At 67.9% G+C, this 57,671-nt stretch carries 36 protein-coding genes and 2 pseudogenes (1 of these 38 running past the window's edge); 24 read left to right on the plus strand and 14 right to left on the minus strand.

What is annotated here, in order from left to right:
* Positions 1-130 precede the first annotated feature (130 nt).
* The 6 genes from ACZ7NC_RS31925 (at position 131) to ACZ7NC_RS31950 (ending at position 9,871) form a co-directional block, all read left to right on the plus strand.
* Positions 131-5,434 carry an alpha-(1->3)-arabinofuranosyltransferase domain-containing protein gene (locus ACZ7NC_RS31925; RefSeq protein ID WP_471493108.1) on the plus strand — a complete coding sequence of 1,768 codons (5,304 nt, stop codon included), beginning with the start codon at positions 131-133 and terminating at the stop codon, positions 5,432-5,434.
* Between the two features lie 100 nt (positions 5,435-5,534).
* Positions 5,535-7,070 carry a condensation protein gene (locus tag ACZ7NC_RS31930; protein ID WP_471493110.1) on the plus strand — a complete coding sequence of 512 codons (1,536 nt, stop codon included), beginning with the start codon at positions 5,535-5,537 and terminating at the stop codon, positions 7,068-7,070.
* A 59-nt stretch (positions 7,071-7,129) separates the two neighbouring features.
* A complete protein-coding gene (locus tag ACZ7NC_RS31935; RefSeq protein ID WP_471493256.1) occupies positions 7,130-7,927 on the plus strand; it encodes a class I SAM-dependent methyltransferase in 798 nt (265 codons plus the stop codon).
* Between the two features lie 26 nt (positions 7,928-7,953).
* Positions 7,954-8,871 (plus strand): DMT family transporter, encoded by a 918-nt coding sequence (locus tag ACZ7NC_RS31940; protein ID WP_471493112.1) that lies wholly within the window; start codon positions 7,954-7,956, stop codon positions 8,869-8,871.
* Entirely contained in the window at positions 8,868-9,098 is a 231-nt protein-coding gene (locus ACZ7NC_RS31945; RefSeq protein WP_471493114.1) for a Trm112 family protein, read from the plus strand. Before ACZ7NC_RS31940 ends, ACZ7NC_RS31945 begins: the two co-directional genes overlap by 4 nt.
* On the plus strand, positions 9,095-9,871 hold the full coding sequence (locus tag ACZ7NC_RS31950) for an FkbM family methyltransferase (RefSeq protein ID WP_471493117.1): 777 nt from the start codon (positions 9,095-9,097) through the stop codon (positions 9,869-9,871). The genes ACZ7NC_RS31945 and ACZ7NC_RS31950 overlap by 4 nt, the downstream gene beginning before the upstream one ends.
* 50 nt (positions 9,872-9,921) lie before the next feature.
* On the opposite strand, the pseudogene ACZ7NC_RS31955 reads toward ACZ7NC_RS31950, so the two are convergent.
* Positions 9,922-10,079, minus strand: a pseudogene (locus tag ACZ7NC_RS31955) (NF041680 family putative transposase); the annotation flags it as partial.
* 817 nt (positions 10,080-10,896) lie between these two features.
* Here ACZ7NC_RS31955 and ACZ7NC_RS31960 point away from each other — a divergent pair.
* Positions 10,897-12,375, plus strand: a complete 1,479-nt coding sequence (locus ACZ7NC_RS31960) for a sugar transferase (RefSeq protein ID WP_471493119.1) — start codon at positions 10,897-10,899, stop codon at positions 12,373-12,375.
* 187 nt (positions 12,376-12,562) lie between these two features.
* On the opposite strand, the gene ACZ7NC_RS31965 is transcribed toward ACZ7NC_RS31960, so the two are convergent.
* Positions 12,563-13,513: a GDP-L-fucose synthase family protein gene (locus ACZ7NC_RS31965; protein WP_471493121.1), complete on the minus strand. Its 951-nt coding sequence runs from the start codon at positions 13,511-13,513 to the stop codon at positions 12,563-12,565.
* Positions 13,514-13,604: 91 nt separating this feature from the next.
* Here ACZ7NC_RS31965 and gmd point away from each other — a divergent pair, with 91 nt between their 5' ends.
* From gmd to ACZ7NC_RS32005, 8 genes are all read left to right on the plus strand, one after another.
* Positions 13,605-14,618 carry a GDP-mannose 4,6-dehydratase gene (gene gmd / locus ACZ7NC_RS31970; RefSeq protein ID WP_471493123.1) on the plus strand — a complete coding sequence of 338 codons (1,014 nt, stop codon included), beginning with the start codon at positions 13,605-13,607 and terminating at the stop codon, positions 14,616-14,618.
* Positions 14,619-14,852: 234 nt separating this feature from the next.
* Positions 14,853-17,039 carry a LamG domain-containing protein gene (locus ACZ7NC_RS31975; RefSeq protein ID WP_471493125.1) on the plus strand — a complete coding sequence of 729 codons (2,187 nt, stop codon included), beginning with the start codon at positions 14,853-14,855 and terminating at the stop codon, positions 17,037-17,039.
* The gene (locus tag ACZ7NC_RS31980; protein ID WP_471493127.1) at positions 17,036-17,566 is read left to right on the plus strand and encodes a hypothetical protein; all 531 of its coding nucleotides are present in this window, start codon (positions 17,036-17,038) and stop codon (positions 17,564-17,566) included. Before ACZ7NC_RS31975 ends, ACZ7NC_RS31980 begins: the two co-directional genes overlap by 4 nt.
* Before the next feature lie 83 nt (positions 17,567-17,649).
* On the plus strand, positions 17,650-20,067 hold the full coding sequence (locus ACZ7NC_RS31985; protein WP_471493129.1) for a LamG-like jellyroll fold domain-containing protein: 2,418 nt from the start codon (positions 17,650-17,652) through the stop codon (positions 20,065-20,067).
* Between the two features lie 152 nt (positions 20,068-20,219).
* Positions 20,220-22,496: a LamG domain-containing protein gene (locus ACZ7NC_RS31990; RefSeq protein WP_471493131.1), complete on the plus strand. Its 2,277-nt coding sequence runs from the start codon at positions 20,220-20,222 to the stop codon at positions 22,494-22,496.
* A 64-nt stretch (positions 22,497-22,560) separates the two neighbouring features.
* Positions 22,561-23,409, plus strand: a complete 849-nt coding sequence (locus ACZ7NC_RS31995) for a glycosyltransferase family 2 protein (protein ID WP_471493134.1) — start codon at positions 22,561-22,563, stop codon at positions 23,407-23,409.
* 66 nt (positions 23,410-23,475) lie between these two features.
* Positions 23,476-23,775, plus strand: a complete 300-nt coding sequence (locus tag ACZ7NC_RS32000; protein WP_471493137.1) for a hypothetical protein — start codon at positions 23,476-23,478, stop codon at positions 23,773-23,775.
* 503 nt (positions 23,776-24,278) lie between these two features.
* A complete protein-coding gene (locus ACZ7NC_RS32005; RefSeq protein ID WP_471493139.1) occupies positions 24,279-25,181 on the plus strand; it encodes an SLATT domain-containing protein in 903 nt (300 codons plus the stop codon).
* Positions 25,182-25,501: 320 nt separating this feature from the next.
* Here ACZ7NC_RS32005 and ACZ7NC_RS32010 read toward each other — a convergent pair whose 3' ends face one another.
* The 8 genes from ACZ7NC_RS32010 to ACZ7NC_RS32045 form a co-directional block, all read right to left on the minus strand.
* Entirely contained in the window at positions 25,502-26,815 is a 1,314-nt protein-coding gene (locus ACZ7NC_RS32010) for a ferredoxin reductase family protein (RefSeq protein ID WP_471493142.1), read from the minus strand.
* Between the two features lie 113 nt (positions 26,816-26,928).
* On the minus strand, positions 26,929-28,131 hold the full coding sequence (locus ACZ7NC_RS32015; protein ID WP_471493145.1) for a glycosyltransferase: 1,203 nt from the start codon (positions 28,129-28,131) through the stop codon (positions 26,929-26,931).
* Positions 28,128-28,958, minus strand: coding sequence for an alpha/beta fold hydrolase (locus tag ACZ7NC_RS32020; RefSeq protein ID WP_471493148.1), 831 nt, complete (start codon positions 28,956-28,958; stop codon positions 28,128-28,130). The genes ACZ7NC_RS32015 and ACZ7NC_RS32020 overlap by 4 nt, the downstream gene beginning before the upstream one ends.
* A gap of 3 nt (positions 28,959-28,961) precedes the next feature.
* A complete protein-coding gene (locus tag ACZ7NC_RS32025; protein ID WP_471493150.1) occupies positions 28,962-29,315 on the minus strand; it encodes an acyl carrier protein in 354 nt (117 codons plus the stop codon).
* Positions 29,312-34,018, minus strand: a complete 4,707-nt coding sequence (locus tag ACZ7NC_RS32030; protein WP_471493153.1) for a type I polyketide synthase — start codon at positions 34,016-34,018, stop codon at positions 29,312-29,314. The genes ACZ7NC_RS32025 and ACZ7NC_RS32030 overlap by 4 nt, the downstream gene beginning before the upstream one ends.
* 14 nt (positions 34,019-34,032) lie before the next feature.
* The gene (locus tag ACZ7NC_RS32035) at positions 34,033-41,013 is read right to left on the minus strand and encodes an SDR family oxidoreductase (protein WP_471493155.1); all 6,981 of its coding nucleotides are present in this window, start codon (positions 41,011-41,013) and stop codon (positions 34,033-34,035) included.
* Positions 41,014-41,345: 332 nt separating this feature from the next.
* The gene (locus tag ACZ7NC_RS32040; protein WP_471493157.1) at positions 41,346-42,116 is read right to left on the minus strand and encodes an ABC transporter permease; all 771 of its coding nucleotides are present in this window, start codon (positions 42,114-42,116) and stop codon (positions 41,346-41,348) included.
* Positions 42,117-42,161: 45 nt separating this feature from the next.
* Positions 42,162-43,067 (minus strand): ATP-binding cassette domain-containing protein, encoded by a 906-nt coding sequence (locus ACZ7NC_RS32045; protein WP_471493160.1) that lies wholly within the window; start codon positions 43,065-43,067, stop codon positions 42,162-42,164.
* Between the two features lie 140 nt (positions 43,068-43,207).
* Between ACZ7NC_RS32045 and ACZ7NC_RS32050 the strand changes: the two genes are divergently transcribed.
* Entirely contained in the window at positions 43,208-43,930 is a 723-nt protein-coding gene (locus ACZ7NC_RS32050) for a CDP-alcohol phosphatidyltransferase family protein (protein WP_471493162.1), read from the plus strand.
* Here the strand turns inward: ACZ7NC_RS32050 and ACZ7NC_RS32055 are convergent.
* Complete coding sequence (locus tag ACZ7NC_RS32055) at positions 43,884-44,363, minus strand: FAD synthase family protein (protein WP_471493258.1); 480 nt, start codon at positions 44,361-44,363, stop codon at positions 43,884-43,886. The two genes, ACZ7NC_RS32050 and ACZ7NC_RS32055, sit on opposite strands and share 47 nt — an antisense overlap.
* A gap of 169 nt (positions 44,364-44,532) precedes the next feature.
* On the opposite strand from ACZ7NC_RS32055, the gene ACZ7NC_RS32060 reads away from it, so the two are divergent.
* The 3 genes from ACZ7NC_RS32060 to ACZ7NC_RS32070 all read left to right on the plus strand — a co-directional run bounded on the left by ACZ7NC_RS32060 (position 44,533) and on the right by ACZ7NC_RS32070 (position 49,249).
* Complete coding sequence (locus ACZ7NC_RS32060) at positions 44,533-45,813, plus strand: glycosyltransferase family 4 protein (protein WP_471493164.1); 1,281 nt, start codon at positions 44,533-44,535, stop codon at positions 45,811-45,813.
* A gap of 5 nt (positions 45,814-45,818) precedes the next feature.
* Positions 45,819-47,972: a lipopolysaccharide biosynthesis protein gene (locus tag ACZ7NC_RS32065; protein WP_471493261.1), complete on the plus strand. Its 2,154-nt coding sequence runs from the start codon at positions 45,819-45,821 to the stop codon at positions 47,970-47,972.
* Between the two features lie 107 nt (positions 47,973-48,079).
* Positions 48,080-49,249, plus strand: coding sequence for an MATE family efflux transporter (locus ACZ7NC_RS32070; RefSeq protein ID WP_471493263.1), 1,170 nt, complete (start codon positions 48,080-48,082; stop codon positions 49,247-49,249).
* A 17-nt stretch (positions 49,250-49,266) separates the two neighbouring features.
* Here ACZ7NC_RS32070 and ACZ7NC_RS32075 read toward each other — a convergent pair whose 3' ends face one another.
* Positions 49,267-50,778: a hypothetical protein gene (locus ACZ7NC_RS32075; RefSeq protein WP_471493167.1), complete on the minus strand. Its 1,512-nt coding sequence runs from the start codon at positions 50,776-50,778 to the stop codon at positions 49,267-49,269.
* A gap of 113 nt (positions 50,779-50,891) precedes the next feature.
* Between ACZ7NC_RS32075 and ACZ7NC_RS32080 the strand changes: the two genes are divergently transcribed.
* The 3 genes from ACZ7NC_RS32080 (at position 50,892) to ACZ7NC_RS32090 (ending at position 54,294) form a co-directional block, all read left to right on the plus strand.
* Positions 50,892-52,037 (plus strand): glycosyltransferase, encoded by a 1,146-nt coding sequence (locus ACZ7NC_RS32080; protein WP_471493265.1) that lies wholly within the window; start codon positions 50,892-50,894, stop codon positions 52,035-52,037.
* Positions 52,038-52,125: 88 nt separating this feature from the next.
* Positions 52,126-53,469, plus strand: coding sequence for a hypothetical protein (locus ACZ7NC_RS32085; RefSeq protein WP_471493169.1), 1,344 nt, complete (start codon positions 52,126-52,128; stop codon positions 53,467-53,469).
* Positions 53,470-53,694: 225 nt separating this feature from the next.
* Positions 53,695-54,294 (plus strand): hypothetical protein, encoded by a 600-nt coding sequence (locus tag ACZ7NC_RS32090; RefSeq protein WP_471493172.1) that lies wholly within the window; start codon positions 53,695-53,697, stop codon positions 54,292-54,294.
* Between the two features lie 262 nt (positions 54,295-54,556).
* Here the strand turns inward: ACZ7NC_RS32090 and ACZ7NC_RS32095 are convergent.
* Together ACZ7NC_RS32095 and ACZ7NC_RS32100 are read right to left on the minus strand one after the other, a co-directional pair.
* Positions 54,557-54,871: pseudogene (locus ACZ7NC_RS32095) on the minus strand (hypothetical protein); the annotation flags it as partial.
* Between the two features lie 131 nt (positions 54,872-55,002).
* Positions 55,003-55,650, minus strand: a complete 648-nt coding sequence (locus ACZ7NC_RS32100) for an ATP-dependent DNA ligase (protein ID WP_471493174.1) — start codon at positions 55,648-55,650, stop codon at positions 55,003-55,005.
* A gap of 204 nt (positions 55,651-55,854) precedes the next feature.
* Between ACZ7NC_RS32100 and ACZ7NC_RS32105 the strand changes: the two genes are divergently transcribed.
* Complete coding sequence (locus tag ACZ7NC_RS32105) at positions 55,855-56,385, plus strand: hypothetical protein (RefSeq protein WP_471493176.1); 531 nt, start codon at positions 55,855-55,857, stop codon at positions 56,383-56,385.
* Positions 56,386-56,569: 184 nt separating this feature from the next.
* Positions 56,570-57,671: the 5' portion of a S8 family serine peptidase gene (locus ACZ7NC_RS32110; protein WP_471493179.1), read on the plus strand. Its footprint extends 674 nt past the window's final position; the window shows 1,102 of its 1,776 coding nt (coding positions 1-1,102); its start codon is at positions 56,570-56,572; its stop codon lies beyond the right edge, outside the window.

Genomic DNA, 57,671 nt, shown 5'->3' on the forward strand with positions numbered 1-57,671 from the left:
ACACCACCACCCCCACCACCAGCGCCGCCAGCACAGACAAACCACCCCACAAAGACCCCTCCTGGCGCCGCTCCCTCACCCTCCTCCACGCCTTCCGCGAGATCGCCACCTGGAACCTCCCGAGAACACCATGACCACCACACCACCCCACGACACACGAGGGCGCCGGTGGCTGCTGGCCTTCTGGATGGCTGTGTTCACCGCCTTCCTCGCGGTCTCACCCGGCAAGATGACCTTCGAGACCAAACTCGGCGTCGCCCTGGACCCGCTCAAATTCATCGACGACCTGGGCGAGTTATGGCACGACCGAGCGGGCTTTGGCGGAATCGCCGACCAGTACATCGGCTATGCCTTCCCGTCGCTGCCGTACTACACGGTCATGGACCTGGCGCACGTACCCGTCTGGTTCGCCGAACGGTTGTGGCTTTCGCTCATCGTCACCACCGCGTTCTGGGGTGCCCTGAGACTCGCGGAGCGGCTGGGCATCGGAACGTCGGCCACCCGGCTTCTGGGCGCCGTCTGCTACGCGCTGTGGCCGACGTTCACCATCATCATCGGTTCCACGTCAGCGGCTACCCTGCCTGGCGCGATGCTGCCGTGGGTGCTGTTGCCGCTCACTCGGACCGACCTCAGTGCGCGGCACGCGGCAGCGCGGTCCGCGGTACTGATCCCGTTCATGGGCGGGGTCAACGCGGCCTCCACCCTGGCCTCTTTGCTGCCCGTGCTGCTGTATCTGCTGAGTCGCCCGGCCGGCCCTCGCAGGCGGGCCCTGCTGGCGTGGTGGACTCCGGGCGTAGTCCTGGCAACTGCCTGGTGGCTGGTGCCGTTGTTGCTGCTCGGCATCTACGGCGAGGACTTCATGCCGTACGTGGAGCAGGCCAACACCACTACCGGCACCATGTCCGCCACCGAACTGCTGCGCGGCGCCGGCAACTGGGTCGCTTACCTCAACTTCGGCCACTCATGGCTGCCCGCAGGCCGGACCGTGGCCACCACGGTCGTCACCGTGCTGTGTTCGGCTTTCGCCGCAGCACTCGGTCTCGCCGGTCTCGCCCGCCGTGACCTGCCCGAGCGGCGCTGGCTGCTGATGATCGTGCTGTCCGTCGCCCTCATCGCCCTCGCCGGATACGGCGGTGCCCTTGGTGCACCCTTCCACCACACCGTGCAGGACTGGCTGAACGGGGGACTCAAGCCCTTCCGCAACATCTACAAGTTTCAGCCGGGCCTCGCCCTCGTCCTGGCCTTCGGAATCACCCACGTGACCGCACACGCAACCGAGCGGCTGGGCGCCCCACCCAAGCTTGGGCGCCGTGGGTCCCGCCGGGCATCCGCCACCACCCTGCGCGGGCGGTCTGCGCCAGTCCTTCCCGTGATCGCCGCACTTCTCGTCCTGCCCGGCCTGATCTTGCCGTATGTCAACGGCAGCATCCTCCAGCCCGGCCCTTTCACCAAGCTGCCCAGTAGCTGGAGTCAGACGGCCAACTGGCTGGAGAAATACGCGCCGGACAACCGCGCCCTTGTCGTCCCGGCCACGGCGCACGGCATCTACACCTGGGGTTCGTCCATCGACCAGCCTCTGGACGTGCTCGCCGAGTCCCGATGGGCCCAGCGCGACTTCGTTCCTTTTGGCACTCCCGGTTCCCGCCGTGTGACGGACGCGGTCGAGCAGGCGCTGATGAGCGGCACTGAAGTACCGGGCCTGCGTGACTTCCTGGCACGCGCCGGGCTGTGGAATGTGGTCGTCCGAAATGACTTGGACCCCGATCAGATCGGCTACGTACCGCCGCAGATCGTCAGGAAGACTCTGGAGGCCTCCGGCTACCGCAAGGTCACCGGCTTCGGCCCGCTGATCACCGGTGGGCGGATACCCGACGACACCCCTGTCGAGGTGCAGGCCCTGTTCCCGCGGCTTCAGGCAGTGGAGATCTACGAGCCGGCCGACGCCGCTCCCGGGGAGCGGCCGAAGCAGGTCGCGGTGAAGCCCGTCGCGGACACAGCCATGGTCAGCGGCGGCCCGGAGGCGCTGCTCCAGCTGTCCACAGACCCGCAGATGCGTAAGCGGCCGACCGTGCTCACTGGGGACGACCACCCGGGCGTCGAGGCCCCGCCGCTCCAGGCGGTCGCGGATGGCCTCCGCCGCGCGGATACCCGCTTCGGTCTGGTCAATAACAACACCTCCTACACCTACACGGCGGACGAGCGGAACTCACCCAACAGCTTCCAGGACCCAGGCGCCGAGCCGAAGCAGATCCTGCCGACCTCCGGAGTCGAGCACCAGACGACGGCTGTCCTGCGCGGCGCAAAGAAGGTGACCGCTTCCAGCAGCGGTCACTGGCTGTTCCACCTGCCGCAGTACGAGCCGGTGAATGCCTTCGACGGCAACCTGGACACCGCGTGGGCCGACGGCAGTCCCAGCCATACGCGGGGCGATTGGTCGGACGGCGTTTCGACCGGGGGAAGCGTCGGTGCGAAGGAAGAGCAGTGGCTGCGCATCGACTTCACCTCTCCGACCCCGATACCGTCCGCGATCAAGGTTGAGCCGTTGCCTGCCGGGGACGGCATGCGGGCTGCGCCCACGCGCGTGCGGGTCGAGACCGACAAGGGTTCTGCCGACAGCCCCCTCGAGCCGAACGGTGCGCCGCAATCCGTCAGGGCGCCCCAGGGCGAGGCGAAGTGGCTGCGGATCAAGATCCTGGACGTGCAGGAGGCCAGGCCGGGGCTGCCGGGTGCGGGCTTCTCCGAAGTGTCCATCCCCGGCGTGCGTGTCACTAAGCTGCTGGAACTGCCGCGCGACGCCGAGGGCAAGGGCGGCAAAGCTGACTCGCAGGTCTTCTCGCTGCACCGCGGCAGTGACCCGGGCGGCTTCTCCTCGGTGTCGGCGGAGGCGGGCTTGAACCGGCAGTTCCGCACCGACGACGGGTCCTCGGGCAAGTACCGAGTTCAGGCACAGGCACTGCCGGTCCCGGGTGACGAGCTGGACGCACTCCTGAAGCGGATCGCCCCAAAGCAGCGTGCCCGGATCACCGCCACCGCCGACTCCACCAGCCGTACCAGTCCCTCACTGAGCGCGCGCAACCTCGTGGACGGTGACTGGATGACAGCCTGGATCGCTGGTGACAAGCCCGTCATCCACCTGAAGTGGCCGAAGAAGCGAGCGATCGACCAGATCGTCTTCCAAGCGGCTGGTGGCATCTCCACCCGCCCGGAAGAGGTGCAGATCAGGTCTCCGTACGGTTCGACGACAGCGGACGTGGACAAGAACGGCCAGGCCCGATTCGACCCCATCACGACGAACCGGCTCGACATCACCATCAGCCGCACTGCGCCGGTGTCCCTTTACAACCCGATCGCCGACAGCAAGCTGCGATTGCCCGTCGGGCTCAGTGAGGTCTATATCCCTGCACTGGCCGACCTGATCGCTCCCGCACCGGACCCGGACGAGAAGTTCTCCCTGCCCTGCGGCAAAGGCCCGGTACTCACGGTCGACGGCACCCGGTACGCGACGAGGGCCTTGGGCCACGTGCGGGACCTGACGGAAGGTCAGCCGATCGACGTCGAGTTGTGCAAAGCCAAAACCGAGGCCAAGGCCAAGAACCAGGGCAAGGGCAAGGGCAAAGGCAAGGGCGATGCCCGGGGCAAGGCCCGCACCCTTGACCTGAGCCCTGGGCGGCATGTGGTGGAAGCCGGAGACAACGGTCCCCTCGCCCTGACGGACATCACCTTGTCGCACGGCAAGCCGGACCAGCTCTCGTCGGCCGGCACCCGCTCGGTCATGACCACTGACTGGCTCGGTGACCGCCGCTCGGTCACCGTCGGCGCGGGCGCGGCCTCGTACCTGCAGACATACGAGAACGCCAACGACGGCTGGAAGGCAACCCTCAACGGCAAGGAGCTCACCCCGCTCAGGATCGACGGCTGGCAACAGGCCTGGCTGATTCCCACGGGGCAAGGCGGCACGATCACCCTCGAGTACGAGCCGGCAGGCCTTTACAAAGGTGGCCTTGCCGCCGGCGGGGCGGGGGTGGCAGTGCTGGCCGCACTGGCCTTCGGTCGCCGCCGCGGCCGTACGCCGGCGCGCCGGGCCAACGACGACTCGACCACGGTTGCGCCGCCGCCCCCTGCGCCAGGGCGTGTTCTTGGCGTGGTCGCCCCAACAGCCGTGGTTGCTGTGGTGGCCGGAGTACTGGCGCTGATCGTGCCGGCGCTGACTGTCGTGGTTCGGCGGTGGCCGGCAGCGACGGTGCCCATCGCTGCCGTGGCGATGGCGGGTGCGGGCATTACGGCGGCCGCAGGCGCCGGTGCACCGGTTCCGCTCGGCGAGGGAGCGTTCGGCGCTCCCGCGCAATTGCTGGCGCTCGTGGCACTGGCCGCGGCGGTCGTCACGACGGACCGGCCGAGCGACCAAGAGACATCCGCCCCCACCGGCCCACGCTCGCGTCGACGGCGTGCCCAGAGCGTGCCCGAACGGCGCACCCGGGCCGTGAAGCCGACCGAGACAACGAGCAGGTTGCCGGATCTGGGCGTGGACGCCCTGCCTACGGGTGAGGTGGCCGGGATACCGGGCGGGACGCCGGAGCTGGGGCTGGACGGTCTGGCTTCGGGTGAGGTGGCCAGCGTGGCGGGTGACCTGCCGGATCTGGGCGCGGGGGCCGTGCCTTCGGGTGAGGTGGCCTGGACAGCGGGCGAGTCGCCGTATCTGGGACTGGATGGTCTGCCTGGAGGCCCGTTGGCTGGGATGCCGAATGGGGGCTCGGGTCTGGGTGTGGATGGTGTGCCTGTGGGCCCGTTGGCTGGGATGCCGAATGGGGGTCCGGGTCTGGGTGTGGATGGTCTGTCCCCAGGTCAGGGGGCCGGGATGCCGGCGGAACCACCGGACCCGGGTACAGATGACCTGCCACTCGATCAGGTCCCCGAGTCATCGTCGCCGGAGCAGTCCGGTCAGGGGGTGCGCATATCCATCGGGCCCGTGATGCCTGGGAGCGCCGACCCCAGCAGCACCTGGCCCGCGGTCATGGGTGAGGTGCCCGGGGCGCCGGGCGGTTCGCCCGAGCTGGACGGCCTGGCTTCGGGTGAGGTGGCCTGGACAGCGGGCGAGTCGCCGTATCTGGGACTGGATGGTCTGCCTGGAGGCCCGTTGGCTGGGATGCCGAATGGGGGCTCGGGTCTGGGTGTGGATGGTGTGCCTGTGGGCCCGTTGGCTGGGATGCCGAATGGGGGTCCGGGTCTGGGTGTGGATGGTCTGTCCCCAGGTCAGGGGGCCGGGATGCCGGCGGAACCACCGGACCCGGGTACAGATGACCTGCCACTCGATCAGGTCCCCGAGTCATCGTCGCCGGAGCAGTCCGGTCAGGGGATGCACATATCCATCGGGCCCGTGATGCCTGGGAGCGCCGACCCCAGCAGCATCTGGCCCCTGGTACGGCGTTGGGACTGACCGAATAAGACGCCGACTCCGAGGAAGGAAGGATTCAACGGATGAGAGCCCCGCATCCCGACGCGACGCGAAGGCACCCCCGGACCGAGGACGGTGAACGATGACCGCCTTGTCCTCCACCTGGGGCCACCAGACCGACGACTGGTCCGGAGCCGACAGCGCCCACGGAGCGAGGATCCCCTTCGGGACCGTGGACGAGGTCTCGCGGCACGGCCTGCGGGACGACGAGCCCGAATCCGTGCACATCGAGGTGCATCTGCCCGGGCGGGTTGAGATCGGGCGGTGGCGGGCCGCGTTCGGCCAAGCGTTGCGGCGGCATCCACGGATCTTGATGCGGGAAGTGCGCGGCAGTCGGCACCGTCGGCGCTACGAGTGGGAGCTCACCGCGGCGCCGGACGTCGAACCGGTGGAGTACCCGCCGTCGACCGGCCCCGATGCGTTGGCCCGTGCTCGTGCCCGCGCGCTGTCGGACTGTCCTTCGCTGAAGACGTCGCCACCCGTGCGGCTCGAAGTCGTCACGGACTGCGGTACCGGTGGCGGCTGTGTGCTGCTGCTGACGTTCCATCACACCGCTCTGGACGTGCTGTCCTGTCTTCGGGTGCTGGCGACGGCGGCCGAGTTGTACGGGGGCGCCGACAACTCCCCGCTTCCCGCGCCCGTACGGTCACAGGCCCCGGCGTTCAAGGGCGGCCAGGCAGAGGCACCGTGCTCCGGGGCGTCACCGTGGGCCAGGCCCGCACGGATCATTCCGGCACCACTGCAACCGGGAGTCGGCGCCGGAAACGGCCTGCTGGTCGCCGAACTCCCGCTGCCCGACCGCGCACCCGACGCTCCGTACACCGTCAACGACCAACTTCTCGTCGCCACCGCCCTGATGGTGGCCCAGTGGAACCGCCGCCGCGGCTCGATCTCTTCCCGGCCGGTACGCATCACCATGCCGGTGGACGACCGGCCGCGTGGCACCGAGATGCCGATCGGCAATGGCGGACGTCTCGTCGACGCCGTCATCGCTGCTCAGGACCCGGCGGTCGCCGAGGCGCTGCGCGGCGCGCGGCCTTCCCCGGAGGCCGTGGCCGCGCTGTTACGCAGTACGGCGCAGCGCACCCGCGCCCTCAAGGCGACCCACCGGGCGCCGCTCGGACGTGGCGCGGCACTGCTCACCGCGCCCGTGCTACCGGTAGGCCTGAGAGCCGCCGTGATGCGCGGACTGCGCTGGGCGTCCGCGCCGTGGATGTCCACAGTGCTGCTGAGCAACGTCGGCCGGGCGCCCTATCCCTTCGACTTCGGTGACGCGGGCCGTGCCACTGCTGTGTGGTTCTCGGCCCCCGCCCACATGCCCCGCGGTCTGACGGTGTGCACTGTCGGCACAGGAGACCGGCTCCACCTCGCCCTGCGTTGGTCCAGGGCGCTGCTCGACGACGACAGCGCCCCGGCCCTGGCCCGTCTCTTCGAAGAGTGCCTCGCCGCTACCGCGGCGTCCGGCGCGCCGGAAACGTATGACGCCCCGGCCCGCGGGCCATATCCGATCGCCCACAGTCGCCACACGCCAGACGACATGCCGACGCGGCACCGCCCCTCCGGCCTTCGGACCGAGGACGCGGACAGCGGCAACGAGTCTCCAGGGAGCCCTGTATGACCGCCTCTCGTCCCGACGAGTTCCGCCGGACACGGCAGAGCGCAGATTCCGACTCCGGCATGAGAGTGCCAGAGGACCGCCCGCCCGCTCATGCGAAGGCGCGTGGTCTGCGGGACTTCTACGAGGATCCCGCGGTGCCCGTCGCCTCCGGCGATGAGCGGAGTCTGCGGCAGGCCCGGGTGTTGGCGAAGGCGCTCGGACCGGTGCGTGTGGGCCGCCCGCCTGCGACCGTGCTGGATGTCGGGTGCGGCGATGGCTCGGCAGCCGCGGTGGCGGCCCGCGTGCTCGCCGGGCACCGGATCGTCGGGGTCGACTGGTCGAACGACGCCCTGCGCCGGGCTGCGCCGCGCCTGTCGTATGTCGTGCGCGGTGAGTTCACTGGTGGCGACACGGCAGGTTCCGCGGACAGTGAACTCCCCGCGCCGGGCCTGCCGTTCCGGTCTGCCTGTGCCGACGCCGTCTTGTTCAGCGAGGTGATCGAGCACCTCGTCGACCCGGACTCCGCGCTCGAGGAGCTGCGCCGCGTGCTGCGCCCAGGCGGGCATCTCATGCTGTCCACGCCGAATCTCGCCGCTTGGTACAACCGTGGACTGCTGCTCGCTGGTGTCCAGCCGGTCTTCTCCGAGGTGAGCCTCCGTGCCATTCACGGCCGGCCGGGACGTGAGGTCGTCGGTCATCTACGGCTGTACACCGCACGGGCGCTCAGGGAGTTCGTCGCGGCGTCCGGTTTCGAGGTTGTAGGGATCACCGGCGCGCCGTTTCACGGTGTGCCTCGACCTCTGCGCGCCCTCGACCGGGCCGCCTGCCGCCGCCCCTCCCTGTCGTCGATCCTGCTTCTTCACGCCAGGCGGGTGTGACCCCCGTGGCGTCATGGTGGTGGGGTGTGGCCGCGGCACTGCTGGCCAATGTCCTGTACAGCACCGGGTTCGTGCTAGAGAAGCGGGCATTGGCGGGCATGCCGCCGCTGAGCGTCGGGCGGCCCGCCCGCGTCGTACGGCTCCTGGTCGGCAGCCCGCTGTGGATCATCGGTTGCTTGACGCTCGCACTCGGCTTCGTCGCCCAGCTTGCTGTCTACCGCACTCTTCCCATAGCCGCCGCCCAAGGCTTGTTCGTTTCCGGACTGGTACTGCTGCTTCTGCTCTCTTCCGCCGTTCTGGGCGAACAGCCGAGCGGCCGGGAGCGGTACGGTGTCGCGATCATCGCGGTCGCACTTTTGATGGTCGTGGCCTCGCTGCACGACACCAGCGAGCCGATCAGCCGTCGCGCGTCCCTCGGCATGCTTCTCGCCATGTGCCTGCCGTCACTGGCCGCCGGGCTCCTGCTGTACCGGACCGCCGAGCGCCAGGCCGGGCGCCGGCACCGGCTGCCGACCTCCGGGGTGGCCTATGGGGTGGCAATCGGCCTGCTGTACGGGGTGAGCTCGCTGGCCATCAAGGGCGTTTCAGGGTTGCTCTCGACCTCCGATGTCGGCGCGGCCGTACTCGAACTGGCCACGTCCCCCTACCCGTACCTTCTCCTCATCACCGGTGCTGCCGGACTGGTGCTGTCACAAACCGCCCTGCAACGGTGCCGGGCCTCGCTCATCGTGCCGGTGGGCACAACCATCAACTGTGTCTTCACCGTGGCCAGCGGAAGCATCGCCTTCAGCGAGCCCCTGCCGCATGATCCGCTGCGGCTGGTCCTGCGGCTGGGCGGCACCGCCCTGGCTGTATCGGTCCTGCTCATGCTGCCGCGCCACGACCAGCCACACCCAAGCACACCGTCGCAAAGCACAAGGAACCTAGGAGCGGTATCACCATGAAGCTCGACGACCTGCTGTTGAAGATTCTCGCCTGCCCGTTCGACAAAGGGCCGCTGATCCTGGTGACGGCCGAGGACGGCACCGAGACGGCTCTTTACAACCCCAGGCTGCGGCTCCGCTTTCCCGTCCTCGACGGCATTCCCCAACTGCTGCCTTCCTGTGGCGAGCCGGTTTCGCAGGAGGAGCACGAGGAGCTGCTGGAACGCGCGCAGGGGGTTCAGACGTGACTCTCGCGGCTCGTGTGGCTCCGTGGCTGCCGCCTTGCCTGGTCGCCAGGGGGGCTGCCTTGCTGTATCCGCGTTTCGAGCCGGAGTTGAGGCGGCTGGCCGACTTCTGTCCGCTGGGTGGTACAGCTGTGGATGTGGGGGGCTGGTACGGCCCTTGGTCACGGAGACTGGCACGGTGTGCGGAGAGGGTTGTCACCGTGGAGCCCGTGCCGCATCTCGCGCGGCTGCTGACCGCGATGGCACCACCGAACGTGAGGGTGGTGCCGGCTGCGGCAGCCGACCGTGCTGGTACGGCGCAGTTGTGGCTGCCGCCCGGTGGGCGTGGCGACCGGGGTGTGTCGTCGTTGGTTCGCCGGTCGGTGCACGGCAGTGTGCTTGATGTGCCGTGCGTGTCCTTGGACGAGTTGGGTCTGACGGATGTCACCTTCGTCAAGATTGATGTGGATGGCAGCGAGCTCGCCGTGCTGCGCGGGGCGCGGCAGACTCTGCGCCGTGACCGGCCGGCGCTGTTGGTAGAGCTGGAGGTGCGGATCCAGCCGCTTGAGCCGGTGTTGTCGCTGTTGGCTGAGTGCGGTTATCGCGGCTGGGTGCTACCTGCACGTCAGTGGGTGCCGCTCGCTGACTTCAATCTGGCGCTCCACCAGCGTCGCACCAGTCATGTCGCCGAGCGGGGGCTACTGCGGCGCAGCCTGGTCCCGCACCGCAGATACGTCAACTCAGTGCTCTTCCTTCCCGCCGGCCGAGAGCCGGGCGGGACCGTCCGAAGCTCCTGAAGGGTGTGCCTCGCGCGGCGCCGGCATGGAGTGCTTGGCCCGGCCGGCCACCCGCGCCCGCGTCTGACTTCAAAGGGCGGGTCAGTACATGCGTTCGCGTCCGGCCGCAGCCACAGTGAGACGGCCACGGCCAATACCAGTCGGCCGTCCGCCGCCCTCGCAACGTCGCCCCGGCCAAGGCGCGACGCAACCGCGAGACGTCAACCCGTACCAGTGGGCGGAGTCGTGGGGCCGCGCCTGCCCGGCCGGGACATGCACGACTAGGCCCAGGAGGGCCGCCAGCTGAGCGGCCGGTACCTCTGGCCCAGCCACCAGGAGCGTTCGAAGCTCATCGACGCTACCCGCTGTGATTGGGAGGACGCCCTGGTGACCGCGCTCGCCGGCAGGGGCGGCCTCACCCCAGCCGACGACGCCTAGCCCCACGCCGACGACACGACGTCAGCGCGGCTCGGTCACGCAATCTGTCGGACACGCCTCAACGCTAATGGCTGCTCCTTGGTTCCTCGAGGTCCGAGATAGATCAGAAATGGAAAGCGCTTGCCATTTAGCGGGTGGCCGAGTTCACACAGCGTGCGTCCCCCGATCCACTTCTGGGAGTGAGCCGCCGAGGCGCTGCCTTGGTCGGACGCGCGTGCGGTGCGCTGCTGCTCCTATGGTCGGACGCCGACCGGGCCGCGCGGTAGTGTCGTGGCACTCCACGGTCGATCGGCTTGGACGTACGGGGATTTGACGCCGCCTCAGTTATGCCGAGCGGCGTTGCCGCACCGCCGGGCATCGCTGCCAATGGCCGCCGAAAACAGAGTGCGGCCGGGTGGCCGAGCTCTGATGGCCGGAGACAGTGCCGCCGCCCGCGCAGGCGAGGCAGTGCTCATGCCACCCCATGAAAGCGGTCCCAATCGGCTGGTTCGGGGAAAGGTCTGCCTTAACGTCGCTGACGTCGCGCACCGGTTTCTCCTGTCACCTTGGGGAGTGAGGGGAGAACCGGTGCGTTGCATGATCGACCACACAATGGACCAGGGGGGTTCATGCGGCGCGTCGGCATGTCCCACATGGAATCAGGGACAAAACGGCCCCGATTAGACAGTGACACCGGCCTGGCTCGACCTGACAAGGCGCGGTGGTACATGGCCGTGGCTTTGGCCGCGGATGCCCTCGGCGTTGGTGTCCCCGTCCTGGCCGTGTTCCGCGCCATGGATCAGCCCCATCCGGTGCCCGCAGCATGCGCGGCATCGGCGGTCTGGCTCGCAGCGCGCGCGTCACATCGGCGTTACGCAGCCCAGGAGCTGGGGGAGTCACAGGACGTCCTGCCGGTGCTGCGGGACTGGGCGACTCTGCTGGGGCTGCTCGCGGTGATACGCGTCCTGACGGGCGAAGCGTCCAATCCGTTCCTGGCACTGCTGGCATTGTCGGTGGCACCGGTGCTGACGGTGGTCTGCCGGAAAGCGACACACCGCCATCTGACAGCGCTGCGCCGAGAGGCGCAGTCGGTGCACCGGGTGATGGTTGTGGGTGAGCCCAGCGCGGCGGACGACGTGATCGAACATCTCGCCGCGCGCACCGATCACGCATACGTCGTCACCGGGGTCGTACCGGTGGGCGAAGGCCGTCTCATGTCCGGGGCTCCGGTCATGGGACGGCTCAGCACCAAGCCACCGGCTGCCTGGGACTGCGACCGGCTGCCCGTGACGACGGCCGCCGAGCGATTGGGCGCGGAGCTGGTGCTGGTGGCGCCGGGGCCGCTGCTGCGTGGCGAGCGGCTGCGCCGCCTGTCATGGGCCCTGCATGACGCCGGCCTGCTGATGGCGCTGGCTCCCGGCCTCACGGATGTCGCGCCCAGGCGCCTGCACACCACCACGGTCGCCGGTCTTTCACTGCTGCATGTGGGACCGCCCACGCGGCGCGGACCACAGCTGGCGGCGAAGTCGGCGCTCGACCGGGTAGGGGCGGGACTGGCAGTGCTGCTGCTGGCGCCCCTGTACGGGGCCCTGGCGCTCGCGGTACGGCTGGATTCCCCTGGTCCGATATTGCATAGGCAGACCCGGACCGGGCAGGGCGGTGTCCCCTTCACGATGTGGAAGTTCCGCACGATGGTGGCAGACGCCGAGCAGCGCCTCGACGAGCTCAAAGGCGCGAACGAAAAGGACGGGCCGCTGTTCAAGATGCGCCGCGATCCGCGGGTCACGCGGGTGGGGCGCTGGCTGCGGCGCACTTCGCTGGACGAGCTGCCACAGCTGGTGAACGTGATGCGCGGGGAGATGTCGCTCGTCGGGCCTCGGCCACCCTTGCCGGAGGAAGTGGCTCAATACGACGAGGTGGAGGCGCGCCGCTTGACAGTCAAGCCGGGCATCACCGGATTATGGCAGGTCAGCGGGCGTTCGGACCTGTCGTGGGACGAGTCGGTGGCACTGGATCTGCACTACGCCGACAACTGGTCGATCGGCGGAGACCTCGACGTCATAGCCCGTACGTTCCGAGCGGTGATCGACGGCCGGGGAGCATACTGAAGTGGTCCTCCCTTCCGGTCTCACCTGTCGCCTGCCGCGGCTGCGGGGCGCGCCGCCCCGGCGAGGTGCGCTTGGGGAACATGGACGGGACATCCCGCCCCGATTTCGGTGGGCAGTTGCCACAGGTCGGTGCCCCTGCGGTGTTGCCGGGCGAAGACCGCCCTTAGGCGAGGGCGGTCTCACCGGGTCAAGTCGCGGCAGTGGCCCGCCAGTCCTCGTAAACGGCCGCTATGCCGTCGCGCAACGGGATCTTCGGTTTCCAGCCGAGGGAGAAGATACGGGACACATCGAGCAGTTTGCGGGGGGTGCCGTCCGGCTTGCTCGGGTCGAAGGCGATGCGGCCCTGGTAGCCGACAATGTCCCGTACCCACTCGGCGAGTTCGCGGATCGTCAAATCCTCGCCACAACCGATGTTGAGCGGCTGGTCGGAATCGTAGCGGCGCAACAGCATGGCGCAGGCAGCTGCCAGGTCGTCGACGTGGAGGAACTCGCGGCGCGGCGTACCGCTGCCCCACAGCACAACCCTGTCGGCGCCGTCCCGCTTGGCCTCGTGGAAACGGCGGACGAGCGCAGGAAGGACGTGCGAGGTCTCCAGGTCGAAGTTGTCGCCGGGCCCGTAGAGGTTCGTCGGCATCGCGGCGATGTAGGAGGCGCCGTACTGGCGCCGGTAGGACTGCACCTGCATGAGCCCGGCGATCTTGGCGAGCGCGTAGGGCGCGTTCGTCGGTTCCAGCGGACCGGTCAGCAGGGCGTCCTCGCTGATGGGCTGGGGTGCGTGCTTGGGGTAAATGCACGAGGAGCCCAGGAACAACAGCCGCCGTACGTCCGCCGCGTGCGCTCCGGCGATCACGCTCAGCTGGATCCGCAGGTTGTCCTCAATGAACTGCACCGGGTACGCGTTGTTGGCGAGGATTCCGCCCACCTTCGCGGCGGCCAGCACGACCGCCTCTGGGCGCACATCGCGCAGGTACGCCTCCGTACGCGCCGCATCTCGCAGGTCCAGCCGGGTCCGGTCGGCTGTGACCACTTCAAAGCCGTCGGCCGCCAGGCGGCGAGAGACCGCGGATCCGACCAGGCCGCGGTGGCCGGCGACGAACACTCGGGCCCCGTCCGGCAGTAACTCGTCTGCTTGCTTCATTTCACTCACGGCTCCGGATTCTGCCAGGACATTAGCCTCGAACCACTACATAGTATGAATAAAGAACGAGCCCCTAGGGGGATGCACCATCATGACCAAGATCGCGCTGATCACCGGGGTCACCGGCCAGGACGGCTCGTATCTCGCGGAACTGCTGTTGTCGAAGGGCTACACCGTTCACGGCCTCATCCGCCGCTCATCGTCCTTCAACACCGAGCGGCTCGACCACATCTACCAAGGTCCGCAGGAGCCCGAGCGGCAACTCGTCCTCCATCACGCCGACCTCTCCGACGGCGCGGCGCTGGTGAACCTGCTGCGTGATCTGCGCCCCGACGAGGTCTACAACCTCGGCGCTCAGTCCCACGTCAGGGTCTCCTTCGACACCCCCCTCTACACCGCCGACGTGACCGGCGTGGGATCGCTCCGGCTGCTGGAGGCGATCCGTGCCAGCCGTATCGACACCCGGATCTACCAGGCCTCCTCATCCGAGATGTTCGGCTCGGCCCCGCCCCCGCAAAACGAGCTCACTCCCTTCCACCCCCGCAGTCCCTACGGCTGCGCCAAGATTTTCGGCTATTGGTCGACCGTCAACTACCGCGAGGCATATGACCTTTTCGCCGTCAACGGCATCCTCTTCAACCACGAGTCGCCACGCCGCGGCCAGACCTTCGTCACCCGCAAGATCACCCGAGCCGTGGCACGGATCCAGGCAGGCCTGCAGGAGCACGTCTACCTGGGCAACCTCGATGCCCTACGGGACTGGGGCTACGCCCCCGAGTATGTGGAGGCGATGTGGCGGATGCTCCAGCACGACGAGCCCGACGACTACGTCGTGGCGACCGGCACCGCCGCCACCGTGCAGCAGTTCCTCGAAGCCGCCTTCGCCGTGGCCGGGCTCGACTGGGCCGATCACGTGCGCTTCGACCCCAAGTACGAGCGGCCCAGCGAGGTCGACGCTCTCATCGGAGACGCGTCGAAGGCGGAATCGGTGCTCGGCTGGAAGCCAAAGGTGTTGTGGTCCGAATTAGCCCGGATCATGGTGGAAGCGGATGTGGCGCAACTCGCAGCCGAATTAGGGGGGACAACAGTGCGCATAGACAAGTGACCGGCAATTAACTGCCAGTGACCGATTATTGCAGGAAATTTGTCAACCTGCTGACAAAGCCATTTGCCTGCCGCGACGTACTCTGGCGTGACTCGAGATATGGAAGAGGCCAGAGGGTAAATGCGCTTGCGCTCGGTGGGGATTTGCACAGCTGCTTTGTCGTTAACGGCTGCGTCGTTGGCGGGGGCCGGGGTAGTGGCGCCTTCGGCCACTGCGCTGACAGCGCCGGTTGCGATGACGGCCGATGAGCTTCCGACCTGGCAGACCAACGGCATCGTGTGGGCGATGGCCCAGGCGGACGGGGTCGTCTTCGCGGGCGGCACCTTCTCGGCGGTGCGACCGCCGGGTGCCGCCTCCGGCACTGATGAGCGGCCGGCGGTGAACTTCGTGGCCATGGATGCCGCTACCGGGGAGCCGACGTCGTGTGAGCTGTCCTTCACGGTCGGCTCAGGACTGGCGACGGTGCGGGCACTGGCGGTGTCGCCGGATCACAAGACGCTCTACGCGGGAGGGAAATTCGGGGCGGTCAACGGTGTCAAGGCCAGCAATGTCGCCGCGATCGACATCGCCACCTGCACCCCGAAAGCCGGCTTCAAGCCATCCGTCAGCGCCACGGTACGGGCCCTGGATGTCACCAATGACGCCGTCTATCTCGGCGGCGACTTCACGTCCGTCGCCGGTCAGGCCCGCCGCAAATTCGCCTCTGTCACCACCACGGGCGCACTGCGCCCCTGGACGGCCGACGCCGACGACCCGGGCCGAGCGATCAAAGTCGCTCCCGATGGCAAGAACGTCATCCTCGGTGGCGACTTCTACACCGTCAACGGGGCCGACACCCACGCCCTAGCCGTCGTCAACAGCGATAGCGGCGCCCTGACCAAAACCTACCCGCTCGGATACTTTCCCCGTTCCACACCCAAGGGGACCTCGGGCTGGGAGCCCGATACCCGGGTGAAGGACATCGCCACCGACGGCACCAGCTTCTACACCGCAAATGAAGGCTGGTTCGACGGCCGCACCGCCTTCAGTCTCGACAGCTTCGACAAGCGCTGGCAGGACGACTGCAAGGGCGCGACGCAGGCGGTCGAGGTCTACCAGGGCGTGCTGTACTCCGCCTCGCACGCCCAAGACTGCAGTGTCATGGGCGAATTCCCCAGATCGCCGCGCAAGCACCTGCTGGCCCAGTCGGTGGACAACCCGGCGAAGCTGGGCTGGACCCCCAACACCAATGATGGACTCGGCGAGCAGCTCGGGCCTCGGGTCATGGCCACCGCTTCGAAGGACGGCACCGACTACATGTGGGTGGGCGGTGAGTTCACCACAGTGCAGGGCAAGCCGCAGCAGGGGCTGACCCGTTTCGCGAGTGGCCCGGACACGGGTGCGCCGTCGGTACCGCAGGTGAGCGCGTCGAGTACGGCGCCCGGCAGGATCGATGTGCGCTGGCAGTCCAGCATTGACCTGGACGACAGCGATCTGACATACCGCGTCTACCGCAACGGCTCGGACAAGCCGATCCATACGGTCTCCGGCTCGTCGCTGTTGTGGAAGCGCCCGCAGCTCACGTTCACCGACACCGGCGTCACGCCCGGGTCCACGTACACATACCGAATCACAGCCAGCGACGGCACCAACACCAGCGCCAAGTCGACGTCCGCCAAGGTCACCGCGGCCACCACAGCCAACCCGTACGCGCAACAGGTCATCGCAGACGGCGCCGGCCTTTACTGGCGGTTCGAGGAGACGGCCGGCACTTTCGCCGCCGACACCACTGGCATCAACAACAACGGTATCCACCGCAACGGGCCCATCCGCGGCGTGGTCCCCGGCGTCGGCGGGGTGACGGGCTCCAGCGCCGCCATCGGATACCAGGGCGTGGACACACAGGCACCGGTCTCGCCGGAGGACATGGCCGGTGACGTCACCTACGGCGTCCACCCCAGCTTGCGCCCCACAACGTTCTCCATCGAGACGTGGTTCAAGACGACCACGACCTCGGGCGGCAAGCTCGTAGGCTTCGGCGAGCGCCAGGAACGGCCGAGTGTGGTCTATGACGAGCACATCTACATGACCAACACCGGCAGTCTCGTCTTCGGTGTCTCCGGCGCCGCGGCGCCGGCCACTGTCAGCAGTACCCCAGGCCTCAACGATGGCAAGTGGCATCACGTCGTCGCAACCCAGGGGCCCGGCCAGATGAGCCTGTACGTGGACGGCAAGCTGCAGGGGGCCGGCCCGGCCGCGACGACCGGCAAGAACTACATCGGTTACTGGCATGTTGGCGGCGACTCGGTGGCGAATTGGCCAAGCGCTCCTTCGAGCCCCTATTTCACCGGTCAGATCGACGAGACCGCCATCTACTCAAGCGTGCTGTCCCCGGTCCAGGTGGCACAGCACTACACCATCGGCACTCGAGGTACACCATGACGACGATCAAGCCCAGGCCAGGCACCGCGACCAACCGTATGATCGCCGCCTGCGCAGGCGGGGTGGCGGCGGCGGTGCTCTTCATAGCCGGGTGCAGCGACGGGGACGGGCACAACGACGGCGCCGCCAAGAGCCCGTCTGCGGCAGCGTCGGCTACGACGGATCCCGCCCGAGCGGACAGCGGCAAGGACACGGCACAGGGGGCGGACGTCGACGAGAAGGACGCAGACGAGGCCAACCGGATCCCGCCCGGCCCAAAGGTGCCGAAGTCCGAACTCACTCCTGCCACCGGGACCATCACCGAGGAACAGAAGCAGTACCTGACCGATCGGGTACCCAAGGGCGTAGACCCGGCAGCCATTCTGGAAGCCGGCCAAGAGGCCTGTGACCGCATCACCAGCCTCGCCGGACGCGACCGCAAAGCCGCCATCGGGGCCATCAAGAGCGGCGAGATCACAGGCGCACGGGATGCCATCACCCAGCTGTGCCCGGAGCACAAACCGCTGCTGAAGGCGGCGGAGAAGTAGAGCAAGGCGACTCTGGTCACTGGGGTGCGAGGAACGGCGTTCGCTCGCCGTGATCTGAGATGCGAGAAGGAGACCGAGGGCATATGCGCTTGCGCAAAATGGGGGTTTGTACGGCTGCCTTGTCGTTGGCGGCCGTTTCGCTGGCGGGAGCTGGGGTGATGGCGCCTTCGGCCGCCGCGTTGACGGCGCCGGTTGCGATGACGGCGGATGAGCTTCCAACCTGGCAGACCAACGGCATTGTGCGGGCGATGGCCCAGACGGACGGGGTGGTCTTCGCGGGCGGCACGTTCTCGACGGTGAGGCCGCCGGGTGCGGCGCTGAGCACGGACGAGAAGTCGGCGGTGAACTTTGTGGCGCTGGATGCCGCGACGGGGGAGCCGACGTCGTGTGAGCTGTCGTTCACCGTGGGGGACGGGCTGGCGACGGTGCGGGCGCTGAAGGTGTCGCCGGACGGTAAGACGCTGTACGCGGGGGGCCGCTTCGGGACGGTCAACGGTGTAAAGGTCAGCAATGTGGCCGCCATCGATATCGCCAGCTGCACTCCGAGATCCGACTTCAAGCCGTCGGTGAGTGCCACTGTGCGGGCGCTGGCGGTCACCGGCGACGATGTCTTCCTCGGCGGTGACTTCACCACGGTCGAGGGCAAGGCGCGTCGCTACTTCGCGTCGCTGTCCGCCTCGGGCACCTTGCGCCCGTGGACGGCGGACGCCGACAAGCCGGGCCGGGCCATCGAGGCGACCCCGGATGGGAAGCATGTCATTCTCGGCGGCGACTTCTTCACCGTCCGTGGCGCCGACTCCCATGCCCTGGCCGTTGTCGACAGCACTCGTGGCGCCCTGGCCAAACGCTATCCGCTGGGCTTTCTTCCCGCCCGCACGGTGGTGAAGGACATCGCCACTGATGCCACCGGCTTCTACACGGCCCAGGAGGGCAACCCCGTCGAAGGCCGGATCGCCTTCAACCTCTCCGACTTCAGTCAACGCTGGCGGGACACGTGCATTGGCGCGACTCAGGCGGTCGAGGTCTACAAGAGCGTGCTCTACTCCGGCTCGCACGCCCACCGTTGCGGCGGCGCGGGTGGGTTTACGAACCGGGAGCGACAGCATTTGCTTGCCCAGTCGGTGGACGGTCCGTCCTTGCTGGGATGGCTGCCTGACACCAACGACGGGCTCGGCGAGAAGATCGGCCCGCGGGTGCTGGCGGCCGCCTCGCGCAACGGCACCGACTACATGTGGGTCGGGGGCGAGTTCACCACGGTCAACGGTGAGCCGCAGCAGGGGCTGACCCGTTTCGCGAGCGGCCCTGACACGGGCGCGCCACCGACGCCGCAGGTGAGCGTCTCCAGTACCCGGCCGGGTGCAGTCGATTTCCGCTGGCAATCCAGCCTGGACCTGGACGACAGCAGGCTGACCTACCGCGTCTACCGCGACGGCTCTGACGATCCGATCCACACTGTCTTCGGTTCATCGTGGTTGGGGAAACGGCCGCAGCTGACCTTCACCGATACCGACGTCACGCCTGGGTCTACCCACACCTATCGGGTCACAGCGAGTGACGGCGCCAACACCAGTGCCCGGTCCGCGTCGGTCAAGGTCACCGTGGCGGCGACGGCGGACCGATACGCGCAGCGAATCATCGCCGACGGGGCAAACCTCTACTGGCGATTCGAGGAAACCAATGGCACTTTCGCAGCCGACTCCTCCGGCAAGAACAATAATGGGGTCCACAAGAATGGTCCTACCCGTGGCCTGACCCCCGGTATGGCCGGCTCCCACGCTGGAATTGGCTACCTCGGCGATGATGAATACACCTATAGCGACACCGTCACATGGCGGCCGGCCGCTTACTCGATCGAAACCTGGTTCAAAACCACCACGAAAACTGGCGGCAAACTCATAGGATTCGGCCCCACTCAGGAACAGCTGGATCTTCCCGCCGGTCGCTTCAACAACTACGACAAGCACATCTACCTGGACAATCGCGGTCGTCTTGTCTTCGGCGTCAACACGGACCGCACCAGCCGGAAGATCAGCTACATCAGCACCAAGCAAAGCTTCAACGACGGTGCGTGGCATCACGTAGTCGCCACCCAGGGGCCCAATGGAACGCGGCTGTACGTGGATGGCAGGCTGCAGACCAAGCCCAACAGGGTGACGTTCAGCCAGAACAACCTCGGCTCCTGGCACGTCGGCGGCGGCCGCATGGGAACGAACTGGCCGCAGCGGCCTTCGAGTGTCTTCTTCAACGGCGAGATCGACGAAACCGCCGTCTACCCGAAGGCGCTGACACCCGCCCAGATCAGCCAGCACCGCCAGCTCGGCATCAACCTGGCCCGCCACACTCCGGTCAGCCAGAACGGGATCGCAAGCCTGGACAACGCCCCCGGCGCTGTCGAAAAGGAAACGGCTGCCGAAGGCAAGGAAACTGCCACCAGCCTCGTGGAGGCTCTCTTCTACGAAGCCGCGTGCGTCCAGAGGACGCCACCATTCCAGTGCAAATGACACACAGGCTGTTGGCACACAGAACAAGACCGCCGTTTACCCGAACGTGCTGTCCCTCGCATAGGTGGCGCAGCATCACGAGCTCGGTACTGAGGCGTCTCCTTGAGGACAGTGAGACAGAAAGGGCCAGAGGCCACATGCGTTTACGCTCGATGTCGGTTGGCGTGGCTGCGCTGGCGCTCGTCATGCCGGCGTTGGTTGGAGCCGGAGTGGTGACGGCGTGGCCGGCTGCCGCGCGCACTGAGCCGGTGGCGATGACGGCGGATGAGCTGCCGGCCTGGCAGACCAATGGCATCGTGTGGGCGATGGCACAGGCGGATGGAGTCGTCTTCGCGGGGGGCACCTTCTCCGCGATCAGGCCACCGGGTGCGGCGGCGGGCACGAATGAGCAGTCGGCGGTGAATTTCGCGGCGCTGGACGCTGCGTCGGGCGAGCCGACGTCCTGCCAGTTGTCCTTCACGGTGAGTTCTGGGCTGGCGACGGTGCGGGCGCTGAAGGTGTCGCCGGACCACAAGACGCTGTACGCGGGGGGCCGCTTCGGAGCGGTCAATGGCGTCAAGGTGAGCAATGTGGCGGCCATCGACATCAAGACATGCACCCCGAAGGCGAGCTTCAAGCCAGCGGTGAACGCCACCGTGCGGGCGCTGGCAGCCACCAACGGCAGCGTCTATCTCGGCGGCGACTTCGCCACCGTGGCCGGTCAGCCCCGGCGTCACTTCGCGTCCGTCAACGCCACGGGTGGCCTACGGCCGTGGACGGCGAACGCCGATGAGGTGGGCCGGGCGGTCGAGGTGACCCCGGACGGTGGAAACGTGATCCTCGGCGGGGACTTCTCGCACGTCAACAGCGCCGATTCGCTGGCTCTCGCTGTCGTGAACAGTGCCAACGGGGGCCTGACAAAGAACTATCCGGCAGGCTGGCTCGCGAGCAATATGCGGGTGAAGGACATCGACGTCGACGCCACCGGCTTCTACACCGCCAACGAGAACTTCTCCCTTCCAGCAGGCAGCCCTCCCGCCACCGGCCCCACCTCGTACGACGGCCGGATGGCCTTCGATCTCAACGGCTTCAATGAGCGCTGGCGGGACAGCTGCTACGGCGCGACACAAGCCGTTGAGTCCTATAAGGGCGTCCTCTACTCCGCCTCGCACGCCCATGACTGCAGCGCGATGGGCGAGCTCCCCGAACTGTGGGAGCGTCAGCATCTGCTCGCTCAGTCGGTGGACGGCCCGTCTCTGCTCGGCTGGTTCCCCGACACCAATGACGGCCTCGGTGAGCGGATCGGGCCGCGGGTAATGACGACCGCGCCGAAGGGCGACACGGATTACATGTGGGTGGGCGGTGAGTTCACCTCGGTCAACGGCAAGCCGCAGCAGGGCCTGACCCGGTTCGCGAACCATCCGGATACGGGTGCGCCGTCGGTACCGCAGGCGAGCGCATCCAGCACGCGGCCGGGCGCGGTCGATGTGCGCTGGCAGTCCAGTCTCGACCTGGACGACAGCGAGTTGACCTACCGGGTCTACCGCAACGGCTCCGACAGGCCGATCCACACCGTCACCGGTTCGTCGCTGTTGTGGCAGCGCCCGCAGCTGACCTTCACCGACACCGACATCAGGCCGGGGTCCACCTACACCTACCGGGTCACAGCGAGCGACGGCAGTAACACCAGCGTCGGATCCACGACCGCCAAGGTCACGGCGGCTGCGACGCCGGATCCGTACGCGCAGCAGGTCGCCGCCGACGGCGCCAACCTGCACTGGCGGTTCGAGGAGAGGGCCGGCACGTTCGCCGCTGATTCCTCCGGCGGCAACAACGGCGGGATCCACCGCGGCGGACCCGTCCGCGGGCTCACCCCGGGCGCCGTCCCCAGTTCCAACGCCGCCGTCGGCTATCTCGGCAGCAACGAATACACCTACAGCGACCGCTCCAGCCCCACCCCCGCGGCGTACTCCATCGAGGCCTGGTTCAAGACGACGTCGACAACCGGCGGCAAGATCATCGGCTTCGACAGCCGCACTTGGATGGCGCGCAGCCGCCACAACGACAAGCACATCTACATGGGCAATGGCGGTGCTGTGTGGTTCGGGGCGCACGCCGGCGCCGTCCAGACCATCCACAGCAGTGGGCCTCTCAACGACGGCCAGTGGCACCACGTCGTCGCCACCCAAGGACCCAGCGGGATGCGGCTGTATGTGGACGGGGCACTGCAGGCGAGCAACCCGCAGGTGACCACCAGCGCCAACTACACCGGCTACTGGCACGTGGGCGGAGGGGAGCCGGGCGGACTGGCTGGCTGGCAGATCAGCCCGGGCAACCCGTCGAGCGTGTTGTTCAACGGGCAGATCGACGAGGCCGCCGTCTACCCCAGCGTGCTCTCCCCGGCGCAGGTGGCACGGCACCACCAGCTCGGCGCGCAGGGAGCCCCCTGATGACGATCAAGCTGTGCCCGGCATGACTCGCTGCTGAAGCTGTGCAGAAAGGAAGCGTGGGGTGATGAAGCTCCCCATCGTCGTGGCGATCCCGACCAAGAATGAGGCCGAGAACATCGCCGCTGCCATCCGGTCCGTCATCGGTCATGTCGAGGCCGTGGTGGTCGTTGACTCGCACAGCACCGACGAGACCTGCGAGATCGCGAGGTCGCTGGGCGCCGAGGTCGTCCCTTATGAGTGGGACGGCAGATACCCCAAGAAGAAGCAGTGGTGCCTGGATCATGTGCGACCCGAGACCCCCTGGATGCTGTTCCTCGACGGCGACGAGCGGATGAGTCCTGAGCTGCTGGCGGAGCTGCGGTACGTCTTTTCCCAGCCGTTGAAGGCCGCGGCGTTCGACATCCCGCTGGGCTACTGGTTCGCCGGTCGGCGTCTGCGGCACGGCTACACCATCGTCAAACGGGCCCTGCTGGACCGTATGCGATGCCATTTCCCGGTAGTGGACGATCTGGACGCGCCGGGCATGGGCGAACAGGAGGGTCACTACCAGCCGGTGGCCGAGGGCGGGGCGTCGGCGGTGCGGCGGTTGAAGTCGCCCATCGAGCACGAGGACCTGGACCCCTTACGTACGTGGTTCGACCGGCACAATCGTTACTCGGACTGGGAGGCGTGGCTGGAGGTCCATCCGGAGGTGAAGGAGTCCATCCGGAAGGCCAAGACCCGCCAGGGGCAGCTGTTCCACAAGGCACCGCTCAAGCCGCTCACATCCTTCACCTACGCCTATCTCTACAAGCGGGGCTTCCTGGACGGCCGGGCCGGCCTGGACTACGCGCTGGCCATGAGCTTCTACCGCTGGCAGATCGGGCTCAAGACGAGAGAGCTCACCGCGCGGCAGGCCCGTCGGTCTGCCTGATCAAGGTCCCCTGCGGCGTCCCAGTGTGTAGAGCCCTTTATCCCCGATTGATCGTATATTGGGGTAATGGACGAATTGCAATGCTCAAGTGCTGTCTTCAACGTCGGGGCCACGCTCGGAGTTGAGGTGTCCATCAACGGCCCCCAGGGACAAGACCCAGGGAACGGCGACTGGGCTGAGATCGTGCTGACCAACCTTGCGATGATGGACATAAGTGACGAGGCTGGACGCAAAGACCGCCTAGTCATCAAGACCGGCGGCGGTATGGAGACGGCCCTGCTCGCGAACGGACTTGTGTGGGCCGGCCAGGAGCTTCTCAGACTCACCGGTGTGGGACCAGTAGAGCCTGAAAGTTTGACTAGCTGACTTGCTGAGGGCGCGCTGGAATTCCTGCAAAAATTCTTTTGAACAGTGCGGACCGGAGGGCGCAAAGCCCGATTTCCTGTTGCCGTTGGTTCGCAACTCCCTCGCACCATAGCCCACTTGGAACCTTGAAGGGATTCCACGCGCTGGGTTTATAGGACGAACGGAGGGGTCCTGCCGGGACGGCTGGCGCGGGACTGTGCCGCCGAACGGGTGACATTGCTTCCGGCAATGGCGCGGTTTCGAAATGGCCCATGACCAGCCACTGAGCCGACGCCGTCCCCCGAACCCCGCGCCGACGAAGGTGACTTGACGAGGTCACCGGTGGCAGACTCCCGGCGCATGGGGACTTGGGTTCGCTTTGGCGACCGGTCAGGTCGCCCGCAACAGCAGATTCGATGCATTTCGTAGCGGTCCCCGGACATTGTTCATCGCGCCCAGCAACTTCACCTGAGCCACTGGGCTTTGAATCACCCTGGACGGAAACCGTGCGGCGCTCAACCGAAGTGGAAATCACTGCGCTAGAAGAGGCTTACCGAGAAAAGAGTAGAGCGTTCGACCATGCTGCACAGGCTCTGAAGGCGGAGCAGGTCCGTCGGCGGATGCACTACGTGGCTATTCTTTGTCCGCTGGCACTGGTCTGCATTCTCGGTTACACAGCGGTCATAAGGCTATGGGCCACGCAGCCAGAGTTTACCCGCTGGGTCGGTATTGTCGTCATACTGGCCCTCTCGGCCGCCGCGATCGGTACGCTGGCGAACGGTCGCAACAAGGTGCTTGACCTCACTTCTGAGCTTCACCAGGCACTCTCAGAAAAACAGAATGCCGCAGCTGCGCTACCGCTCTACTCCGAGACGGCTCTCCGGTTCTACCGGGAATCAACGCTGGAGTTGATGGAGTCTTATCGTAAGCGCGCAACCATGAACCGGCGCGTCAACAACGCGCTTCAGGTGCTCGTCATCGCGGGTTCGATTATTGCGTCCACCCTGCTTGCTCTGGACGAAAGGATCAGCCTTCTGAGTGCGGCGGCCACCATCTTGACCGCGGCCGTCGGTGTCGCCGCTGGTTTGTCCGGATACTTTAAGTTCCGCGAACGCGGTTTCAACCTCCAGACCGCAACAGACGAACTGGAGAAGCACTACATTGCCGTGCAGTTCCATCTCGACGAATACGAGACCGTCGATTCGTCACTCGCGCCCGATGAGGCCGAGAAGGAGCGGCTCCGGCGCTTCGCGCGCTTCGTGGAAAGAATCAAGGAAGAGCAGCGAAAGCGGGAGATCCAGTTGGAGCACAGGGGCTCCTCATTCTCGCGAGGCTCCCAGGTCGGGGCGGTGACCGTGGTTCGTTCGACTCCTGCGTACTCGTCCTGGCCCGGCAGGGAGACACAGCACGGGAATGGACAGAGGTGATCCGCAGGCGCCAGGCGAAGCGGCAGTCGATGCGGCTCGGAAGCGTCAGGGCGCGGCCTGAGCGTCCGGCAGGGACGCGGTCTCCGGTGGTGTACGGTCCGGAGCCGGCGGAGCCTTGGGCGCCACCATCGAGGTCAGAGCCGTGGCGACAAGGGCGCTGGCGCCCAACAGGCCGCTCGCGACCAAGCGACGTCGTCCCTCCAAGGAGGGCGCCCGCCTTCTGGACTTGCAGTGTCTGGCCATGATCACCTCCAATTTGTGTCCAGGCCCCAGGGCGTGTCCGCAAAGTCCCGCCTGCCCCGCGACGCCTGGCACGTGCTCTAGAACGTGAACCGCTCGGTGTGGATATGGGACTCGGGCACGCCTGAGCGGATCAGAGCGGTCGTCGCCGCCTGCGCCATCCCGGGAGGCCCGCACAAGTACACGTCGTGTTCGGCGATATCGGGGACCAGGTCGCGCAGCGCCTGGGGCGCGAGTGGGTCGAAGGGGCCGTCGCTCGGGCCGAGCAGGTAATGCAATCCCGCTTGCCGGGTGGCAGCGATCCGCTCCAGTTCCTCGCGCAGCACCAGCTGGCCGGCGTGCGAGGCGCGATAGAGGAGGGTGATGTCACCCGGCCCGCCGGGCAGGCTCTCGAACAGTGCCCGCATGGGCGTAATGCCGACGCCGCCGGCGAGCAGCAGCGCCTTGCGCCGGGTGCGGCGGTGCGCGGTCATCGCGCCGAACGGCCCGGTGGCCAGCACCCTCGGGCCGGGCCGCAGCCGCTGGATCCGACGTGTGTGTTCGCCGAGTGCTTTGACCGTGATGCGCAAGGTGTCGTCCCGCACGGGTGCGGACAGGGAGAAGGGCAGTGCGGTCCGCCACAACCCCGGGGCCAGGAACCGCCAGCGGAAGAACTGCCCGGCCTCGGCCTGGAGCAGGTCCAGGTCGGCGCCCCGCATGACGACGGAGACCACCCCCGGACCCTCGGCTCGCACGTCGACCACGCGCAGGCTGTGCCGCAACGCCTGCCGTACGGGGACGACGACCCGGTACCAGACGAGCAGTACAGCGACAGCCGCGTACATCATCGCCCACAGCCAGACGGTGAGCGCGCTGCTCGCGATGTCCGGGCCGACCAGCTGATGGGCGAAGGCGAGGGCCGCACCGATGTAGGCAAAAAGGTGGATCCCCCGCCACGCGTCGTGACCGACGCGGTGCCGTACGCGGCGTGCGGATGCCACGCCCACGAGCAGGAGCAGCGCGGTCCCGGCGGTGGCCGCCGCGACCGCGGGGTAACCCATGAGGTGGACGCAGGCAGTGAGGACGTCAGTGCCGGTGTGCGCGGCATAGCCGCACAGGGCCAGCAGAGCGTGCCCGAGACACAGCGACAGTACGTAGCGACCGCCGAGCGCATGCCACCGGGCGAGCCGGTCGGCGCCGACACCGTGCTCTACAGCCGGCACCCGCGCCATGAGAAGCAGCATGACCAGTACGCCGTACCCGGCAAGCAGCCCGCTCAAGTGCGCACAGGTGGCGAACAGCGCGTCCAGGCGGACGGACGTCTGCACTTGCACCACCCAGAGGGCTGTGACGGCGCACGCCCCGGTGATGATCCCCACGCGTACCGCCGGCGGTGAGACGCTGTGGGGCGCCATGTCGTCGGGATGGAGGGGCGGGAGGTGCGTGTCGTCCTGGTCCTGAGAGCTCCCATTGCCGGGCACAAGGTCACCAAGACGTCCCCGGCAGTACAGAGGTTGGCTCAGGAAACTCATGGCACCTCCGCCAAGGCCCCGTCGGCGGCCAGCTGTTCGAGGTGGGATGCCGCCGCAACAGCGCCGCCCGCGGAGCGGAACGCCGTACGGATCCGGTCGGCCTCGGCACGGTAGCTGGGTTCATGGAGCACGGCGTCGATCGCCGCACCCAGCCTGGGGGCGGTGGCCCGCCCGAACCTGACCCTGACGCCCGCCCCCACACCGGTCACCTGACTGGCCACGACCGGCTGGTCGTCGCGGATGGGGGCCACCACGAGCGGAACTCCATGCCAGAGGGCCTCGCACACGGTGTTGTGCCCGGCGTGGCAGACGACGGCATCAACCCGTTCCAGAAGGGCGAGTTGGGGGACGGAGGGGAGAACCAGCACGTCCTTGTCGTCCGGGGCGGTGGTGCCCACCACGTCTCCAGGATCGACGATCACCGCCTGCAGCCGGTCCGCGCGGTGGCGCAGTGCTTTCAGGCACTCGCCGAGAAAACGGGCTCCGACGTCGGTATTGGCGGTGCCGAGAGTGACCAGCACGGTGGCGCGGGTGTCGAGCCAGTCCCAGGGGAAATCCGGTGCGGCGGGGCGGACCGCGATCGAGGGGCCCACATAACGGATCTGGCCGTCCGCCCTGGCGCCGGGGCCGACGAGTTCCCGGGTGCTGTACGTGAGCACCAGGTGGGGGGAGAACCGCGGGTCCGCGGTGCCCGGCGCGGCGCCGATGCGGACGCGCAGGTCCTTCAGGAGCGCGTCGATCCATGCCGCGACCTTGGGCATGCCTGCCAGGGCGTCGTTGAACGCGAACTCGGCCGTGGTGGTGGACGAGGTGGCCCACGGCACGTGCATCTGCTCTGCCACCAGTCCGCCGGCCACGGCCTGCTGGTCGGCGATCACCACATCGGGTCGGAAATCCCCGATGGCTGCCCTCACCCCGGGAGCCATCGCCTCGGCGAGAGGTATCAGAAAGTCCTCCCACAGGAACTTCAGCGCTTCGGGACCGCGGAGCTCGGGGGGCCGCACTGCGTCACCTGAGCCCAGGACCGGCCCGGTGCACGCGTACTCGAGGGCCTCGTCCCCCGCGAGCTGCCGCACGAACCCGTGACCGGCGGACGCCCAGGCCACCTGATGCCCGCGCGCGGTCAGTTCGGCTGCCACCCCCACGGTCGGGTTGATGTGACCGACCAGGGGCGGTACGACGAACAGGAATCTGCTCACGGGCCATCCGTCCCCAGTGCCGTGCCCGGAGATCCTGCCTCGGCCACCTCATGAATCAGGGAGAGAATATGGGCGCCCACCGCTTGTGGCGCCTCGATCAGCACGGAGTGCTCGTGCCCCGGTACCACAACGCTGCGGTAGTCCGGCAGCAGGGACTTGAGCCACGGTGACTGTTCGACCAGGCTCGATTCGCCGCCGTAGATGAAGAGCGCGGGGCAGCGCACCGACCGTATCTGGTCCTCGGTCAGCACTCGGCTGGCCGGAATGTCGCGGACGATGGTCGTGGCCTGTACCAGCCGGGCCGCGCGCTTGGCCTGGCGGGCCTTGTGGTGGCCGCGATGCGCGGTGATCCAGGCCAGTACGGCAGATTCGTCCCTCTCCATCCTGGCCGCCCACTGACGCATGCCCACGCCCAGGTTCGCCGCCCAGTCAGGGGTCGCCGGACTGGACTCGATGACGGACAGGCTCGCCACGCGTTCGGGACGGCGTACGGCATAGCTGAAGGCCACCGTGCCACCGTAGGAGTTGCCGACAAGGTGGACCGGTCCGGTCACATCCAGCCGGTCGAGCAGTGCGTCCAGGTCGTTGAGGTTGTAGTCGAGGGTGTATCCGCTGTCCGGGCGTTCGCTGCGGCCGTGGCCTCGCAAGTCGTACATCACGACGTCGATGCCGGCCTGTGCGAACGACGGTGCCAGGGTGAAGTAGTAGCTGGCCAGACTGTCCGTGAGCATGCCGTGGACGAGCACCGCGGTCGCGACGGCCGGCCGGCCCTTGGGAGGCACCCTCTGTACATGCAGCCGGATGTCACCGATGTCGATCATCGCCATGCGTCAGTCCACCTCCGCGGCCCCGAGGCTGCGCACGACGTATTCGACCAGCCTGCCAACGGTGAGTTCGATGATCTCCTCGAACTCCATGTCCGCGAGGAACTCAGCGAAATTGATCTGATCGCCGTACCTGTCCTTCAAGAGGCCCGCGAGGGTGACCAGGTCGATGCTCTCCAGTTCCAGGTCGCGGTGGAATCGGGTCTCCATCTCGATGTTCTCGAGGCCGTCCTCGTACCCGCCCTGGTCATCGGTTTCGTCGAGGATCGTCCTGAGCATGCCCGCGATGTCGGCGAGGACCGATAACTCGTCCTCGCGCACGAGGTTGCCTCGCGACGGCTGCCTTTCGAATGTGGTCATCGACCGTTCTCCTCTGCCTCCGCCGTGCCCGTGGTCCAGGCCACGACGTAATCTCTGCTCGGCAGCCGCGGGGGATTGCCCGCCCGCTCGCATCGCACCGTGTAGGCGCGCTCATGCCGCCCCAGAACCACCAGCCGGTCGGCCGTCGCTTCGACCACGATGAAGTCCCGGGGACGACCGCCAAGGCCCGTCCCCTCCGCCTTGGCGACAGCTTCCTTCGCGGTCCAGAAGCGTGTGAACCACAGCGCCTCGGACTCACCGGTGGCGGCGCACCGGGCGCGCAGCAGCCTGAGTTCGGCGTCGCCGAGGGCGGCAGTCAGCGTCTGCGCGTCGCGTTCGACAACTTCTTCGATGTCGATGCCCGGTCCCGGGCCGAGTCTGGTGGGCGGTTGTACCATCGCGACCCCCGTCTCCGCGCAGTGGGCCAGCGAGACCTCCAGCGGCGGCAGTTTCCGGCCGTACAGCCCGGTGACATATGGGCGGCCTGATTCGTCGTTGTGCACTCGGATCTCCGCGGGGAAGACAGGGCCCTCTCCGCGCTCCCAAAGCCACTGCCGTACGGCGTCCTTGACCGCGATCCGGCCGAGCAGCCACTGCCTGCGACCGCGAGGGGCGCGTCGCGCGTACTCGGAGCGCTCCTCACCGCTGAGCGCACTGCGCATGATCAGTTCGCGCGAGGCGAGATCGGGCCACCGCTCATGGAGCAGGGACCAGCCGCCGGGCCTGGCCTCGGCAAGGGTATTGCGCTCGGGGAACCGTTCGAAGGGCCTGGTCTGCGGATCGTTGTCGAAGCGGCGGTTCTGCCAGCCGGTGAGCTCCGCCCAGACCGTTCCCGCCACGGTCAGCTGTACGTCGGCTTCGAGCATGGTGTCGGTGAGGGAAGTGATCCTCACCAGGCACTCCACCTTGGTCCCTGGGCGAGGATGCGGCCCGTGGAACCGTATGTGTCGTATCTGCACAGGGAACACCACGGTGCGCTCGGTGCGGGTCGCCATGATCCAGTACCCGATGACCTGGCCCACGTTGTCCAGCAAGGCACCCGGGGCCGACGGCGTTGTGATCACGCCCCGGACGTGCGCTTCGCCGGTCGCAATCAGCTCGGAAACCCCCTGGAACGCGGGCCCGTGGAACATCCAGCGTTCGCTGTAGAGGTGGGCCGCGGCGTGGGTAGGTGCTGCTGATTCGGACGCAGGGTCCGTTCGCCAGCGGGTGGCGGGTGGAGCGGGGAACTGGCCGGCGAGCTCGACCACGGCGTGGGCTCGGGGGCCGAAGGACACCGCGACGCGGTCCGGGCCGTCGTCCGCCGCGGTGACCGTCACGGGTACGTCGACGGGAGGTGCAGCGGTCAGCCACTCCTCGAAGCGGGCCCCGTGCACAGCGACTGCGTGCATCCCCGGTGCCGCCTGCTGCGCCGCCTCCATGATGTGGTGGACGATCGTGGTGGCCGGGACGACCGGCCAACGGTCGGCCATGTCGGGCCAGTCCGCCCGCTGCCGGAAGAAGCAGTGGTCGCGCAGGTAAGGCATGGTGTCGGTGGAGACTCGCACGGTGCTGCGCCAGCCCAGCCGACGGCCGGCTCGAGTCGTCTGCACCGGCTGGCCCGACCTGCCCTCGGAAGGATCGGCCTGCCGCGGTGCCGGAAGGGCCGGCGCGCTCGGCGCGGAATGCGGCGCCCTGATGGAGTCGCTGGGGCGAACGACGGCCGGGGCAGAGGGACGGCGGCCCGCGGTGATCAGTGCGGCAGCGGCGTCCGCGGTGTCACGTAGCAGGGCGTTCAGTTCGGCCGCGGCCGGAGAATGCCCGGCGAGCGCGTCCAGGGGCGATGCGCCGGCCGGGGCTGCCTGCCGGTTGGCCGAAGCGCCGATGCCCAGTTCGGCGCCCAGTTCGGCACCGGCCCGGCCCAGTGAGACCAGCGCCCCACCCAGCTCGAGCCGCACCGGTGGCCGTTCCTCCCGGCCTTGGGCGACCACCTGGCCCGTACCGGCCGCTTGCGCGGACGGTGACAGGGCAGGTGCGACCGCGGCGCCGCCCGCCCACAGGGCGGCCGCCACCCGGCGGAGCTGGGCGATACCCGGGCGGTTCGGTGAGTTGGCGGCGATGACCAGGTGGTCGCGGCCACTGAGGGTGTCGCCGATGAGAGAGCTGAGCCGGCCGGGGCCCACCTGCACGAAAGTGCGGTGGCCTGCCCTGTACATGGCTTCGATGAGCTGCCGGAAGCGGACGGGTTCCAGCAGGTGCCGGATGAACAGTTCACGCACCGCCGCCTCGCCTTCCGGGAAGGGGGCCGCGGTCGTCCCGGACCACACGGGGACGGTCGGCGGATGGAGCCGGAACCGGCTCGACGCCTTCTTGATGGGCCCCAGGTAGGGCCGCAGCATCGGCGTGTGGAAGCCCGACCGGAAGGGCAGCACCTGGCAGAGCACACCCCGGGCGCGGAAGGAACGGACGATTCCCTCCACGGCCCCTCCCGGCCCGCACACCATCGACTGGCTGGGCGAGTTGTCATGGGAGAGCAGGAGCCCGGCCTTCGCCCATCCGTCGTCGAGCGCGGCCTGCACACGTTCCGCGGGCGCCGCGATGGCGCCGAAGGCCAGACCTGGGACTGTCACCGTGTCGGGGTTGAACGAGGCCATGAAGTCGTCGACCTCGTCCCAGGAGTACATTCCGGCGGCAGTCATCGCCGTCCACTCGCCGATGCTGTGCCCGGCCACCGCGTCAGGGACGATGCCCATGCGGTGCATAGCGGCGTGGAGCAGGCGGCTGGTGCCGACGACACCGAATCCGTGCATGCCGGCATCCAGTACATGGTCGCTTTCCGGGGACCGTCCGGCGGGGACTGGGACGCCGGGCAGGCCGAAGTGGGAGGCGACATCGTCGACGCGGGGCGCGAAGTCGGCTTCGAGCCCCGGGAAGACGAAGGCCAGCTTCCCGTCTCCGTTCTCGAGCAGGGGGCGGGGTCTGAACCAGATGTCGCTGCGGGTGTGCCAGGCGCGCCCCCTGGCGACCGCTCGTCGCGCCAGCGAGAGCCGCTTGGCGTTCGGGGCGACGATGCTGAGGCGGGCAGGGCCCGCGTCCGGGTGTACGCCTTCCGTATCCAGACCCGAGGCGAGCACGTCCGAATCGTCGGCGTCCAACAGGGCGGCGAGGCCTTCGCCGCTGTCGGCGGCGAGCATGAGCACCCGCTCCGACTCGGTGACGGTGAGGGTAGCGGTGCCGGCGCTTGCGGTCGCCCGATGCGGCACAACCGCTCCGGAAGTCCGCGTCCAATCGCCGGGTGCCTGTTCCAGGACGACGTGCGCGTTGATGCCGCCGAACCCGAAGGCGTTGACGGCCGCCCGGCGGACCGGCTGCTCCGCGGTGGTGTCCCAGAAAGCCGCCTCGTCCAGCGTACGGAAGCGGGTGGCCGCGAGGGCCGGGTGCGGGTCGTCGCAGCGAAGCGTCGGCAGGAGCGTCTGGTGGTGGACGGCGAGGGCGGCCTTGACCAGTCCCGCCACTCCGGCGGCGGGCATCGTGTGGCCGATCATCGACTTCACCGAACCGATCACCGCCCGGTCGGTGCCAGTCGCGTCACTGGCATCTCCGGGACCGAACACGTCGGCGAGGGTGGCCAGTTCGGCCGTGTCGCCTGCAGGGATCGCGGTGCCGTGGGCCTCCAAAAGGCCGATCGACCCTGGCTGGGCCGGGTCGAGCCCGGCCGCCTGCCATGCCTGGAGCAGCGCGCGGGCCTGGCCACCGGGATCGGGGGTGACAAGACCGGCAGCACGGCCGTCGCTGGCCACACCGGTGCCCCGGATGACGGCGTAGATCCGGTCACCGTCGCGCTCGGCGTCGGCGAGGCGCTTGAGGACCACGACGCCGGTGCCCTCACCGATCAGAATGCCGTCCGCGCCCCGATGGAAGGGGCGAATCCGCTGGCTGGGCGAGAGCGCGCGCAGCTGGGAGAAGACACTCCACAGCGTGATGTCGTGGCAGTGGTGCACACCGCCGGCGAGCATCAGGTCGCAGCGCTCCGCCGCGAGCTCGCGCACCGCCTGATCGACCGCCACCAGCGACGACGCGCACGCGGCGTCCACGGTGTAGGCAGGCCCCCGCAGGTCGAGGCGGTTGGCGACCCGCGAGGCGGCGAGGTTGGGCACCAGGCCGATGGCCGCCTCCGGGCTGTCGGGACCGAGCCGTTCGGTGAAGGCGGCCCGAACCCGCTCGAGTTGGCCGGGTTTCAGGTCGGGTATCAGCTCACCGAGGGTACGCACGAGTTGTCCCGCGGTGCGCACGCGTTGGTCGAGGCGGGCCAGTCCCGGCGTGAGATAGCCGCCCCGGCCGAGGATGACGCCTACGCGGTGCCGGTCGGGCAGTTGGTCCTCCCCTCCCGCGTCCGCGATGGCCGCCGCGGCCACCTTCAGGGCGATGAGCTGGTCGGGTTCGGTGCCGGCCACCGAGTTCGGCATGATCCCGAACCGGGTGACCTCCACTTCGGCCAGACCATCCACGAAACCGCCGCGCCGGCAGTACACCTGGTGGGCGGCGGCCGGGCCGGACTCGGAGCCGGGGCGGTAGAACTCCGGGTCCCACCGCCCCTCGGGTACGTCGGTGATCGCGTCCACACCGTTGCGCAGGTTGCGCCAGTAGGTGTCCAGGTCAGGGGCGCCGGGCAGCAGCACCGCCATCCCCACGATGGCCACCGGCGGCAGTTCTCGAGCGGTCATGCCGTTCGTCATGGTCACCAGCCCGAGGAGGTGTAGACGACGGCTCCGGCCGCTGGGTCGCCCCAGGCGAGTTCGCGCAGCAGGGCCGCGGTGCCCTCGTCCGGGTCGATCATGCCGACCCCGCGCCGGGCGTACTCCCGGGAAAGTTCCGGGCTCACCATGCCGGTGTGCCCGTCGGACGGCGCCCATGGACCCCAGTGCACGGTCAGCGCCCGGCGTCCGGTGCGGGCGGCCCAGGTAGCGCCGAGGCTCTCCAGGGCGTCATTGGCCGCGGCGTAGTCGGCCTGGCCGCGGTTGCCGAGGGCGGCGGAGATGCTGCCGTACAGGACTGTGAACGAGGGCCCCTCGGGCAGTTCCTTCAGTGCCGAGAGCAGCGCCCCGGCGCCTATCGTCTTCGTGTCGTACACACGGTGGAAAGACTCGGCTGTCTTCTCGGTGATCAGCCGGTCCTCAATCACGCCGGCGGCGTAGACCACGCCGTCGAGGCGGCCGTGCTCGGCGTAGATCTCTTTCACCGCTTGAATCAACGCGTCCGGCTCCCGCACGTCCACCGAGCGGTAGCGCGCCTCGCTGCCGCAAGCGGCGAGCTCCTCCAAGGTGGTGCTGATCTCACGCTGGGCCAGTATCAGTTCGGCCTCGCGGTTGATATCGGCCGGCCTGGCACCGTCCACCGCGCGTGAGGCGAGCACTGCGCGCAGCTCGGCGGGGGTACGGGCCGCGGCCATCGCCGGATCTTCGGCGTCAGCCGGGACGGATGTCCTGCCCAGCAGTTCGATACGGCACCGGGAGATCCAGGCGAGCTGGGTGGCAAGCCGTGCTGTGATGCCGCGGGCCCCGCCGACGAGCAGGACGACGGCGTCGCGGTCGAGCCCGAGAGCGGTGGCCACAGCGGCTCCCTCGCCGGCTGCTCCGGTACCGGTGTTGCCGAGTGGCACCTCCTTCAGCTCCAGGCTGTGCCGTTCGGACGCCGTGCGCAGGACGACAGGCGCTGGTTCAGGGCTGAGCAGCTCGGCGAGCAAGGCGTCGGCGACGGCCGAGGGGCCGGTGTCGCTGAGGTCGATGACCCGCGCGTCGGTCTGCGGATACTCACGTGCGATGGTGCGGAAGAAGCCGTGCAACCCTGCCGATCTCAGCCCCGTCAGACTCGGAAAGTCGCCGACTGCCGGCCGTACCGCGAACAACCAGCGCGGATGGCGCGCGAGGGCGGCCTGGAACACGGGGAACGCGCAAGGCAGCACCGGCCGGGAAGGCGTGAGGGCATCGAGGTACAGCACCCCGTCCACCTGACCGTCCGCCTCTGTGAGCAGCTGCTTTCGGCCGACAGCCACTGCCTCGGCACCGTAGGAGACGAGCCTGGCCGAGACCTCCTGTGCCGCACTCGCGTCATCGTCGCCGACCAGGACGAAACGCTTGCCGGCCAGCACGGCTGACGGGTCGTTCATCGCGACGTGGGGCTGGTCCAGGAGTACCGGCCGTAACTGGAACCGCTTCGGTGCTGTGCCGGCCGTCGCAGCGTCTTCGCGCACCTCGGCGTCCTCGACTCGATCGGCTTCCTGTGGCATCTCCAGCTCTAGGAGCTCCATCGCAGGCGGGGACTCTTCCACCGGTTCCAGCCCGGGCGCTTCGGCGGGTGCCAGACGCCCGGCGATCCAGTCGGCCACCGATGCCGCCGTGTTGGCCCTCGTCAACTGCTCCAGCTCCTCGTCGTCCACACCGACGCCGTCCGCGAAGGTCCCGGCTCCTAGACGTTTGGCCAGCTCGCCGGCTATCTCGGCCCGCTTGATCGAGTCGATGCTCAGATCCGCTTCCAGATCGAGGTCGGGCTCGATCATGTCCACCGGATAGCCGGTACGTTCGCTGATGATCTCCAGGACCATCCGCAGCACGTCCGCCTCTGTGATTCCTTCGGCGGCGGATGCAGCGCCCAGGGATTCGGCGGCCGACCTGGGTTCCGGTTCTTGCCCGGGCGGCGAAAGCTCGGCTGATACGGAATGCGGTAACGCAGCCCCGGGCATGGGCGCGGCGATCAGCTCTGCCGGCGTCGTGCCGAAATGGGCCAGGAGGACGTCCCGCTGGGCGGCAACCATCTCCCGGCTGGTGCGCAGGAATTCGGAGATTAGCGCGTCCCTGTCCGACGGGACGGCATGGGAGTGGTTCGTCGTCAATGTTGGTTCCACGACTCGTCGGGCCGGTGCGAGGGCTTGGGGGAGGAGTTCTCCGTCGGCGGTGCGGATCAGCTGGCCGTTGACGGTCCAGCCAGGGCGTGCCGGTGCCGCGGCCGTGCCCGCGTCGACGGCGTCGCGCCCTCGGAACAGCCATGTGGTGCGGACCGGCAATCCGGCGGCAGCCAGCTGGGCCAGCGCGTCGAGCCAGCCATACAAGCCGCTGTCCGCGTTGGGCTCACAGGCGATGGCATGATGCGGGAGTTCGCCCAGGATCCCGCTGACCAGCCGCGTCAGTACTCTGCCGGGCCCGGCCTCTACAAAGATCCTCGCACCGGCCTCGTACATCGCCTTGATCTGTGCGACGAATGCGACAGGGGCGCTGATCTGGGCGGCGAGCTCCGCACGGATCGCATCCGGGTCGTCGCCATACGGGGCGGCTGTGCGGTTGGACCACACCGGGAACTCGGGCGGACGCACGGTCCGGCTCGCGAGCGCCTCGGCGAACTGGTCCGGGGCACCGGCCACCAGGGGGCTGTGAAAGGCGCAGGCGACGGAGATGCGCTTGGCGCCGTACCCGGCTTCGCGCAGCAGTCGTACGGCCTCCTCAACCGCCTGCGTCGGGCCCGAGATCACTGTCTGCCGGGGGGAGTTGTGGTTGGCCACGACGACGGAGCCGGGAGCTTGTGTCTCGCGCAGGGCGCGCTCGACATCCTGGGCACCAGCCGCGACTGCTGCCATGGTGCCCGGCTCGTCACCAGCGGCCGCGAGGATCGCCGTCGCCCGTTCGACGCTCAGCTCCAGCAGCGTCTGTGGACTGAACGCACCGGCCGCGCACAGGGCGACCAGCTCCCCGTAGCTGTGGCCGGCCGCCATGTCCGGTCGTACTCCGGCCGCGCCGAGCAGGGCATGGGCGGTCAGTCCCGCCACCCCGAGGGCCGGCTGGGCTGCCCTGGTGTCCGTAAGTGCCGCCCGGCGCTGGGCCCGTGCGACATCGTCAAAGGCAGCGGGGGGATACAGCGCGGCGGCGTGGGCGTGGCCGAGTTCAAGGTAGTGCTGGAGCTCCGGGAATGCGACGAAGACGTCGGCCAGCATTCCCGGCCACTGGCTGCCCTGGCCGGGGAAGAGGAACGCGACCTTCTTGCCCTGCGAGCTGACCGGCGTAGTGCCGTCGGGCAGGGGCGGGGCTGCGAGGTGAATTCCCCCGGCGGGGTCGTGCTGACCGGCCAGGGCCTTGCGCAGCTGGCCCCTTAGCCCGTCGACGTCCGTGGCCACGACCGCGACTCTCACTGGACTGTCGTCGGCGTCGGAGCGGCGGGCTGCGCTCAGCGCGAGATCCCGCAACCGCCACATTCCGTCCTCGGCGGCATTCAGAATGTCTTCGATGGCCTGGTGCGCCGTGGCCAAGTCCTTCCCACGGAAAGTGAACAGCTCGGCGGGCCAGGCGTCGAGTCCGTGAACTGGCGGCTGTGTCTTTGTGTGGGCGCCGAGCACCACGTGGAAGTTGGTCCCGCCGAAACCGAACGCACTGACTCCGGCGAAACGTTTCTCCGCAGGTGTGGCCCAGGGTTGCACCTGGGTGTGGAACGCGAAGGGGCTATTCTCCTCCTGCCAGGCCGGGTTGGGCTGCCCAAGGTGCAGGGTCGGCGGTCTGACGCCGGTGTACAGCGATAGCGTGGTCTTGATCAGCCCGGCGAGGCCGGCAGCACACTTGGTGTGCCCGATCTGCGACTTGACCGAACCGAGCACGCACTCGCCCGTCTCGGCGCCGGCCTCACTGAACACCTCGCTGAGGACGGTCAGCTCGGTACGGTCACCGACGACGGTCCCCGTGCCGTGGGCCTCGACGAGACCGACTTCGGCGGGCGAGACGCGGGCGTTGCGGTACGCCCGCTGCAGAGCGGACCGCTGTCCTTCGGGGCGGGGTGCCGTCAGGCCGAGCGAGCGGCCGTCGCTGGAACTGCCAAGGCCCTTGATCACGCCGTAGACCCGGTCACCGTCCCGTTCGGCGTCGGCAAGCCGCTTCAGGACGACGCAGGCGACGCCCTCGCCCAGAACGATGCCGTCTGCCGAGCTGTCGAAGGCGCGCGATCGGCCGGTCGGGGAGAGTGCATGCACTGACGAGAAGAACACATAGTCGCTGATCCCGTTATGGAGGTCGGCTCCACCGCACAGGACGACGTCGCTGGTACCGCTCACGAGTTCCTTGCAGGCGGCGTCGACCGCGGCCAGTGACGAGGCGCACGCCGCGTCCACCGTGTAGTTGGCCCCGCGCAGATCCAGCCGGTTGGCGATCCGCCCGGAGATCACATTCGCCAGCATGCCGGGGAAGGAGTCCTCGGTGAGCCGGGGCAGTTGCTCCCGCATGCCTTCAGGAACGCTGCCGTAGTAGGACGGCAGGACCGCGCGCATGGTGGCGGCGATGGAGAGGTCACTGCCCGCCTCGGCACCGAAGATCACGGAGGCGCGCGAGCGGTCGAACGCCCGGCCGTCCTCGCCGTATCCCGCGTCCTCCAGCGCTCGCCTGGCGGCTTCCAGGGACAGCAGCTGGACAGGTTCGATACTGCCCAGCGAGGCCGGCGGAATGCCGTAGTGGAGGGGGTCGAAGGGGATCTCGGGCAGGAACCCGCCCCACTTCGACGTGGTGGCGCCGCCTCCGTCCTCCTCGTAATGCACGGCGGGGTCCCAGCGCTCGGGCGGAACCTCAGTAATGGCGTCATGGCCGCTGAGCACATTGGCCCAGAAAGTGGCCAGGTCCGGGGCCTGGGGGAACATGCAGGCCATTCCCACTACAGCGATGTCGAGGGGCTCCGGAGCTGCCGGTTCGGCGCCCGTGCTGTCCGTGACCGAGCGCCGAAGCAGGTCGGGCCGCCCGTCGAGGAAGTCCGCCGCGCCTTCGGTCACGGCGTGATGCAGCGCGCTGATGGTGGTGGTGGCCGATCGCAACATGGCCACGTCACCGGCCATGAACATGCCCTCGGTGAGCTGGCGCTCTTCGCCGACCGGTACTAGCACACCGGCTGCGTCGCGCTCGACTCCCTTGCTGGCGGTCCGCAGCCGGCCCACATTGAGCTGCTCCAGTTCCTCCCAGACACGCCGGTCGGAGCCGCCCCGGGCCCGCAGCTGCGCCGCGCGCTCCGCATAGCTCTCGGTGAAGGGGCTGGGTACGCAGCGGGTGACATGGCCGGGCCCTGTCTGGACCAGCGCGGTGCGGGTCGCGTCCCGTACATGCTGTTGGTAGAGGGGGGTGATCGCCCCGCCATTGACCGCTTCCTCGGTGAACAGGTAAGCCGTGCCCATGAGGATGCCGACGGAGGCCCCGCGCGCGGTCAGCGGTGCGGCCAGCACGGAGACCATCGCCGCAGAGCGTTCGCTGTGAATGCCCCCCGCGAAGAACACTTCCAGCTGCTGAGCGGTGCCCTCGTCCGCGTCGGCCAGGAAATCCTCCAGCACCGCGAGTTGGGCCTCCCACAACGCAAAGCCCGTCCGCGGCCCGACGTGGCCGCCACACTCGGCACCTTCGAAGACGAACCTGCGAGCACCGGCTTCCAGGAACTGCCGAAGCAACCCGGGCGATGGCACGTGCAGGAAGGTCCGGATCCCGACCTGCTCCAGTGCCTCGGCTTGTGACGGCCGCCCGCCCGCGATAATCGCGTGTGTGGGCTTTAAGTCGCGTACGGCATCGAGCTGAGCGCCTCTGAGATGCTCCGGCGCGAAGCCGAGCACGCCGACGCCCCAGGGCTTCCCAGCCAGGGCGGCACCGGTCTCCTCCAGCATCGCCCGCGTCCTCTCGCCGCCTGCGAGCGCCAGCGCGATGAACGGCAAGGCGCCGTCCTCAGCGACGGCGGCGGCGAATCGCGCCTGGTCACTGACCCTGGTCATCGGCCCTTGCGCGACGGGCAGCCGGGTCCCCAGTGCGCGGCTCATCGGGGAGCCCTCTCGCAGCGCCCGGGACGGTATGTCGTCCCGGGCAGCTTGCTCTATGGCGTCGGCCAGGGCGCGGACCGTACGTCCGGCGTCGCGCCAGCGCTCGGCGAAACGGGCAGCGAGGAAGCCGTCCTGGCCCACCGGCAGTAACTGCGTGCGCAGATCCCGGGCGCCCAGCGCCGCCGCCACCGCCTGAGGTTCGTCGGCCGCCACGTGCGGCATGACGGGGCCACGGCGGTGCAGTACACGGTGACCGGCCATGACAACGGTCTCCGAGCCATCCATGGACCGCAGAGCAACGGCTGCCGCCTCGTCGAGCCCTGACTCGGCCAGCAGCGCCAGCTGACTGTCCAGTACGACCCCGGCCGCCCCGCCGGCCACGGCAGCCGCCGCAGTGCGCGGACCGATGCCGCCGCAGGCCCAGACGGGGAGGTCTAATCGCTGCTCGGAGAGCAGCAGCTGTAACAGGACGAAGGTGCTGAGCTCCCCGACCCGGCCACCACTCTCACTTCCGCGGGCGATCAGTCCGTGCGCTCCGGCGGCCGCCGCTTCCAGGGCTTGCTCCAGGTCCGTGACCTCTGCCAGAACCTGGTGCTCCCCGGCGACATCGCCGACCGCCCACGCGGAGTCGACGCCGAGGACCACTGTGTGCGGCCCGCCGTCCCGTGTCCCCGCCGTCAGCTCTGCAGGGGTGATCCGGCACAACGCTCCAACCCGCACTCCGAACGGATCGGGTGCGAGGTGCCGCATGCGCGCCAGAGCCTCTCTGGAGCTACGGTCGCCCATCCCCAGGTCGAGCACGCCGAGCCCGCCGGCGCGGCTGACCGCCATGGCAAGCCTTGTATCGGGCTCACCGAACGGGGTTATGCCAATGATCATATTGGCGTTGCGCACAGCGGTTGTCATGGTTCTCCGAATAATCGCGAGACTGCATGGCGGGGAGCCTGGGCGGCATAGCTGACGAATCGACGCAAGGATACGCCGATGGTGATCCCGGGAGTCGACAATAAGAGCAGTTCCATACAGTCGCGACACCTTCACGTCTCACATCATTGATAACTGAAGGCAGGCGAGGGTTCCGTATGATTGTTGTCTCCATAACAAGCGAGCGAAGCGTGATGCAAAGATCGATTTACTCGCATGCCTGCAAAAATCCCCGGGATGGGGGCCGATAAACTCGCCAGTAGCGAACGAGAGTTTCTGTGATGTTCTTACAATCCTGAGTCGTGCGCGCTGTGTTATGCGTCCCGCTGCCTGAGGACGAAGTAGCCGCCGATCAGTACTGCCGCCACCCATCCCGCCATGATGGCGAGACCACCCCACGGCCCGTACGGCGCTGTGTCGTCCGGCTGTGCGACCACCTGCATCACATGGCCGCCCGCCTGGTCCGGCAGGTACTGGCCGACCTTCCGGGTGGCGTCCAGGGCGCCCAGGATGTTGGAGATGATGAAGAAGAACGGCATCAGAATCCCCAGCGACAGCGTCGGGCTGCGCAGCATCGCCGCTGCTCCCATGGAGAACATCGCGATGAGGCCCATGTAGAGGCCGCCACCGAGCACGGCGCGGAGCACACCGGTGTCGCCGAGCGATACCCGGTACTCGCCCAGCAGGCTCTGGCCCAGGAAGAAGGCGACAAAGCTCGTCACGAATCCGACAAGGAAGGCCAGCCCCGAAGCCGCGGCGACCTTGCTGAAAAGGAAGGCCGCTCGCCGGGGGACGGCGGCGAGCGACACGCGGATGGTGTTGGTGCTGTACTCGCTCGACACCACCATCACTCCGAAGACGATCATCGCCAGCTGGCCGAGAGCCATGCCCGAGAAGCTGATGTAGGTCGCGTCGAACGAAGCCCTTTCGTCGGGCGACAGGTCGGTGAAGGTGTTGCGGCTGACAATGCTGATCAGTGAACCGAGGGCGAGCGTGACGATGAATGCCAGGACAAGTGTCCACAGGGTGGACCGCACTGACCTGATCTTCGTCCACTCCGACTGGAGGACTCTCATTGCGGTCATCGCTCAGGGGCTCCTTTTTTCACCGCGGACAATCGAATCGCCGGCCTAGGTGTGCGCGTGGTACTCCACCGACTCCGCCGTCAGCTGCATGAATGCCTCCTCGAGGGAGGCCTGCTGAGGGCTCAGTTCGTGCAGTACGAGCCGGTGCGCAGCGGCCAGTTCGCCCAGCTGCGACGAAGCCGCTCCCTCCACCTCCAGCGAACCGTCCTGCCCCGCGACATAGGCGATCTTGGCCCCCTGCAGGACATCGCGCAGCCTCTCCTGTTCGGGCGAGCGCAGTCGCACGTAGGACCGCGAGTTCTGCACGATGAAGTCGGCCATCGAAGTGTCGGCGAGAAGCCTGCCCTGGCCGATGACCACCAGATGGTCGGCGGTCAACGCCATCTCGCTCATGAGGTGGCTGGAGACAAATACAGTGCGGCCGGTGGTGGCGAGATGTCTCATGAGGTTCCTGATCCAGTGAATCCCCTCGGGGTCCAGGCCGTTGACGGGCTCGTCGAACATCAGAATGCGCGGGTCGCCTAGGAGCGCCGCGGCGATACCGAGACGCTGGCCCATGCCCAAAGAGAAGCCCTTGGCGCGTTTGCGTGCGACCGAGGTGAGTCCGACGACATCCAGCATTTCGTCGACTCGGCGGCGGGGGATGCCGTTGCTCTGAGCAAGGAAGAGCAGGTGGTTGTACGCGCTCCGGCCGCCGTGCACGGATTTCGCCTCGATGAGGGCGCCGATGTATGTGAGGGGATCGCGCAGGTCCGCATAGTGTTTGCCGTCGATGCGGACGTCGCCAGCGGTAGGACGGTCCAGGCCGAGAATCATGCGCATGGTCGTGGACTTGCCCGCGCCGTTGGGTCCGAGGAAACCGGTCACGATTCCTGGTCGAACGGCGAAGGTCAGCTGGTCGACCGCTAACTTATCGCCGTACCGCTTAGTCAGCCCCTCTAACTCGATCATTCCTCCACGCTAAGTGGGAAGGATTGCCCTCGCCATTCCTGGACCTGCAGGGAGGGCGGCACGCATCATCGGCATCAGGGCATCTCGGTTCTCGAGTTCCGGCAGTGCCAGTGCCAGGGGTGCGGATGTAGCCTCGAGCCATGACATTCGGTGCGGCTCATCGCGAGCTGCGGCGAGCGCAGAAAACAGCGAATGGCATCTCGCTGTACTCGCGCCACATCAATCGTCCGGCGGGGCGGGTCCTGGCCGCTGCGGCCTACCGGGCCGGGATGACGCCGAATCAAGTGACCCTGATCAGCGCCGCTTTAACTTTCTCTGCGGTGGTCCTGCTCGCTTGTGCCCGGCCGTCGTGGCTGCTGGGAACGACCGTCTACGCGGCCCTCGCGGCAGGCTTTGCCTTCGACTCCGCAGATGGTCAGTTGGCTCGGCTGCGAGGACAAAGCACCGCGGTGGGGGAGTGGTTGGATCACGTGGTGGACTGCGCGAAGATCACCGCGCTGCACGCGGCCGTGCTCATCTCGTTCTACCGATTCCATTCCTTGCCGAGCCCCGGCTGGCTGCTGTTGCCGTTGGGATTTCAGTTCGCGGCAGTTCTGGTCTTCTTCGGCGGGCTACTCACCGACAAACTCAAGCCAAAGGCAGGCAAGGGAGCTGCCGGGACGCCTGTCGTCGCGCCCTCGCGACTGCGGGGCCTGGCTCTGCTGCCGGTCGACTACGGCGTGTTCTGCACAGTCTTCCTGCTGCTGGGCGATGACCACGTATTCCTGGCGGGGTATGCGGTGCTGTTTGCCGCGCACGCACTCTTTCTGCCCGCCTTCATGGCGAAGTGGTTCCGGGAACTGGCTGCGATACGCCCGGCGTAATCGGCGATCGTTGCGCTGCGAGCGCGTCGAGCGCCTTGCGCAGCTGGGTACTCGACGTGTGGGCGGTATAAGGGAAGTAGACGACTTCGACGCCGACGGTCGCGAAGTCGCGCTCCAGGCGGTCGCCCTTGGGCGTGCCGCGCCAGTCGTCGCCCTTGAAGATCACGTCGAACCGGATCTGTTTCCAGGTTTTCAGCTTGTCCGGCACCGTTTCCACGAACGCGGCGTCCACAAAGTTGATGCTGCGTACGATCTCCAGGCGCTCCACCAGCGGCACCACGGGCGCACGGCCCTTGGCGCTCTGCGCCATTTCGTCGGAGACGACTCCGGCGACTAAGTAGTCACAATGACTGCGAGCGTGTCTGAGGATGTTGAGGTGGCCGACGTGGAACAGGTCATAGACACCTGGCGCATAGCCCACGATCTGAGGCATGTTGAGCTGGAACCCCCATTCGATATGCGTCCCCATCACATCGCAGCATGATCAAGCCTCGAATGTCCAGGGAATGCGATATTGCTCCCAAAGGCATTTACGACATTGCTCTCATCGCTGCTAATGAGGCTAGGGTGCATCTGATCTACTCTGGGCGAGGGGATGTGGCATGTTGGAGCACGCGGACTACCAGGTGAAGCCGGGACAGTCTGACCAGCTCAGACATCGGCGTGTACTGCTGGTGTCCACGAATTACGCGCCCGAGCGGGCGGGGATCGGCCCCTATGCCACACAGATTGCCGAGCACTGGGTCAATGAAGGTACCGAGGTCCATGTGTGGGCCGGATTACCCCACTACCCGGCCTGGCGGATGCACCCGGCCTACGAGCCGGTGTGGCGGACGGTGGAGGAGCGCAACGGCGTGCTGGTACACCGTCGTAGACACACTGTCCCGTCGCGGCAGACCGCCCTGCGCCGTGCCCTGTACGAGGCGTCAATCCTTGCCCACGGGCTGGTCGCGCCGCCTCGTATGCCCCGGCCCGATGTGGTTCTGGCGCAGTTACCCAGCCTGGCGGGTGCGGTATTGGGGTTGCGCTCCGCTCGCCGCTGGGGTGTGCCGTTCGTGCCGGTCGTCCAGGATCTGATGGGTGCGGCGGCCGCGCAGAGCGGCATCCGCGGCGGGGGCCGGATGGCAGCGGCAGCGAGGGCCGTCGAGGCCCATGTGCTGCGGAGGGCCACGCTCGTGGGTGTCATCCATGAGTCTTTCGTGGATCGGGTGGTGGCCATGGGAGTGCCGCCAGACCGGATTCGGGTCGTTCCCAATTGGTCACACGTGGCTCGTCCCTCCTGCCCGCGAGCCAAGACACGCGCGCGTCTTGGCTGGCCGCCGGGGCGCACGACGATCCTGCACTCGGGGAACATGGGTCTCAAACAGGGCTTGGAAGTCCTGGTGGAGGCAGCCAGGCAGGCTCCCGACGTGCAGGTTGTGCTGATGGGTGAGGGGAATCAGCGCGAGGCCCTGCGGTCCTTGGGCGCTGGGCTACCCAACCTGCACTTTCTTCCGCCGGCCGACGAGGCAGAGTTCCCGAACGTGCTGGCCGCTGCTGATGTGCTGCTGGTCACTCAACGGGCCTCGGTACTCGACATGAGCGTCCCCTCCAAACTCACTTCATACTTCGCGACCGGGCGGCCCGTCATCGCCTCAGTCGCCGCACAAGGCGGTACGGCGCAAGAAGTCCTCAGGTCGCAAGCGGGGCTCCTGGTGAGACCGGCGGACCCGGGCGCACTGCTGGCCGCAGTGCGCAAGCTGGCGGATGACCCCGACACAGCCGACGAGTTAGGGGCGCATGGCCTGGCGTATGCCGATGCCCACCTCAGCCGTGAGGCGGGCCTTGCCAGGATGACTGCCCTGCTCGACGAAGCGCTCGGAGCAAGGGAAGCACGCATATGACGGCGATGACGGAGCACACAACTGGTGGACAGCTGGAAGGCGAGCCGGACTTACTGCGTGACCAGTTCAAACAGCTCCTGCGCTACCGGCTGCTGATCATCTTCGGCGTGGTGCTGGGGCTGGCCGGCGGCGCCGGGATCGGACTCGCGAGCGCCGACTCGTACGTGGCGACCAGCGAGGTGACTGTGCGGTCCGCCACCGCGGACCCGTTCGCGCCCGGCACCATCACTCCGGACAAACAGGTCAGCATCGGATCCGAGCGGCAGACCGCAGCCAGCAATGCCGTCGCCTCGCGGGCCGCCAAGGACCTGAGTATGCAAGGCCACGTCGCGGAGCTCCAGTCCGGCCTTCAGGTCACCAACCCACCGAACACGCTCTTGCTGCGCTTCTCCTACACCGCCTCCACACCGCGCATGGCAGCCGAGCGCGCCAACGCCTTCACCAAGGCGTATCTGGACAACAGGCGGGAGCAGACGCAGACCTTGATCGACAACATGATCAAGGGCTACCAGAAGCAGTTGAAGCCCCTGGTGAAGCAACACAAGGCGCAGTCCAGCCAGTCCTCGCTCGCGGGCAGGATCACCGAGCTCAACAGCAGCATCGCCAAGCTCAAGGCGCTCGACATCACACCTGGCTTCGTGGTTCGCACCGCCACGCCGCCGACTTCCCCGTCCGGTCCCCCAATGCCTCTTCTGCTGGGGCTCGGTGCCTCCGTCGGCATCGCCATCGGACTGCTTGCGGCTTGGGTGCGGCTGATCTTTGATCCCACCGTGCGCTCCGAGAGCGACCTCGTACGCTCCCTGCGCGCCCCGGTGCTCGGCACTTTGCCGCGCTCCCGGCGCCGTCAGTCGGGTACGGACACTCTGCTCGTCAAGGGGCGGGTGGCCGAGGAATACCGCTCGGTGGCTTTCCGGCTCGCCTACGACCAGCGGTTCGCCGACCGCCGCAGACTGCTGGTCGTCGCCCCCCGCGGCGGCATCGATACAGCGGCCGCAGTGTCCGTGAACCTCGCGGCGGCCTTCGGCGAGATGGGTCGCGAAGCACTACTCGTGGAAGCCGACCTACGTACCCCGGGACTCGCGGCCCGGCTGCGCGACGCCGACGGCGCGCGGATGGTGTGGGCCACGCGGATCCCTCAGCGGGGCGAGGGCGCCTGGCCGACGGGCGAGCGGCTCGTGGTAGAGGCGGGGGAGTCCGGGGCCTTCGGATTCATCCCTGGGACCCGGGTGCGCAACGCGGCTCGTGCGTTGACCTCTGCGCCTGTCACCCAGCTGATCGCCACTGCGGATTCGCGGGACTCGGTCGTAGTAGTGCTCGCCCCGGCCGCCCTGTCGTACGCGGACGCGATCGCTCTGGCCGACCGTGTGGACGGCGTCCTTGTTGTGTGCAACCCCCAAAAGGTTCACCGCGACGACCTGGCTCGCATCCACGAACTCGTCACGGGGGCGGGCGGCACCGTACTGGGGGCCCTCCTCCACGGCGAGGACACCCCGGATACCGGCCCCTCCCAGGGCACCAGAGATAGGGAGCCCGGTCAGTCGGGCCAGGGCCAGCCGGTTCCCAGGGGGCGTAGGGGTGCGCGGGGCGCTGTGGCGGGGGAGATGCGGGAAGCCCGTCCTGCCCAGGGGGCCGGTGGGGTCCCGGGTCAGCCCGGTCAGGGCGAGCCGGTCCCCCGAGGGCACAGGGGCGCGCGGAGAGCTGTGGGGGCCAAGGTGCCGGAAGCGCGTCCTTTCCCGGGGGCTGAGGGATGGGCCCCGGGTCAGCCCGGTCAGGGCGGGCCGGTTCCGCGGGGGCATAGGGGTGCGCGGAGAGCCGGGGAGGAGGACATGCCGGAAGCGCGTCCTTTCCCGGGGGCTGAGGGATGGGCCCCGGGTCAGCCCGGTCAGGGCGGGCCGGTTCCGCGGGGGCGTAGAGGTGCGCGGAGAGCCGGGGAGGAGGACATGCCGGAAGCGCCTCCTGCGCCAGGCCCCAGAGGAGGAAGTGACCCGGGCCAGCCCGGCCGCGGTGAGTCGGCTCCCAGGGGACGCAGACGTGCGCGGGACGGCGCCAGAGCTGAGGACGAATACAGCGCCCCTGCCGAGGACGACAACCCGACCGCCACCTTGGCGCTCCGCCGACTGGACCGCGCCAACCTGCCGCCCCGGCCAGACCGTTCGTGACGAAGCGGGCCGACCGGGCCGGGAGCGTCGAGAGCGCGCAGGCCGTGGACGGCAAGGAAGGGCTCGGTGTGCGGGCCGCCGTGGTGTGCTCCGCGGCCGATCAGGGCATGGCGGCGCTGACCAACATTGTCGTGCTGGTTGTGGCCGCAAGGCTGTCCACCGCCGAGAACTTTGCCGCCTTCTCCGTTGTCTACACCGTGTTCACCGTGCTGCTCGGGCTTTCGGTGTCCTACATCGGGCAGGCGCTCGTGCTGGAGCGCGGTGCGGCCGCCGAGGTGCGGGCCGCGTGCCGGAGCGCTCTTGTGTTCACGGCCGCCGTATCCGCGGCCGTCGGGGCGGCGATGACCGTCGGGCTGGCTGCCGTAACTGGCAGCACAGCCCACGGGCTCGCCGTACTTGGGCTCGTGCTGCCCATAGTGCTCACCCAGGACGGCATGCGGTACTGCTTCGCCACCCTGCGCCTGCCCCACCATGCCCTGGCCGTCGACGTCGTACGCTTCGCTGCTGCCCTCCCAGCCCTCGCCACCCAGCCGTACGGCGCCGGTCCAGTGCGGCTGGTGGCCGTGTGGGGGCTTTCCGCCTTGCCCGCCCTGCTTGCCGGAGCCGTACTGCTCGCTCCCCGATTACGTGGCCTGCCCGCCAAGCCTCGGGACCTGCTTCGCCGCGACTACCTGGGGCGCCGGTTCGCAGTCGAGTTCGCCGTTGGTAACGCTTCGAGTCAGCTCGCAATCGTCGGACTAGGGCTGATCGCCAGTCAGCTGACGGTGGGCGCGCTGCGCGGCGCGACCACACTCTTCGGTCCGATGAACGTCCTGTTCAACGCCGCCACCGCCTTCGGCCCGCCGATCCTGCGCCGCGCTGCGTCGGCCTCCCGCCAGGTCCGCACCACGGTCATCCTCACGGCTGTCCTCGCTGGTGCGGCGGCCGCCTGGGCCGTGCTGCTCATCGCGCTGCCCGAGCGGCTCGGTCGCGAGCTCCTCGGGGAGACCTGGTCCTCCTCCGCGGCGCTCCTCCCGGCCACCGGCAGTCAGTACGCTGCCATGGCCGCGGGCACCTGTGCCCTGCTCACGCTCCGCGTTCTGCGCCCCCGCGCCACCCTGCCCATTCAAGTGGTGTTCTCCCTGCTGTCGGTGTCCTTCCTGCTCATCGGCTATGCGCTGGGCGGTGTTCTCGGCGCCGCCTGGGGACTGTGCCTCGGCTCCGTTCTCAAGGCCTGCGCGGGCTGGACCCGCATCACCTTTGTACGGCGTGACACGCGGCCGCGGCCTCCCCAATGAATGCGCTCCGCCACGAGTCACCGCAGCAGCTTGCTTCGGTCCGGGCGGAAGGTGGTGACCAGGGCAAGGCACAGCAGCGCGATGCCCACGCGGCCGGAGGCTTGCAGCAGGGGACCCCGCAGGAGGATGAAGGCGTAGCCGGCGATCAGTGGTGTGACGATGGCCGCGATGTGGCCCGGGTGTGGGTGGTCGATGGTGCGCTGGGCGTAGCGGCGGTCGGCGCGGGCGCAGGCATAGCCCAGGGCAATGAACCCGCCGGTCATGCCTACTGGGCCGAAGTCCAGCCAGAGCTCGGCCCACAGCGGGGATGACAGATTGGTGTTGGTCATGCCCATCCACTCGCCCACTTGCACACCTGAGTCGAGCGGCTTGTCGTGCCACACCGAGCGCGGAACGAAGAAGAACACCGACGCCGCGAGCTGTTTGCCGTAGGTGTGGCCCTCACCCGACTCGGCGAACGTGATGGTGTTGGCGAGCATGCCGATCTGGTCGTAGTCCTTGCGCACCAAGGGGGCCACGACGGACGTCGACTCCATCGGTTGCTGACCGCCTTCGTCGTAGCGGTATCGGTCCATGAACGGGAACAGCAGGAGGGCGGCGACCACACCAGTTGCCAGCGCCGCCCGGTACATGACCGGACTCCTCGGGAAAGCGGTGAAGAGGATGGAGAACATCACTGTCAGGAACCAGTACCGCGGGTTGCTGATCGGATTGTTGACCACCACGTTCGCCCCGAGCAGGCCGGCCCACAGCACGATCACCGAAAGGCGGCGCCGCGCGTAGCGCGAGGTGACCAGCCAGCGAGTCAGGAAAAGGAACGCCAGTAATGCCGGTACGGTTCCGAACCCACGCAGGAACGCGGAGGCGACCTGCGACTGGTCACCGGCCCCCGTGCTCGCCTGGATTCCCTCGCTGATTTCCTGGCGGCTGCCGAAGAAGACCGCAGGACCGCCCAACTTCACGACGAACAGCGCGCTGGTGGCGTACGCGAACGCCACCAGCAGGTACAACCTGCGACGGTTCACCGACGCCGTACGGCGTGGCTTGCGGACGCTGCGGGGCATCGGCGGCCGGTGCCGGGCCAGTAGTACACCCACGTCGAAGGCCACACAGCCGCACAGGGCCAGCGATACCGCGAGCACCAGGTCGGAGTGCTGCCCGACCACCGGGGTGGGCGTCTGGCCCAGCACTGCTTGGGCCAGCGGGGCCACGCCCATCGCCACGTAGGTGAAAAGCCAGAAGGAGCCCTGGATGAGGCGGCGGCGGGCCGTCAGTGTCACCGCGGCCAGCCGCGCCCCCGCGTAGGACGTGAGCGCCAGCTGCAGCCAGAACACTCCGTCCCGCATGCCGGGGCCGGCCTGTACGGCCACCAACGTCGGCAGGAAGAACACCAGCCCCAGGACCAGGGGGACAGTCAGTGCCCGGGAGAGCACGGCACGCGGTGACACTGGCATGACCTGGGCCGGTGCGGTGATCGGCTTTATGACACCGACCACTGGTGAAGATTTGTTCGATAAGTCGACTGCCATGTTCCCCCTCTGAATTGCCCTACCTTTGGGAGTGTATTGACCAGTGAGGCTGGGCTGAACGGTGCTGAGGAGTGTCCATGGTGCCGGAGAGCAGCCAAGGGGAGGAACTGCCGATGAGAGTCCTCCATGTTGTGACGCTGCACACACCGACCAACGACTTCGGTGGGCCCACGCGTGTGGCCATCAATCTCTCCAAGGGCCTCAGGGCCCGTGGCGTGAACGCACGGATCGCCACCCTGGGCGACGGATTCGACGGTCCGATGCCGTCGACCATCGAGGGTGTGCCCGCCTTCATGTTCCAGGCCCGGCATGTGCTGCCGCGGTTCGAGGTGAGCGGAATCACTTCGCTTGCGCTGCTCGCTCGCGCCCGGCGCCTGGTGGAGGGCGCAGATGTCGTCCATGTCCACCTAATGCGCGACCTGATCACCCTGCCCTTCGCGCTCATCGCGCTGCGCTGCGGCCGACCGGTCGTGCTTCAGACACACGGCATGATCGACCCGACCGACAACCCCGTCGCACGCCTGGTCGACCTGCTGGGGCTCCGGCGCGTGCTGCGAAAGGCCGATGGTCTGCTGTACCTGACCGAGATGGAACGCGAGTTGGTGCAGGCCGTCATCCCTGACACACCCTTGAGGAACGCGCACCGGCTCGTCAACGGCGTAGAGTTGCGCGAGCGGCGGTCAGCGCGCGGCGAGCGCCCGCCCACGGTGCTCTATCTGGCCCGGGTGCAGGAGCGCAAGCGCCCCGCCGACTTCGTCAGGGCCATGCCGACCGTGCTCAAGGAACTCCCGCAGGCCCGCTTCGTGCTGGCCGGCCCCGACACAGGCGCGCTCGCAAGGCCGATGCTCGACCTCGCCCGCGAGCTGGGCGTCGCGGACGCCCTGGAGTATGTGGGCGCGCTGGGGCACTCCGAGGTGCTGGAGCAGCTGCGCAAGTCGGACGTGTACGTCCTTCCGTCTGTCGTGGAGCCGTTCGCGGTGTCGATCCTGGAGGCGATGTCCGTCGGACTGCCCGTCGTCGTGACACGGACCGGCGGGTTGTCACCGGATGTCGAGGAGGCCGGAGCCGGTCGCCTGACGGACAGCCGCCCCGACGCCGACAATGGCGAACTGGTGGGCAAGGCCGTCCTGGAGCTGCTGGACCCGGCCACCAATGCGGCAGCGTCGGAAGCGGCAGTCCGGCTCATCCACGAGAAGTTCTCCATCGACGCCGTAGTAGAGAGATTGCTGGACGTCTACGCCGGTGTCACATACCGGTGACGGCGCGCACCGGGTCACGAGCCTGGTCGGTTTCAGGCCGGTGATGTGGGTGAAGCCCTGATAGGTATGGACGGTGGACCGTTTTGGGATGCGAGCGGTCGTCGCGCCCCGCCGACGAGTGTTCTACCTCCTCGCCTTGGCCTTCACGCTGGTTGTGATCAGCGCCGTGACCCTGCTGCTGGTGCGGCCAGGGCCTCGTTCGGACTGCGGGGCGTTGTCGATCGAATCCTGGGCGGCTGACGACAGCGTCACCACCGCGTTTGCCCGATACGGCGACGACGGCGGCCGCCTGGACGACTGGACGGGAGGCGACGGCACCCACTCCGTGCGGCTCCCCGACGGCCGGACGCTGTGGCTGTTCTCCGACCCGTTCCTGGGATGGGTCCACGGTCCGCCCAATGCGGCCGGGCAGCCCCACTCCTGGCGTGACACGTCGGTGCCAGGTGGCGCGGCGTGGGTACGCAACGCGGCCGTGGTCATGTCCGCTTCCGGCCGGCTCGAACGGACTCTGACCGGTGGCGCGACCGGCGCGCCCGCGCCGCTGTTCCCGGATTTGTCCCACCAGCCGAAGCACTGGCGGTGGCCGGTCGCGGCGGTCGTCGAACCGCGTAAGCCTTCCGCGTCGGAGGAGGTCGTACGCGTTCTGCTGTGGACTCGGATGGAGGGCCCGGCACCCTTCATCTACGGGGTGCCGACCGGGACTGAGGTTGCCACCCTCTCGCTGCCGGAGCTGAGGGTGGAGCGCATCGACCGGATCGCCGACCAGGGGGGAGTCGACGATCCGTCACGCCGCATCCTCTACGGCACGACTGCCGTCCGTGACGACGGCTGGACCTACGTCTTTGGCGGCGACGACGGGCGCACCGGTACCCCTGTCCGCCCCTCCTCGCGTGCCTACGTCGCACGTGTGCCGGTGGGGCGGCTGGGCGATGCGTCCGCCTGGCGCTACTGGAACGGGAAGGAGTGGCAGCGCGAACCACCGGTCGGCCAGGATCCGGACGCGCACGTGCTCGGTAACGGCGGACATCGCGGTGTCGGCAGCGCCTTCACGGTCGTCCGTCTGGGCGACACCTGGGTGCTGTTCACCATGGATGCGGGCAGCGCGCATGGTTCCGGGCTCTCCACCATCACCACGTACTGGGCATGTTCACCGCAAGGGCCATGGCAGGGTCCGCACCGTGGCTTCGACGCGCCCCTCCCGCCCGACTCCGCCCCGCATGGGGCGGTGGCTGCCTACAACCCGCAAGCGCACCCGGAGTTCACAGAGGGGACACAGGACGACGGGTTACTGCTGAGCTACGACGTGAACTGGCTCAGCGCGGAGCCCTCAACGGCAGAGGCGAACGTGAACCGTAACGTGGCTCTCTACCGGCCGCGCTTTGTAAGAGTGAAACTGGAGCCACACCCTTCCTCCCCGCCCAAGGAGCCGTGACTTCCGTCAAGCCAGTCCGTGGGCCGCGAAGGGATCGCCGTCAACCGCTGGTTCTCCCCGCCTGCGGCGCGTCGATCGTGAGTACCCAAGCATGTGTCAGCGTCGTAACTCGGTGCGCATGACCGGTGGTACGGTCCGTACGAACCGCGGATCATGTCTGGGCAACGCGGGTACCATCCGCTGGAGCACCACACGACGCAGGATGCGTGAGAAGGGTGACTGACCATGTCCGACGCCAAGCCGGCGACCACGGAACTCAAAGCGCACTACGGAGCTCAGGTTGCCGCAGACCTGGAGCAGAATGCCAGGGAACAGGAGCGTGTGGCTGGCGAACTGACGGCCCTTCAGGAAAGGCTGGAGGCATTGCGGCATGACCACGCGCTGTTGGTGAACCTGCAGCAGACGCTGGGCAGCAAGAACGACGCGGCAATCGGTCCAGGTGCGCAGAGCGACGATGCTGCTCCTTCGGTGCCGCGGCAGGCCTCGGCCGGGTCCGCGCCGACCAGGAGGAAGGAGTCGACGGTCGACGCGGGTGCGAGGAAGAACAGCACTGCAGCGAAGTCGCCCACGTTGGTCGAACTCATCCGCAGTCATCTGGTTGAACAGGATGAGCCCCGGTCGGCCGCGGAGATCACCACCGCACTGACTCAGGCGCACCCTGAGCGTGACATCAAGCCCAAAGTTGTGCGCACCACGGTCGAAGGACTCGTCGCCAAGGGCCGTGTACATCGCAGCAAGCAGGGTTCATCCGTCTTCTACATGGCTTCCCGGCCGGAGTCGGTCCATGATTCGGCTGAGGAGACAGTGTCCGCAGCCGTTGATTGACCCATCCCTTGGCGTGGGTTCTGGAAGACGAGACAATCCCGGAATGTCGATTAAGTGATCCTACGCCATGATGTGCACCATATCATCCTGAGCCAGACGGAGGAGCATCCTGACAGGAGCGCTCCGTTACTCCTTCACGCGGCGGCTGAAGCGCCGCGCTCCATTGCGCGACGACGCGTTCCCAGGCGCACCCGTCGGACCCGTGCGAAAGGTGCGCGGTGACAGTGCCTGGGCGGCGCGTGGGTGAAGGCTGCACTGGGTGCAGCAGGGCGCGGATGGGGTGCCAGAGCTCCGTGTCGTCATCGAGATCGGCTCGCCATATGAGGCCGTCGGGGTGGTGCAGTACGGCCGTTATCTCATCGAGCGTGGGTGGTTGGGAGTTCCCGCGGAGGTAGACCGCCCGCAGTCCCAGGTTGCGCAGCCTGGTCAGCGCCCGCGCCCGGTTCGCGGCATGCACGACAACGCGGACCCGTAATGGCTCTTGAGCTTGATCGCCCGGGGTCAATCGCGGACGGGGCAGCCACAGCGCGACCACTACGTTGCCGTTCGGGAGTTTGGTGAAGCCTCCACCTGCCATGCCTGCTGCTCTCCTCATAAGACGGTGTGTCAATGAGGAGAGCTTGTCAGAGCACCTGAAAGCGTGTGTGCCCCACCCGGCGCAGTACCGACTGAACCTGCCCTGAGCAGGGCATTCGTCACTCGGACCGCTCATTTCTTCGCATCCAGATGTTTGATCTTGATCCAGTCTCGGGTGCGGCGTCCGGGCAGATACGGGCTCGAGAGGCGTTTGGCGACAACGCCCTCGAAGCCCTCGCTGAGACTCTGTGCCATGGCCTGTTCGACGACTGAGGGCCAGGCCGCGGGGACAGCGATGCCCGGACAGGCGAGTGCGAGGTCGTCAAGGAGATCACGGCGAGCCGTATACGGCAGCTGCACCGTCGGTTCCCCGAGATACAGGATGTCGAAGAGCATCAACTGAACGGGCAGGTCCGCGTGGGCCCGGGCGACCGCATCCGGGTGACGCAAACTCATACGCTGCTGCAGCCGTTCCACCGAGGGATGCCCCTCATCGTCCAGTGCCACGATCTCGCCGTCGAGCACGGCTTCTGGCGCGGGCAGCAGTCCTGCCAGTTCCTGGAACTCGGGGTACTGGGCGGTGATGTCGATACCGGTCTGTGAGAGCAGCCGCATGCTTCCGCTGCCGGGCAGATGGACGATGACCCGAGCACCGTTCCAGAGTGTTTCAAACGCATACTCGGCCTCTGCTTCCGGCCCCGGCGGCGGGCCGATCACTGCCAGCATCGGAGACAGGTGCGGTAGCTCGCTACGGGTGTCGGGGGATAAGTGCACGCTCATGGTTCCAGGTTGCGCCCGGCGGCGTGCTTCGGCATCCTCCCGCCTTCCACTGGTGCTGTCGTCCTGTGCGCCCGCAGGGACGTAGCTGTCGTTATGCCCCGAAATGTGTTCATGGCTGGTTGGTGGTTTGCTGCTTGATGGCGGCGGCCAGGCTGTCGGTTTGCCGTCCGTCCGCGTTTTCCGGAAGCTCGAGGAGGAGCTTGTATGTCCGTGTACACGCCCCAGCAGGTAAGCCAGCCTCAGGCTCAACAGCCTTATCCTCAGCAACAGTTCGGCCAGCAACAACCGGTCGGGCAACAAGGCCTCGGTCAGCAGCAGCTGTCGCTGTTAGTGACGGAGGTGTCGCTGCGCTGCGCGGCGACAGCCGTATCCGCGGTTGTGGAGCAGCTGAGGATGGAGCCGCTGACTTTCATGGGGATTCAGGCGCAAAGTCAGTTCCCGCCACACGCTCTGAGTCAGGTGCTGACCGAGTGCGCCCGCCGGATCGCACCTGTCGTGCACAATGCGCTGATCCAGATAGCCGGCCCGAGTCAGTACAGCCATCACTCCGGTCACTTCCCGGGCCAGCAGCCATACGGTCAGTTCGGCCAGTCCGGCCAGCAGCCATACGGCCAGTCCGGCCAGCAGCCATACGGTCAGTTCGGCCAGTCCGGCCAGTTCTTCGGCCCGTTCCAGGGCCAGGGCGGCTTCGGGCAGCAGTCGCAGTACGGGCAAATGCCCTCCGTCAGCATCTGAAAGACCCGCGGCCGGGCGGTCTGCGCTCGCTCTCAGCGGGTGGGGACCCGCCCGGCCGGTGGCGCTGTGCCATAGGGCGGGACAGCTTCCGCCACCGGAGCGAGACGCACGCCCGCTCCCGGATCGGCGACCCGCGGTGTGTCAGGGCGTGCGACGGCACTCTGGGCGAGATGGCGGTCGGTAAATGAGCGAGCAAGGCGGCAATGGCGTGGGCCCGAGCAAGCCGGGCCAGGGCGCGAAAGACCAGGGCGGCGCTGTGAGTGGGACGAGTAAGCAGCATCCCACGGCGCACGAGCTGGGCTGGATGGGCAAGAAGCGCGCAGAGCATGCCAGGTCGGAGCGCTGGGGCGGAGCGCGAGCAGGCTGGGGCCGCTACCTGGTGGCGCCCCGGCCCGTGAGACTGCTTCCCGGCGGCGTGCCGCCGATCGAAGCCTCAGTGCTCTTCGCGCTGTTGGAAGAGGACCCCGACGTACAACCAGTGGCGCAGGTACGGCCCTCGCGTTCGCGGGGGCTGCAAGCCATCGCCGGACCCCACCCGGCTTGCCCCGCGGTCGCGGTGGTGATGATGCCCGAGGAGCGGGCCCGCTCACTGGCTGCGAATCCGCAAGTGGTCTTGGAGGTCGACCAGCCTCTCTCCTACACTCCGACCCCGGCGGTCGGCCTGGGGCCTACGCCGGTGATCGACCCGCTGCTTGCCGTCACCCTGGAGGAACCCGAACAACTGACCTTGAAGGTAACGGGTCGCAACGGGGAATTAGTGCCTGGTGCGCACGTATGGGCGATTGGTGCCGGAGGCCCGGTACACGGGGTCACAGGACTGGACGGCAAAACAACTCTGACCCTGGTCACGGATACGCCCGAAACACTCCAGGCCCTCTATATCCGCCCGGTGGCCGGATACTGGCCAACGCGTACTGGCCGCCCCTTCCCCACAGGCCCGGATGAGGTCGTGGTGGAGGTGCAGGCGCTGTCGGACACATTTGACGAATTCCCCACCAAGGCATTCACCGGCTGGGGCACCCAGTCGATGCGGCTGCACCAGCTCCCGCCCACCTACCGTGGTCACGGCATCAGGATCGCGCTGCTCGACTCAGGAGTGAACACAGTCCACCCCGACCTCAATGACACGGTCCGGCACGGGCACGACTTCACCGGTGCCGGGAAAGGCACCTGGGGCGTGGACTTGACCGGGCACGGCACGAGGTGCGCCGGGATCATCGCCGCGGCGGACAACCGTACTGGGATCACAGGCATCGCGGCGGAGGCTGAGCTGCATGCGCTGAGGC

It is taken from the genome of Streptomyces sp. NPDC111802 (assembly GCF_055634335.1).

Excerpts from the sequence above, each read along its gene's own strand:
- ACZ7NC_RS31925 (WP_471493108.1), top strand. The coding sequence starts at position 131 with ATGACCACCACACCACCCCACGACACACGAGGGCGCCGGTGGCTGCTG.
- ACZ7NC_RS31930 (WP_471493110.1), top strand. The coding sequence starts at position 5,535 with ATGACCGCCTTGTCCTCCACCTGGGGCCACCAGACCGACGACTGGTCC.
- ACZ7NC_RS31935 (WP_471493256.1), top strand. The coding sequence starts at position 7,130 with ATGAGAGTGCCAGAGGACCGCCCGCCCGCTCATGCGAAGGCGCGTGGT.
- ACZ7NC_RS31945 (WP_471493114.1), top strand. The coding sequence starts at position 8,868 with ATGAAGCTCGACGACCTGCTGTTGAAGATTCTCGCCTGCCCGTTCGAC.
- ACZ7NC_RS31960 (WP_471493119.1), top strand. The coding sequence starts at position 10,897 with ATGCGGCGCGTCGGCATGTCCCACATGGAATCAGGGACAAAACGGCCC.
- ACZ7NC_RS31965 (WP_471493121.1), bottom strand. The coding sequence starts at position 13,513 with ATGAAGCAAGCAGACGAGTTACTGCCGGACGGGGCCCGAGTGTTCGTC.
- gmd (WP_471493123.1), top strand. The coding sequence starts at position 13,605 with ATGACCAAGATCGCGCTGATCACCGGGGTCACCGGCCAGGACGGCTCG.
- ACZ7NC_RS31975 (WP_471493125.1), top strand. The coding sequence starts at position 14,853 with ATGACGGCCGATGAGCTTCCGACCTGGCAGACCAACGGCATCGTGTGG.
- ACZ7NC_RS31980 (WP_471493127.1), top strand. The coding sequence starts at position 17,036 with ATGACGACGATCAAGCCCAGGCCAGGCACCGCGACCAACCGTATGATC.
- ACZ7NC_RS31985 (WP_471493129.1), top strand. The coding sequence starts at position 17,650 with ATGCGCTTGCGCAAAATGGGGGTTTGTACGGCTGCCTTGTCGTTGGCG.
- ACZ7NC_RS31990 (WP_471493131.1), top strand. The coding sequence starts at position 20,220 with ATGTCGGTTGGCGTGGCTGCGCTGGCGCTCGTCATGCCGGCGTTGGTT.
- ACZ7NC_RS31995 (WP_471493134.1), top strand. The coding sequence starts at position 22,561 with ATGAAGCTCCCCATCGTCGTGGCGATCCCGACCAAGAATGAGGCCGAG.
- ACZ7NC_RS32000 (WP_471493137.1), top strand. The coding sequence starts at position 23,476 with ATGGACGAATTGCAATGCTCAAGTGCTGTCTTCAACGTCGGGGCCACG.
- ACZ7NC_RS32010 (WP_471493142.1), bottom strand. The coding sequence starts at position 26,815 with ATGGCGCCCCACAGCGTCTCACCGCCGGCGGTACGCGTGGGGATCATC.
- ACZ7NC_RS32020 (WP_471493148.1), bottom strand. The coding sequence starts at position 28,958 with ATGGCGATGATCGACATCGGTGACATCCGGCTGCATGTACAGAGGGTG.
- ACZ7NC_RS32025 (WP_471493150.1), bottom strand. The coding sequence starts at position 29,315 with ATGACCACATTCGAAAGGCAGCCGTCGCGAGGCAACCTCGTGCGCGAG.
- ACZ7NC_RS32030 (WP_471493153.1), bottom strand. The coding sequence starts at position 34,018 with ATGACCGCTCGAGAACTGCCGCCGGTGGCCATCGTGGGGATGGCGGTG.
- ACZ7NC_RS32035 (WP_471493155.1), bottom strand. The coding sequence starts at position 41,013 with ATGACAACCGCTGTGCGCAACGCCAATATGATCATTGGCATAACCCCG.
- ACZ7NC_RS32040 (WP_471493157.1), bottom strand. The coding sequence starts at position 42,116 with ATGACCGCAATGAGAGTCCTCCAGTCGGAGTGGACGAAGATCAGGTCA.
- ACZ7NC_RS32045 (WP_471493160.1), bottom strand. The coding sequence starts at position 43,067 with ATGATCGAGTTAGAGGGGCTGACTAAGCGGTACGGCGATAAGTTAGCG.
- ACZ7NC_RS32050 (WP_471493162.1), top strand. The coding sequence starts at position 43,208 with ATGACATTCGGTGCGGCTCATCGCGAGCTGCGGCGAGCGCAGAAAACA.
- ACZ7NC_RS32055 (WP_471493258.1), bottom strand. The coding sequence starts at position 44,363 with ATGCCTCAGATCGTGGGCTATGCGCCAGGTGTCTATGACCTGTTCCAC.
- ACZ7NC_RS32060 (WP_471493164.1), top strand. The coding sequence starts at position 44,533 with ATGTTGGAGCACGCGGACTACCAGGTGAAGCCGGGACAGTCTGACCAG.
- ACZ7NC_RS32065 (WP_471493261.1), top strand. The coding sequence starts at position 45,819 with ATGACGGAGCACACAACTGGTGGACAGCTGGAAGGCGAGCCGGACTTA.
- ACZ7NC_RS32070 (WP_471493263.1), top strand. The coding sequence starts at position 48,080 with ATGGCGGCGCTGACCAACATTGTCGTGCTGGTTGTGGCCGCAAGGCTG.
- ACZ7NC_RS32075 (WP_471493167.1), bottom strand. The coding sequence starts at position 50,778 with ATGGCAGTCGACTTATCGAACAAATCTTCACCAGTGGTCGGTGTCATA.
- ACZ7NC_RS32080 (WP_471493265.1), top strand. The coding sequence starts at position 50,892 with ATGAGAGTCCTCCATGTTGTGACGCTGCACACACCGACCAACGACTTC.
- ACZ7NC_RS32085 (WP_471493169.1), top strand. The coding sequence starts at position 52,126 with ATGCGAGCGGTCGTCGCGCCCCGCCGACGAGTGTTCTACCTCCTCGCC.
- ACZ7NC_RS32090 (WP_471493172.1), top strand. The coding sequence starts at position 53,695 with ATGTCCGACGCCAAGCCGGCGACCACGGAACTCAAAGCGCACTACGGA.
- ACZ7NC_RS32100 (WP_471493174.1), bottom strand. The coding sequence starts at position 55,650 with ATGAGCGTGCACTTATCCCCCGACACCCGTAGCGAGCTACCGCACCTG.
- ACZ7NC_RS32105 (WP_471493176.1), top strand. The coding sequence starts at position 55,855 with ATGTCCGTGTACACGCCCCAGCAGGTAAGCCAGCCTCAGGCTCAACAG.